This window comes from Anabaena sp. UHCC 0253, assembly GCF_009712085.1.
Lineage (GTDB): Bacteria > Cyanobacteriota > Cyanobacteriia > Cyanobacteriales > Nostocaceae > Dolichospermum.
In genome coordinates, this window is record NZ_VILD01000007.1 from 122,480 (window position 1) to 180,150 (window position 57,671).

Consider the following 57,671-nt stretch of genomic DNA (forward strand, 5'->3'; position numbering starts at 1 on the left):
ATCAAGTCAATAAAATCACAAATAAACCGACAATGAGGTGGGTATTTCAGATGTTTCAGGCTGTACATTTGGTAATCATAAATGGACAAAAACAAATGAGCAATTTAACGGAGGAACGTGAAAAGATTGTCAGGTATTTAGGAAGGAGTTGTAGTAAATATTATCTAATTATTTGATGAGAGTTTATTAGACCAAAAAAGATGTAGATAGTGATCGATAAAATTAGTAAATAGAAATTTTTAGCAAAGAGTGAAAATATTTTTTGCTGTAATTGTCATGTTTATTTAAGCCGAAATGACTATTTTAATTGAGAGAGAGAATCTATTTTAAAACCTAGCGAAATTAATTTCGGTAATATTCTCTATTTTTTGGTAGATAAAGTTAAACTCAACCAGAAAAATTAGGTAAATAAAATTTTCCTGGCTGGGATTTTTCAAAAATATCAATAATCTGAGTTACATCTGCGGAATGTGGGTTATATCCTATTTATGCTAAAAATAGCATATTTATTGAAATAGCGATCGCTATTTTTTTATCTAACATCTTCCACAATCATCATGATATTACCACCACCAACAAATTCATTTCTTGGCTAATAGCAAAATTCAGCTAAAACTGAATGAAGATTAATATTTATTCAGTCTGTTAAAACAGACTTTTGCTATGAAACTGAGAATTAATTATCAGGCAGTTTTGTGGGATAATGAAAGATATATATTAAAAGCAAAAAACCCTCGATAAATTAACCGAAGGGTTTATTAATAAAAACTGAAATATTTATTTCATCGTCCTTATACCTTTATCACGATTGCATTCAAAGCAAAGAGTTTGTAAATTATTGATATCGTTATTACCACCTTTAGAAAAAGGGATAATATGATCAACTTCTAGGGTAACTACTGGTGGACTTTTACCACAAGAAACACATTGATGATTGTCTCTTTGTAGAACTGCAAAACGAACTGATAAAGGAATGTGACGCGATCCCTAAAAGTTCTTGTCATGCCAACCAAGAATCTGTAGCAGTAACTAGTTTGGGTTTAGTTAAGAAAAGAATTCCTAGTTATGTAAATCATTATTTTAAATTAATCAAAAGTTATGGTGCATTTGCAACAGAAACAATTCTATTAACCTGATTTTTAGAATTGAAAATTAGGTTAGTTTCATCTAAATAAAATGCTTCTTCATCATTATCAATAGGATTGCTATATAAAACAGTTCTGTTTTTAAATATTTCTGCTTTTGCAAAAGATTTACCATCATTAAAAGATTGTCTGGCAATTCTCATAGCTTCTTGTGAACTGATACCAGAATTAAACTTAATATCTGTAAGAGAACCCTCAGTACCCTGAATTTTTAAAGAAATTACACCATCCTTAAACTGATAAGATTTAGCAACAGCACACAAACTTTTACCTGTCAAAAATTGACAGATATTACTCCGTTTGTGTAATTGATTAATTAGTTTTTGTGTAATTTTGAAATTCCGATATTTATAATCTGTGGGTAATTGACGACAATATTCTACACATTTGATAAAATCAAGGTTAAATGTTGCTGGTTGTGCGTTAACCTTTGGGGTTTGGATAGATGTCAGTAAAGTGAGAGAAGCAGTTAATAAAAAGGTCGGGTGTGGAAGTAGTTTAATTTTCATAATTGCACGGTCATCACAAAAGTATCTATTTAGGACAATAGCGAGAAATTTCTTTACGGTGTAAAACTATTTCAAAAATTAATTTTTCACGATTTTAATCAATCTGTTGATACAATTGAATATCTGACTCATAAATTGCTTTTGTATTTGCTAAATATCAATATAATATTAAATTTAACAATTAACTTATTAATAATCACAATAGTATATTTACTGAACAGTAAGTTAAAAATTAAGAATATTGCTATGTAATTATTTGCCTCCTCTCTCCACCCCTCCGCATTTCTGCGTGAAAAAAACCTCTTACCCAAATCAAACCACCCACATCACAACCCATAACGGTAAGGTAATAAAAGCCATATTTAGTAAAAATAAACAAAATAAATGACATCCATAGAATCCCACAAAAAAGCCAAAGCCCTCAAACCCGGAAGCGTGCGCCCCGCCAAAGAACTATGTAGCGAATGCGGACTATGCGACACCTACTATATCCACTACGTCAAAGAAGCGTGCGCCTTCATCACCCAAAGAATAGACGAACTAGAAACCACCACCCATAAACGCCCCCGCAACCTCGAAGACGAAAACGAACTATATTTCGGTGTTCATCAAGAAATGATGTCCGCCAGAAAACAACAACCCATAGAAGGCGCACAATGGACAGGAATAGTTAGCAGCATAGCCATAGAAATGCTCAATCGTGGCTTAGTTGAAGGCGTAGTTTGTGTCCAAAACACCAAAGAAGACCGCTTTCAACCCATGCCTATCATAGCCCGTACCCCCGAAGAAATACTAGCAGCCAAAGTAAATAAACCTACCCTATCCCCCAACCTCTCCGTATTAGAAGAAATCGAAAAATCAGGAATGAAACGGTTATTAGTGATCGGAGTAGGTTGCCAAATACAAGCATTACGAGCCGTAGAGAAAAAACTCGGACTAGAAAAACTCTACGTACTCGGTACACCATGCGTAGATAACGTTACTCGCGCCGGACTGCAAAAATTCCTAGAAACCACCAGCAGATCCCCCGAAACAGTAGTCAGCTACGAATTTATGCAAGACTTCCGGGTACATTTTAAACACGAAGATGGATCAGAAGAAACAGTACCCTTCTTCGGCTTAAAAACCAACGTCCTCAAAGACATCTTTGCCCCATCATGTATGAGTTGCTTTGATTACGTCAACTCCCTAGCTGATATCGTCGTCGGGTATATGGGCGCACCCTACCAATGGCAATGGATAGTAGTCAGAAATGATACAGGAAAAGAAATGCTCGAACTGGTGAAAGACCAACTCCACACTCAGCCCGTCATGTCCCAAGGAAACCGGAAACCCGCCGTACAGCAAAGCATTCCAGCTTACGATCAAGCAGTTACTTTACCGATGTGGGCAGCGAAATTAATGGGAGTCGTCATAGATAAAATTGGACCCAAAGGCTTAGAATATGCGAGATTTTCTATAGATTCCCACTTTGCGAGAAATTACTTATATGTGAAGCGGAATCATGGGGAGAAGTTGGAAGCTCATGTACCGGAGTTTGCGAAGCGGATAGTGGGACAGTATAAGTTACCGGAATAGGGTCTCACGCAAAGGCGCAAAGACGCAAAGGTAAGAAGCGTCTTTGTCCTGATTTTATAAGTTGTTGGCAATGCGGGATATTCCATCTTTGATGAGGAATGATCCGAAGTTGATGAGTAAGCCAAGGCGTTTATCAGCAAGACGAAGGTAAGTTAGTAGTTGCTTTTTATGCACTGGGTGAACGGTCTCTACAGACTTAAGTTCAATAATAACTTTGTTTTCAACTATTAAATCAGCCCGAAAACCTACCTCTAGATGAACATCTTCATAAACTACAGGTATGGGTTGCTCCGCTTTCACCTGCAATCCTCGCTTTCCTAACTCATATTCCAGAACAGACTGATAAACAGATTCCAACAAACCTGGTCCCAACTTTGTATGAATCTTATACGCAGCATCAACAACCTCCCTTGCAATCTCATTCTCATTCATCTTTTTCCCTTTGCGTCTTTGCGCCTTTGCGTGAGGATTATTCTATATTGATCATCGCCTCAATAGCTGCTTGTAAAGCTATAGATACATGAGTCCAATGAGTCCCCCCCTTGACAATAAACCACATAAGGCTCACGCAATGGACCATCGGCTGATAGCTCTAATGTACTACCTTCGATAAATGTCCCTCCAGCCATGACTACTTGGCTTTCGTAGCCGGGCATATCGTCGGGTATGGGGTCGAGATAAGAACCGATGGGTGAATACTGTTGAATGGCTTTACAGAAGGCAATTAGTTTTTTGGCTGAACCGAGTTTGATGGCTTGGATGACATCTCCTCTGGGTGCTAGGGGTGGGGGGGTTGACTGGATAGCCGAGTTTGTCAAATACATATCCTGTCAGGTATGTTCCTTTCATGGCTTCCCCTACCATCTGGGGGGCTAAAAATAATCCTTGGAACAAGAGGCGGTTTTGGTCGAAGGTTGCTCCCCCTTCGCTACCAATACCGGGGGCTGTGAGGCGACAGGCGGCAGCTTCTACTAGGTCGGCGCGTCCGGCGATGTAACCACCAGCACTCACGACTGTACCTCCCGGATTTTTGATCAATGACCCGGCTATTAAGTCAGCACCAATATGGGTTGGTTCTTGGGTTTCTATGAATTCGCCGTAGCAGTTATCTACGAAGCAAACGGTGTGGGGATTTTGCTGTTTAACTAGATAAACAATTTTTTCTATGTCGGCTATGGATAGGCTTGGCCGCCATGAATATCCGCAGGAACGTTGAATCAATACTAACTTTGTGTTTTCGGTAATGCTAGTGCTTAAGTTTTGCCAATCTATTTTTCCTTGTTCAGTTAGTTCCAATTGGCGGTATTTTATGCCAAAATCAATTAGAGAACCTTGGCCTTGTCCTCTCAAGCCAATCACCTCTTCGAGCGTATCGTAGGGAGAACCGACTACTGCTAACATTTCATTCCCAGGACGAAGTACACCATACAGCGCACAAGCGATCGCATGAGTTCCCGAAACAAACTGCACTCGCACCACCGCAGCTTCAGCACCCATCACTTGGGCAAAAACTTTATCTAAAGTTTCTCGTCCTAAATCATCGTGTCCGTAGCCACTTACGCCTGCAAAATGGTGTGCGCCTACTCGGTGATGACGAAAGGCATCTAATACTCGTTTAAGATTATGCTTGACCTGAGCGTCAATACCAGAAAAAATTTCTAATAGTGCCTGTTCTGCTTCCCGCAGCTGTTCAAAGCTGTTCATCTTTTCCTCATTCAAAAACATAAAATAGATATGCGGATTTTCGGATCGCGCAGACTAGGCTGAACAATTTCTATTCAGGTTACTGCATGACAATTGCTACTTCTAAACCTCACATTAACTGGGTTAATACCCTATTCTTCGTTGCATTGCACGTCGGCGCTCTCTTTGCCTTGATTCCTAGCAATTTTAGCTGGAGGGCAGTTGGTGTTGCTTTATTGCTTTACTGGGTGACTGGAGGTTTAGGTATTACTTTGGGATATCACCGTCTTGTCACTCATCGTAGTTTTCAAACACCCAAATGGTTAGAGTATGTCTTGGTGATTTTTGGGACACTATCTTGTGAAGGTGGTCCAATTGAATGGGTGGGTACACATCGTATTCACCACTTACATTCTGATACTGAATCAGATCCCCATGATTCAAATCAAGGTTTCTGGTGGAGTCACATGGGTTGGATGATTCATTTTGCTCCCGCTCACGATCAAGTTCCTCGCTTCACTAAAGACATTATTGATGACCCAGTTTATCAGTTTTTACAGAAAAATTTCATTTTCTTACAAATTGCCTTGGGCTTAGTTCTCTATTTCATAGGTGGCTGGCCAATGGTTGTTTGGGGAATTTTTGTGCGGATTATTTGGGTTTATCACTGTACCTGGTTGGTAAACAGTGCTACTCATAAATTCGGCTACCGCACTTATGATGCTGGTGACAAATCAACTAATTGTTGGTGGGTTGCTATCCTAGTTTTTGGTGAAGGTTGGCACAATAACCACCATGCGTTTCAATACTCTGCTCGTCATGGTTTGGAATGGTGGGAAATTGATATGACTTGGATGACTATTCAGTTATTACAATTACTAGGACTAGCTACAAACGTGAAGCTGGCAGAGAAAAAGGCATAATACAGATTTCATGCCCAAAGTCAATAGTTTTCTAGTCAATTTTTTGGCTTGAGACTATTGACTTTTTGTGTGTAACAAAAGCATTTACCTATCCGCTAAGATTATACAGACCTTCTTTTTTGGATGTTGAATGCTTACCTTCTCAACTAAAGCAATTACAAATTTTTAATTGGAAATTTTTAATTGCCAACATCTATCCTAAGTTGTTCTTAGGTTGCTATAATCTCAGAAATTAATGTTACAAAACTTTGCAGCAAGTTACTTTTCTCAGTAACCTTGTGTTGCAGTCTGTTGTTTTTCAGGTATTCATGACTACATCAATTATCAAAAGTCAGGAAATAGCGGTCTCCACAGACCTTGGTAAAGACCAAATAAAACTAAAACATATTATCAAAAGTCTGCCCAAGGAATGTTTTCAGAAAAATAGCCGCAAAGCATGGACTACTGTAATTCTCAGTTTATCTATGGCTGCATTAGGCTATTATTTTATAGCAATTTCCCCTTGGTTTCTTCTACCCATAGCGTGGGTTTTTACAGGAACTGCTTTAACAGGTTTTTTGTTATTGGCCATGATTGCGCTCATCATTCATTTGCAAAACGTCGCTGGGTAAATGATTTAGTGGGACATTTCTTCATGATGTTCTTAATTTACCCTTTTCATAGCTGGCGCATTAAGCATAATCATCACCATAAACATACCAACAAGCTAGACGAAGATAACGCTTGGCATCCCATTAGAACAGAAGTTTTTGCAAGCTGGTCTAAAAATAGACAATCCGCTTTTGAATTTTTCATGAGTAAACGTCTCTGGTGGGTAGGTTCAATTGGACATTGGGCAGTTGTCCATTTTGATGCCCGCAATTTTCAGAAAAAAGACCAAGCTAGTGTTAAACTTTCTGTGGCTGTAGTCGTTGCTTTTGCGGCTATTGTTTTCCCAACTTTGATTATTACCACTGGTGTTTGGGGATTTATTAAATTCTGGTTTATTCCCTGGATGGTTTACCATTTCTGGATGAGTACCTTCACCATTGTTCACCACACCCTTCCAGATGTTCCTTTTACAACTGCTGATAAATGGAATGAAGCCTTAGCACAGTTATTTGGAACAATTCATTGTGATTATCCTCGTTGGGTAGAAATTCTTTGCCACGATATTAACGTTCACGTTCCTCATCATATTTCTACTGCTATTCCTTCCTATAATTTGCGGTTGGCTTATAGCAGTATCAAAGAAAATTGGAGTCCTTATCTCCATGATGAATACAAATTCTCTTGGGATTTAATGAAGAAAATAACTAACGAATGTCAACTCTACAAGACTGATATTGGTTATACTACTTTTGACGCATATCGGGCAGAAAAATCATAAAGGATGAAGTAGTAATTATTGCTACTTTCATAACCAATTCTTTTAGTTTGGCAATTAACCACATCTGAAAATGTTAAGGTAAATTGCCAATATCCCCCAGCTTAAATTTTAGAGGTGACTAAATATTACCTCACTGTTAATAATTTACAATTAACCAACCAATCAAGTGCAATTAGATACCATCCAGTTCAATCAAAACCCTAATTCTAAATCTTCTGAAGGGCAAGAAAAATTACCATTTACTCTTCAGGATTTAAAAGCTGCTATTCCCGCTGAATGTTTTCAGCCTAGTGTGACTAAATCACTGTATTATTTCTTCCGTGATGTTCTCATTGTTGGGCTGCTGTATGCAGTGGCTAATTATCTAGATTCTTGGTATTTTTGGCCAGTTTTCTGGGTAATGCAAGGAACAATGTTTTGGGCTTTGTTTGTAGTTGGTCATGACTGCGGACACCAATCTTTTTCTAAGCATAAATGGTTGAATGATTTGGTTGGTCATATTACCCATACTTTCATTCTCGTTCCTTATCATGGTTGGAGAATTAGCCACAGAACTCACCACAAGAATACAGGCAGCCTGGAAAATGATGAAAGCTGGTATCCTGTCTCTGAATCTGAGTATGATGAAATGCCCTTAGCGCAAAGAATAGGGCGTTTCTATCTGTTCTTATTGGCTTATCCCGTGTATTTGTTCAAGCGTTCTCCTGGTAAAGAAGGTTCTCACTTTTCACCTAGTAGTCCGCTGTTTAAGCCTTCAGAAAAATGGGACATTATCACTAGCACCACCCTGTGGATTAGTATGGTGGCTTTGCTAGGATTGTTTACCTATCAATTTGGTTGGATGGCGTTCTTAAAATACTACGCTGCACCTTACATTGTCTTTATCATTTGGTTGGACTTGGTGACTTTCTTGCACCACACTGAACCTGGTATTCCTTGGTATCGTGGGGAAGAATGGACTTTCCTGAAAGGGGCAATTTCTAGCGTTGACCGAGATTATGGAATTTTTAACCATATTCACCATGATATCGGTACTCATGTTGCCCACCACATTTTCTTGAATATGCCTCATTACAATTTGCTGAAAGCAACTGAGGCAATTAAACCAATTATGGGTGAGTATTTCCACGAATCCAAAGAACCAGTTTGGAAGTCCTTATGGAATTCTGCTATTGGTTGTCATTTTGTTCCTGATACTGGTAGTAAGGTTTATTACACTTCTAAAAAGCAAAGTGTGAAGTAATCAGTAGATTAGTGAACTACCTACACTGTACCTGACTGTACGGTGTAGGTTTCCCAATTCATGATGTTTTGAGGATATTTCTCGAGCAAATACCAATAATTCTCAGTCATTTTTTATCCATATTTTGAGAAATTTTCAACTCAAACTTCAAATACGTTCCTCCTAATCCTTCTACAATTATTCTTGTATTAGCAGCCATCATTTTCTGATAGGTTTCTCCGTCACTTCCCTGTTCACCTAGTCCATGAATATATAGTGGTCTTTCAAAAACTTTGACTTTAGCTTTTTTGGCTATAGGTACAAGCAAATTAGAGTTTGTAGTTTTATCTGCAAAGATTGTGGGTACTTGAGCTTTTTGAATATCTCTAGCAAAATTTTTGACTTTTGTATCTGTCAACTTTTCTACACGGTTAACATTTGCTAAACTTCCTGTATAGGGAATATCATAAGCTTTGACATAATAAATCATGGCTTCATGAGATGTAATTAATTTACGGTTTTTCGCAGGAATGCTCGCTAGTCTGACTTTAATCCAATTATTAATTTGGTTGATTTCTTGAGTTAATTTTTCTGTTTTGTTATTATAAATATTTTGATTTTTGGGGACTAGTTTAACTAGGTTACTATTAATTATTTCTACCATTTTAATAGTATTATTAGGATTATGCCAAACATGGGGTTCAGTTATTTGTTGAATTTTGATAGGATTGGTGATTGCACTTTGAGCAACAGCAATTTTGGGTTTAGAGTTTTGAGTAGATTTAATAATTTTTGTCAAACTCGGCTCAAACTTATAACCATGATATAAAACTAAATTAGCATTTTCAATGGCTTGAATATCTTCTGGTATGGGTTGATAAGTTAAGGGATTCATACCAGAAGGGATTAAACAAGTTAAGTTTATGGTATCTCCAGCAATTTGTTTTGTTAAATCACAAATGATGCTATTAGTTGCTACTACTGAGGGTAAGTTATGATTAATAGTTAAATTTCTGGAATTATATGTTGTCCTGATAGTTTGATTACCACAGCCAAATAAACTTACGACTAAACCCAGAATTGTAGTTTTTAATAAATGTGTAGATAATTTTTTTTCTAACATAATTACTTATATAAATTAATAAAGACACAGCAAATCTGTGTCTCCAAAACATGGATGAGTCTAATTTATTAAATGCTCACCATGGGTAATTTACCTTGTAATTTTTGTAAATTAGTCTGAACACAATTAGCACAACTACAACCAGTTGAGTCTATGGATAAATGTGTGATCTTATTTATTTGTGGTGTCGCTAGATCAAAATTTGCTTGAGTAGATGTCACCACAATCATCTGTGCAGCGGGTGTAGCTTTGGATCTGGAAGCGTATGCGGGATTAACTAGTAATAGCAGAGATGCTAAAAACACGGGAAAAGCAAGCAAAATCAGTTTGACTATTTTCATGATTCACACATAAACACTGCTGCTGATATAGCATAGCTAATTATTAGTCATTAGTCATTAGTTCGTTAAAAATTGACAATTATCAATTGTCAATTTTTAATGATCAGAGAATTTTTCTACCAGTCAATACTTCTCGTACTTCTAGCATGGCTGAATAGGTGGGGAGAATATGTAAAGTTTCGTTTGCTGGTGTATGTTCTAGAGCAGTGGCGATCGCTTGCCGTAAATCTGACTCTACAATGAGGTTAATGTCACTCTTGATAGATTCTTGACTATAACGCAACCGTAAAGCCATATCATACACGCGATCGCCACTCACAACCAAAGTTCCACCCCGTTCTACTAACTTTTCTGTATCCACATCCCAAATCCATGATACGTCAGTACCATCTGGTGTTCGGTCATTCAACACCAATAAAGTAGTTTTATCGCTACTTTGAGTGACGACACGAATAGTTTCATTTGTTCCTACGGGATTTTTCGATAATAAAATTTTCACCCGTTTACCGTCAATAACTAAGTCTTCCGCACGACCAAAAGCCGCTTGGAAATTGCTAATTGTATCTCTGATACTAATTTCATCAATTCCCAATTCCTTTGCCGCTGTGGCTGCGGCTAGAGTATTATATTTGTTATACAAACCAACAAGAATTTGTGACCATTCCTGACTGACTAAAGCAGGTTGGCTTTTACTAAAACCACAACTAGGACAAGTAAAATCTCCTAAATGGGACAAATAAACGCCTTGATAATCTAAAGAATGCCCACATCGGGGACAATAGATAGAATCAACAGCGTGAGGAATTGCTTCTAAATAATTTTCGGGTTCATGCAAACCAAAAAATAAAACCCGTTGAGGTAACTGTTGACCCAAATATGATAAAGTCGGATCATCAGCATTGGGAATAACTACTGTTGTTTCTGGTAAAGTAGAAATAACCTTTGTCCATCGTTTACTAATACTATCAACTTCCCCATACCTATCCAGTTGGTCACGGAACAGATTTAAACAGAGAATAATCCGAGGTTGCAGCGGTTTTAAAACTTTGGGAACTATATTTTCATCAACTTCCAAAATTGCATAATCTATATTCAGCTTTCCCAATAAATTAGCATTGTCTATGAAAGCTGTCGCTAAACCATTTTCTAGATTTGCACCTGTAGAATTATGGGCGACACGGAAACCCTTCCGCTCTAAAATGGTACATAACAGCAATGCAGTAGTGGTTTTCCCATTCGTTCCCGCAATGAGAATCACTCCATTTTTTACTTGCTGACTCAACAATTGCAAAATGCGCGGTTCTATGCGTCTTGCAATAAAACCTGGTAAGACACTAGCAGCACCAAGACGAAGTAACCTGACCAAAAAAGTCACGCTTTTTGCTATTGATACCGCAAAACCCAAGCGTAGTCTATCTATAACTCTTATTTTCTTGCCCACAGTGATGATTTATTAATAACCTGTAATTGCAAATTGAATTTTGCAAGTTTAACTAATTAGTGAAGATAGCACTAAAAAGACATCTCCAGTTGAGACCTTGCAACTGACAAATAATTTTTTCCTCACAAATACCAGAGATTTTTGAGATATAGTCCCTGTAAGGGTTATCTTAAAAAATAGTGTGCGCGTGTAATTACAGCAGAGTGCAGGCAAATAAGGTCAACAATTTAAGAACAAAGCCATGTACCAGGAGACATTCAACCTAGTTAAGAGTTCCTTATTCCCTGTTCCCTGCTGTATATATCCAACTCAATTAATATCAGTTCAGCACAAACTGAGGACAAATAATAGCTTAGAAGGTTTCTGTTGATGAATAGCATAAAGTGGCTTTTTTTACAAACTCAAATAATTACTAACTGGAGACGGTTAGTGTCTAAATGCCTATTGCTGCTTGTTTGCTTATTCTTTATCAGTATGCAGCCAGCATTTGCAGGTATTAAGGATGACCGATATGATGGTAATATTTTTGTAATATATGCTGGTAATGGTTCTTTAGTTCCTTCTAAAGAAACACTAGCTCAGAATTTAGCCCAACATAAACCAGCGATAGTGACATTTTACGTTGATGATAGTAGGGATTGTAAACAATATGCACCGGTTGTTTCCGAGGTGCAAGCATTCTATGGCCGTGCAGCCGAGGTTATTCCTATCGGCGTTGATACTATTTTAGCTGACAAGACCTATCAACCCACAGAACCAGGATATTACTATTCAGGGAGTGTTCCTCAAGTTGTAGTCTTTGATCAGTCGGGTAAGGTAGTCTTGAATGAAAAAGGTCAAGTTCCTTTTGAAAAAATAGACGATAAGTTGAGAGAAGTATTTGACTTATTACCTCGAACTGAGTCGGTGGAGTTAAAACGACGTTCTCCTAAACAATTTAGTAGTCAGTTAGAAGATCAGTAAATTAAGTTGGTTGGCGTTAAAAATTGTCGTTACTTCGACTTCGCTCAGTAACCTATGACAAGGGAACAGGGAACAGGGAACAGGGAAATCCCCATAATTAGAATTATGGGGATTTGTATAAGGACATTTTTTCATAAATAACTGTGTTACTTACAAAAGATAAATATTGGGTTTTGCGCCACTCAAGCCAAGCTACAAAAGAAATGGCGAAGATATTGCTATACAATAGAAGTTGTTGTGATTTTTTATATTAACTAAAGTGTCAGACTCTCTGCCATTACAAGATCAATATCTTGCTGTAATTGATGAAATTATCGAAACTACCCTCAAGGGTAAGATTAGTTCTGTAGAACAAGTATATCAAATGTTACTCAAAGGCATCACTTCCGGGACTGGGGAAGTGTTTGAGTTAGTTTTGAGCGATCGCTTGAATGCTTTACAATCTCAAGTAGATACAGAAACAGATGAACTGAAAAAAGCTAAAGCCACGCGGAGTTTACGGGCTGTAAAAACGATCCAAACTCAATGGCAACGCTGGCAAGAACAAAATAAAATTACAGAAGCGATCGCTTTATCTATCCGCGAAATTACCACAGCAAATCCAGATGAGCGTTTAACAGCTTTTCTACGGGCTACCGATCCTAATCTCAAGTATCCCTTAAATCTATCTCAACTGCAACAATTAGCCAAATCTTTGCGACAATTTGCGACTGCAAATGAAGATTTTCAACAAATTGCTGATGGGATTAATAGCGGTATTGCTACTTGGCAAAAACTCCAACCAAATTTACTCAATTGGATGTATGAAAAAAAGAATTCTCTAGGATTTGGAGGTGTACCAGGAGAACAAGGTCCTTGGGCTAGTTGGGCTAAAGTTGTAAATAGTGAATTCTCCCAAGCATTTTTTCATACTCTGGCCACAGAACAATCAGCCATAGAATTTGTTCAAAAACAGCAGGTAATTAGTCTGAGTAATTGGGTAGAATTAGCAATTGTTTTACAGTTTTTGCAACGGGGTTTAATTAATTGGTTTGATCAACAAGCTTATGATATTACCGCTGGTCCAAAGTTATCTATTTCCACATTTTTAACCTTTGCAGTAATTTGGAGTCAATTAGCCAGCGGTTTTGAAAATCAAGCAGTATACAGTAATGGGGCTTCCCAAATAATGCTTCAGATTTTACGAACCTTTGCCCAACGCCCTTATTTTCCTCTTTATGGGGGGATTTTCGCTTCATTTACTGGCAGTTATTTGCGGGATGCTTTGGATTATTTAGATGCACCTTTGCGTTCAGTGGAAAAGACTCAAGAAAAAGCCCGGATTTTGACCTTGTTGGGTTATTCTCAGCGTAATTTAGGAAAGTATGAGCGATCGCTTAATTTTCATCAACAAGCTGTAGAAATCGCTAGAACTGCCGGAGATAAAACCTGTGAAATCGCCAATCTTAACCACCTGAGTCGTACTTACGTTCAACAAGAAAATTATGGTGAAGCAATTAATTATAGTCAACGGGCATTAATTTTTAGTAGACAAACAGGTGATAAAACTGGAGAAGCCAATGCTTTAGTAAACTTAGGTTATAGCGAAGTTATGCAAGCCAAACAAGCACAAAATAGCAGAACTGAAGTTTATGAATTAGCAATTAATTACCTAGAACAAGGTTTGAAATTGGCAGAAAAGTTAGGTGATTTACAAAGTCAAGCTTTGTGTTTTAGTAGTTTAGGTATTGCTTATTTAATAACTACACAATATGCCACAGCTATTAAATATTTAGAGAATGCTTTTAAAACTGCCCAAATCTCAGGTGATTTGTATCTTCAAGGTAGAAATTTAGCATATTTAGCTGAAGCTAATTATCATATTTCCAACTATGAAAAAGCAATTTATACTGGTAGTTTAGGAATGTATCTTCTAGAACAAATTGCTGCTGATGAATGGCGACAACCCGCAGGTTTATTAACGATAATTAAGGGACAAATTGGTGGAGATAAATTTCAATTATTCCTGCAACAACATCGTCCTAAAATAATTGCTGTTATTGGTGTTGATGGATATGATTATCTTCCTAATTTGTTAATGAAATACCAGGAAGATATTTGATCAGGAGTCAGGAGTCGTAGGGGCGTATCCCTAACGGGAGCTGGAAGCATCAGCATTCGGGCGATAAATTATCGGTTTTTTCCAAGTAGGGGCGAAGCATTCGGGCGATAAATATCTGTTTTTTCCCAAGTTTATTTTCCGAATGGTTCGCCCTTACATCGAATGGTTCGCCCTTACAGGAGTACAGGAAGAAGGAATAAATAAAATTACCCAATTCCCAATCACCAATCACCAATCACCAATCACCAATCACCAATCACCTGTCAATTGTCAATTACCCATTACCTTTTTCAAAAGTTCAGGAATTTGAGAGAGACGATCAGCGACAGGAATTTTTGCGGATTCAAAAGCAGCTATTTTACTGGCTGGTGTTCCAAAATTAGGAGAACGTCCAATTACAGTTGCTAAAGTTCCTGTTTGTTGCCAATTTTGGACAGGTGGGGCGTGTCTACCTGCAATATAGGCAATTACAGGTTTATCAATGGCTTCAAGAATGTATTGTGCTGCTGCTTCTTCACTTCCTCCACCGGGTTGGCCAATTAAAACAATGGCTTCTGTAGTTTCATCTTCATCTAGAATTTGTAACCATTGAAGAAATGAAGAACCAACAATAGCATCACTACCAATACTGACACTAATGGATTGTCCTAAACCTACCTTTGTTAATTCCCAAGCTACTTCATAAGTAAGGGTACTGCTACGGCTGACAATTCCTATAGAACCAGGTTTATAAAATTCGCTAGGTTGAGTACCCAAAAGAATTTTTCCAGGGACAATAATTCCTGGACTATTGGGTCCAATAATTAAAGTTTCACAAGCTTCGGTTTTGCGAAGTAGTTGCACCATATCCAATGGTGGTACACCAGCGGTAATAATGATAATTTGGGAGATATTAGAAGCGATCGCTTCTAATGCTGCATCCAAAACTTGATAAGGTTGAACACATATAATTGCTGTGTCAATTTGTCCAAACTTGGAAACAACCTCTTCTACTAAATCAAATACTGGTAGATCATATATTTTCTGTCCTCCACAGCCAGGACTAACACCTGCTACTAAATTTGTACCATAAGCTTGCATTTGGGCTATATGAGTTGCAGATATAAATTCACAAAAGCCTTGGATTAAAACTTTACTTTCTGGCGTTAAGTTCATAATTCGTAATTGATAATTGATAATTGACAATTGATAATTACTTACTCCCCTTTTTAACTACAGGTAACTTTGCTAAACGAACTGCTTCCTTAACGGCTGCATCTAAATTTTCTACAACGATGAGTGATTGATGAGTGGTTTTGAATGTAGCTAAATATTTTCTAGCATCATTAAATTCAGCACCTGCTAAACGGATGACTAAATGTGGTAATTCAAGCGGCGGATTATTACCATTGGTAGCTGATACATCTGATGTGATTTCACTTCTATCTAATTGGAGAAAGTTGGTAATAATTTCCGGAAATTGGTGAACTTGAGGAATCGTCCCCACGAAGTTGATGAGAATAACTTGAATATTCTGATCACTAGCCAAAGTTTTCAGACTGGTGACGAGGCGATCGCCAAAAGTTGTCGGTGCAGTATCACTCATGAAAGAATGGCGTAAATTAATACATTTACTAGGTTTGCCACTAGCATTAACCACCGCATCCAATGTTGTTAATACAGAACCTTTACCATTACCTAATATACCTATTTTACCACGCATTTCTAAGCTATCCCAGCTATCCAACAAGCCGTTCTTTTTGGCATTACCATGAGGACGACTCAGCATTTTGGCAGCCATCTCGGCTATTTCGGGATGACGGTTAATTGATCGTTCATTCACCCTGACCTTACCATTGAGAGCCATTACTTGACCAGTAGAGTTCACACCCAAGGGATTAATTTCGATTAAGTCCAAATCTTTTTGGACAAATAACTGGTACATCTTCTCAACAATATCGCTCACAGACTGCATCAACGCACCTTGCAAACCCATTTTCAAAGCCAGTCGTCGAGCATAAAATGGAGAAAATTCCTGTTCTACAACTACGTGCTGAATGTTTTCTCCTGCTGTTTCCCAATCAATATTTGCTTCTTTGCAACCCAACAAAACGGGACGAGACAGAGCGGTATCTAAGACTACAGCTAGATAAAACTCTTCATGAGCATCATACTTGGATTCTGCCAGTAACACCTCTGGCAATTGTCCCCAAATTGGGAGATTAAATATATTTTGCGCTGCGGCGATCGCATCTATCGTTGTTTCAACAATTCTGACTCCACCTGCTTTTTCTCTTTCCCCCGCTTGTACTTGGGATTTCAGCACAATTGGGTAACTAATCTTTAACCGTTTTAACTCGGTAGGATGATCTATTCTTTGGGATGGTAAGACAGGAATCCCGATTTTACCAAACCATTCTTTAACTTGATACTCCAATAAATCCATTGAGACACACCTTGTATTGACAAGTCTAACGCGCTTTCTCTGATGCTATCTGATATTTTGTACAATACCTAAGATTATAGAATTTGACTTTGGTTAACTAAAAAATTAATTTTGCCATTGGATTGTCTAATTTATAATCTAGCTGTATAAAAAAATAGAAGTCTGAATAATTACTCCTTGAGTGTGTTTTTCGTGACAAATTTAACCTTGTGCTAGAAACTGATTCTATTGGATGTGAAAATTTTCCCATTCCCAATCTCCAGTTCTCAATCCCCTTGATAATCAAAACTATATAGAAAGAGTGGCGGTAACGCTTTATGAAAGTAACAGTTCCACAAGAAGATTTACAACTTTTAGGCAATATTTTGCAGGAAAGATTGGTAGCCCAAGTCCCAGACAGTCAGGATTTCCAAGTGAAATGCGCTATCAAAAATGATGAATTGATGATTTTAACTCAACATCTTCCTGGTGTAACGGTTGACACACAGCAAGTATTTGAGGTGTTAGAACAAGCACTACAATGGCAATTCAACTACCAAACTCAACGGGTACAATTTTTCTTGAGAGTTTCTGGAGAAAAGCTGCCCTATGCTAAACATTTCCTCGATTTTCCCATTCCCACAGTAGAGTCAGAAGCAGAACCTGAAAGTGAAAGTTGGAGAAACACGCAATTTAATCCTATTGAAAATGGTGGAGACACACAGTTTGTACCGCTTGATCTTCAGCAACCATCACTACCAGCATTTACAGACATAGAACTAGAAGACAGCGAAGAACCCATTGCTGATTCATTTTTCTCCAGTCCCGCAGAACCTTCCTTAGAAGATTCTCCATCAGCAGATTCAATTTTATACAATCCATCTTTTGATCTAGATGAAGATGAATCAGCGGAAGAAGAGGAAAAGTTTGATCCTTTTGCCAATATCCCCGATAAACCTCGAAAAAGACAGTTATCGCTGGCACTCCCCCCTCTACCTATAATTATCGGTATTGCGGCGGTTATTGCACTCCTGTCTGGGGGTGGTGTTTTCGTCCTCCATCGGGCTTGTGCTATTTCTGAGTGTAAAGAATTACAAACTGCCCAACAATTTAAAAATGATTATCAGCCTCAACTCAAGCGAACTAAATCGGAAAAGACTTGTTAGCACTGCAACAACAACTAGATGGAGTAGTTGCAGATTTGCAAAAAATTCCTCAGTGGTCTCCCCGGTATCAAGAATCGCAAGAATTAGTTAATCAGTTTTCGGCACAGTCTACAAAGATAAATCAGGTAGTCAAGGCTTTACAGACGGCATCCACTGCCCAAAAAAGTGGGCAAACTCCCGCGAAGAGTTTGGATGACTTACGCAATCAACAAAAGCTATGGAGACAGGCAATCACCGCAGTAGAGATCATTAAACCTAGTCATGAACTCTATGGATTGGTACAGGCAAATTTACCAAGCTATCAAAATGGGTTAAAAAATGTTACTCAGCAGTTAGTGAAAGAAGAAACATGGCTACAAAAAATTGCCACTGCTAAAACTTCCGGGGAAACAGCGACAAAACGTCAAGCCACTGCTAAAACTGCTGCTGATTGGCAACAGGTAGAATCTAATTTTCGGACGGCAATTAGTACGTTAAAAACTATCCCTATCAATAGTTTAGGATCTGAAGAAGCACGCCAACTCTTAGCAGATTATCAAGCAAAAAACCTGGTTGTAAGCGATCGCGCCAAAAAAGAACAATCAGCGGCAACATCCTATCAACAAGCCATTCAAGCCGCCAATCAAGCAAAGGTCTATGGTAATCAAAATCAATGGCAAGCCGCCATCAATTCTTGGCAGCAAGCTTTAGACACTGCTAAAAAAATACCCCAAGATAGTTTTTATTTCAATCAAGCTACAGCCCTAGTTGAACCCTATACAGCATCTTTGGCACAGGCAAAGGACCAATTACAAGTCTATGGTGACTTAACTCAAACTCGCGTTGAACTCAATCGCACTTGTACCAGTACCATTAAGATTTGTACTTTTATTGTCACTAATCAGCAAGTTAGTGTTCGTTTAACTCCTGAGTATGACAAATTGTTGCAAGCAAATAATCCCGAAATGCAAGGTCATTTCCAAAGTTTACAAGAAGCTCTCAAAGTCATTAGTCAAAATTCCCAACTGTCTCTATTTATTTATAATTCCCAAGGACAGGAAAGGTATATGCGGAAACCAGATTAGGGAATTGACAATTGACAATTGACAATTGACAATTGGGGATTGGTGATTGGTGATTGGTGATTGGTAAGAGTAATAATTCTTTTCCCCTACTCCCCTACTCCCCTGCTCCCCTGCTCCCTGCGCCCCTACCTCCTTCTTCAAATCTCCAAATGATTTTGCAATGCTTGACGCATTTCGGTGACGGGGACTGTTTCTTGTTGTAACCAGATTTTTAGGGCTGCTGCACCTTGTTGGACTAGCATTTCTAAACCATCAATAATAATTGCTCCTTGTTTTTCGGCTTGGTGCAAAAATTTGGTGGGTTTAGGGATGTAAATTAAATCATAAGCAATAACATCATCAGGCAAATAACCCATTTCTTGATTACTTAATGGCGATTCTTCCACATGGGGATACATTCCCATAGGAGTTGTATTTACCAACAGGTTAGCTTGGTGGAGTAGGTTTGGTAATTCTCGCCATTCATGGACATGAAATTTGTCTGCAAAGGGTGAATTTTGCCAACTTTGACTAAATACCTCTAATTTCTGGAAATTACGCCCGACAACGTGAATTTCTGCCAAACCGAGTTGAATACAACCAGCAACCACAGCCCGCGCTGCACCACCATTTCCTAAAATTACCGCTTTTTTCTGACTCCAATCTTGATGATATGTTGTTTGTAAAGGAGCAATAAATCCTTCTACATCTGTATTTGTCCCCACCCATTTATCACCTTGACGAGTGACAGTATTCACAGCACCGATAGCTTGAGCAATGGGGGAAACTTCGGATAATAACGGCAATATTGCTTGTTTATGGGGAATAGTGATACTAAATCCTACTACACCAATACTAGCAAAACCAGCGATCGCTCTCTCCAAATTCTCCGGTGCAACGGGAAAAGGCAAATACACATAATCTAATCCCAGTTTAGCCAAAGCTGCATTGTGCATCAATGGGGAAAGGGAATGTGACACAGGATGTCCAATCACTCCCAAAAGTTTAGTTTTTCCAGTAATCATTTTTATTAATGTTTATTTATTCGTTATCTCATAATTTAATTTACCATTAAGCTTTTATGAAAAGTTACAGTTATTAATTTTAATTTGATTTTTTGACAGGAATAATTATGGTCATTCCCAACTGGAGTTTTAGAGAAAGAGATATTTAAAATACCTCTATCTCACATTTAATTAACTTTACTGGCTGGTTTTAATGGTGCAGTTTGGTTAAGACTGCGGAAATATAAACCACCAATCACAATCCAAAATAGGATATATGCTACAGCTTGGGCTAAATACAATTTTTGGTTATATCCAAATAGGGTTTTTAGCAAAATTCCCGGAAATTGTTTATCAGGTAAAATGTCTGAGAAATCCCAAATTTGCCAACCTAAAACACAAGCATTACTTCCTCCTTGACAAATATTTAGAGCATTGATTTGGTTAAAAGCCGTGACAGCAGCATCAAAATGACGGAGAGCAGAAATTACTAAACCGGAAACTATTGTTAATAGTAATATCCCCATCCATTGAAAAAATTGACTGAGGTTAATGCGGATACTCCACTTAAATAACAGCATTCCAATTAACACTGCTATAGTTAATCCTCCTATTGCTCCCAGCACAGGTATAAAACCCGATTGAAATTGAGCAACAATAAATAATGCTGTTTCTAAACCTTCTCGAAAAACGGCAATAAAGATTAAACTAAAAATTGCCCAAGCTGCTTTTTTATCTTCATTCAAAGCACTGTTTACAGAAGTTTGAATTTCAGCTTTGAGGAATCTTGCTTGTTTTGTCATCCAAATTAACATCCAACTGAGCATAGAAATTGCTATTAACCCTAATCCCATTTCAAACAATTGCTTGAAAACTGGTGCATAGAGTAAATCAGATGTTTGTAATCCTTGAATACTTAAATTGAGAATTAACCCAACTCCAAAACTAGCTATTACCGCAGTGATAACGCCTAAATATATCCAACGGTGTAATTTTTGTTGTTGAGCTTGCTGTAAACAAGCAAAGACAATTCCCACCACTAAAGCGGCTTCTACACCTTCGCGTAAGGTAATGAAAAAAGTGGGTAATGCAGCACTCCAATTCATAGGAAATTAATTAGCTTTGATATGGTTTGTCAATGGGTAAGTCATGAATTATTATAAAAGTAACTTAATATTTCTTCACAATATGCAAACAAGTATCGCTCCTTCTACAAATCCTATCCCTGGTCAATACTGGCAATGGCGCGGACATAACGTATATTATGTCCAAGCGGGAGAACCACAAACCCAGCGTCCACCTTTACTTTTAGTACATGGTTTTGGTGCTTCTACAGACCATTGGCGCAAGAATGTCACAGGATTGAGTGTAGATTTCCAAGTATTTGCCATTGACTTGTTAGGATTTGGCCGTTCTGCAAAACCTAATTTACAGTATAGCGCCGACTTGTGGCGTGATCAACTCCATGATTTTATCAGTGAAGTTATCGGTCAAAAAACAATTTTAGCGGGTAACTCTTTAGGAGGTTATGCTTGTTTATGCGTTGCTTCCCAACGTCCTGAAAGTGCTGCTGGTGTGGTATTACTCAATAGTGCTGGTCCATTTTCTCAACCAGAAAATCAAATTCAACCTTCTCCAAATCCTCTGCAAAAACTTTTAGGAAAACCTGTTAAATGGGCATTTAAAAAACGTTTAGCCCAGTCTTTATTATTTCAATATACGCGCCAAAAGTGGGTAATTCGCCGAACCTTAGAAAAAGTTTATCTTGATAAAAGTGCAATTACAAATCAATTAGTAGAAGAAATTCAACGTCCGGCTTTTGACAAAGGGGCTTTAGATGTATTTGTTTCTGTTTTTAGCACTCCTCAAGGGGAAAAAGTTGACGTTTTACTTAAACAGTTAACTTGTCCTTTATTGTTATTATGGGGAGAAGCAGATCCTTGGATGAAAGCGCGAGAACGTTCACAAAAGTTTCATGAATATTATCCCCAATTAACAGAATATTTTCTCACAGCCGGTCATTGTCCCCATGACGAAATTCCCGAACAAGTAAATTCACATTTACGTGATTGGGTAATTAATTTGAGTTAATAACAACTGTATGTGAAACTGCATATAGCGGTTATCGCCCTTGATACAATACAATCGAGGGCGCAGACCCTGCGCCCCTACAGAGTTGGCGATTGGCTGACTGTATCTCACAAAGAGTGCATACCGCTATAGAATAATTATCAACAGTATTTATCTGCGGTTAATTACTTTTTAAATCTTATTTTATGCAAGTTCATTATTTTAATAAACTGAAAACATTTAATAACCATCTGCTATTGGGTATATTTCTTTAGTTATAAATTGGTAAAAACAGATTTTGATAATTACCTCTTTAGACTCACGTATATAAACTAAAAAACTTTAACACTAAAAATATCACCCATCCTTATAAAATCAAAATTCTAGATATAATGACACAATCTTTAGAGACAAAACCACAAGTTCAGGAATTGCGTGAACTACTTCAAGGGATTGAATGTGGGATGTTAACCACAGTTGATGATGATGGCAGTTTACATAGTCGTCCCATGTCAATGTGGAATGATATTGACGATAATGCGACGCTTTGGTTTTTTACCTTAGATAATTCCCATAAAGTAGTAGAAATCCAACATCATCAACAGGTGAATATTAGTTTTTCTGTACCTACTCAGCAGCGGTATGTTTCCATATTAGGTACAGCACAATTAACAAGAGATCGTGATCAACTGCAAACAAAATGGCAACCAAAATTACAAACTTGGTTTCCAAAAGGAATAGATGAACCCAACATTGCATTACTAAAAGTCAAAATTAATAAAGTAGACTATTGGGATAGTTCATCTAGTTTTACTCCGCAAACAATTCAGGTAAATTAGAATCATCCCCATAAACCCAAAATTACAGCAATTTTCACATATTTCTTCCTTTGCGCCTCTGCGTCTTTGCGTGAAACAAAGAAATTGGTTAATTTATCTGAAAATAGCTGTAATAAACTTGTTTAGACCTTGATATCAAATCAACCTAAAAACAACTTATATGCAGGATTATCACTTTCATTCCAATAGTGATAACCAAGAGTATCTAAAAATGATTGCCATTCTTCCATTTCATGGGGGGGAACTTGCATTCCTACCACAATCCGTCCATAGTCTGCACCATTATTTCGATAATGAAATAAGCTAATATTCCAATCAGGAGACATAGAAGTTACAAACTGCATTAAAGCCCCTGGACGTTCGGGAAATTCAAACCGATAAAGTAGTTCATTTTCTGCCAGGGGAGAATGTCCTCCTACCATGTGACGCAAATGCAATTTTGTTAATTCGTCGTCTGTTAAATCTATGGTTTTTAAACCGTGAGATTCAAAATCTTCAACTACTTTCGCCGCGTCGGCACGGTTTTCTATTTGCATACCCACAAAAATATGTGCTTCTTTATTGTCAGCAATCCGATAATTAAATTCTGTGAGATTGCGTTTACCAATACAGTCACAAAACTTTCTTAAACTACCTCTTTCTTCGGGAATTCTAACTGCAAAAATAGCTTCTCGACGTTCTCCAAATTCTGCTCTTTCAGCCACAAAACGCAAGCGATCAAAATTCATATTAGCACCGCAAGCAACAGCGATGAGAGTTTGATCTTGAATTTGTTCTCTTTCTGCGTAAACTTTAGCAGCAGCGATCGCTAATGCCCCCGCAGGTTCTAAAATAGAACGAGTATCCTCAAACACGTCTTTAATCGCCGCACAGGTGGCATCTGTATCCACTAAAATAATTTCATCTACGTATTGTTGACATAACCGGAAGGTTTCTTCTCCTACTTCCCGCACCGCTACACCGTCAGCAAATAAACCTACCTGAGACAACCGCACTCTCTTCCCAGCTTGCAATGATTGATACATGGCGTTAGCGTCCACAGGTTCAACACCAATAATTTTAATATCGGGACGCAACCGTTTAACATAAGCTGCAATACCGGAAATCAACCCACCACCACCAATAGCCACAAAGATGGCATGAATAGGTTGTTGATATTGGCGGAGTATTTCCATACCAATTGTTCCCTGGCCAGCAATCACTTCCGGATCATCAAAGGGATGTATAAAAGTCAACCCTTTTTCTGCTTCCATTTGCCGGGCATAGGCATAAGCATCATCATAGTTATTGCCATGTAATACAACTTCTCCCCCCCGTGCTTTTACGGCATTGATTTTTACCAGGGGCGTAATCACGGGCATCACGATAATGGCTTTTGTACCCAAGCGACTGGCAGCTAAAGCCACACCTTGGGCATGATTGCCAGCAGAAGCGGCTATGACACCCTGTTTAAGTAAGTCTGGGGTGAGATTGACCATTTTGTTATATGCGCCCCGCAGTTTAAAGGAGAAGACGGACTGCATATCTTCCCGTTTCAAGAGGAGTTTGTTATTAATGCGGTGGGAGAGAATAGGGGCATATTCCAGTGGTGTTTCCTGGGCTACATCATATACGCGGGCTGTGAGGATTTGTACCAGGTAATCGCAATACATATCAAGGAGAGAATTGGGGATGGATGTTAATTTTACCGCTTGTTGGGTAGTTGGGGCGATGGGTTTTTGTGTTGGTGGCAGATGGGATATCAATGCGGTATAATGATTTTTTTCATGCTTCGGCTAAAAATGTGACTAATTAATAAATACCACTAAGATTATATAAAATATCTTCAGGTGATAACTTTTAAAATTCAGGTTATAATTCAAATCTACCTGAAAAAGTAAAGTGTATTCTAATAGGTTTAATTTTCAGCTTTTATGGCATTAAAATTTGGTGATAGTGTATTTTTAAGTTAATTCTTTTATGCCATTAAATAAACAATCGATTCTTGATGATATTTTTCGTAATGCGCCTACTTTAAACTCAGAGGATGATTGCGCTGAAAATATTGTAATTCCTTTATTACAACGACTTGGTTATGATAAAAATAATATTAGACGTAAAGTGTCTATAACTGGAATTTCAGGACGTAAATTTAGAAAGCAAGCAGATATAGTTGTTTATATTAATGAACGTCCGGCTCTTGTCATAGAAACAAAGAGAATTCAACATTCTTTAAAAGAAGAAGATGTTAATCAAGTCCTTTCATATGCTCAACTTCTTAATCCACCTACATCAATTGCTATTCTCACTAATGGTAAGACTTGGGAAGTTTATTATTTAGATCAAGACGACATTGGAAATTTAGAAGCAGTACCAGAGCCTCAAGAACTAGAAAGTTTAGTCAATAGCCGGTTAGGATTGACAATTCAACTAGAAAAACAAGAAGCGGCTGAACGCTTATTAGTTACTATTGAAAATAAATCTGATCTAGAGAAAGCTTTTCGAGAATGTAGAAATGAACTAAAGAAAGAAGGTCTGATAGCTGAATCAGCTTTTGATGAATTAACTAAAATTCTTGTATGTAAGTTTAATGAAGAAAAAAAATTCTCTGAAGGTCTAGGTCCAAATCGCTTTACTTCTCAATGGCTGGTGGGTAGTGGACCTCTGGCTGGGTTGCAAGAAATGTTTGCTGATGCCAAACGAACTTTTAATGTTTTTTCAACTAATACACAAATTGAAATTAGAAGCAATGAAACAGTAAAAAAAATTATTCGTGAATTAGAACCTTTCGGACTATATGGTTTTAAAACTCCTCTTGGTTTAGCTGGTTCTGGTGGAGACGTTGTTGGTTCTGTTTATGAAACTTTTCTCACAGGGACACTACGCGGTGATTTAGGTCAATATCTTACACCAAGGCAGCTAGTTGAATTTATGGTTGAAATCGCTGATATTCAGATCGGTGAAAAAATTCTTGATTTATCTTGTGGTAGTGGTGGGTTTCTTATTCGTGCTTTTACAAATGTTCGTAAAAAGATACACTCTCTAAATGTTAGTAAAGATGAGAAAGATAGGTTAATTGATGACCTTGTAAAAAATAATTTATGGGGAATTGAAATAAATCCGCGCTTATCTACATTATGTAGAATTAATATGATATTACACGGAGATGGATACGAACACATCTATACTGGTGATTCAATCCGTGATAATATATTTGAAAATACAGATAATAGAAGGATTGACTTAGCTAGAATTGAGCAAAGTGATAATTTAAAATTTGATGTAATTTTGATAAATCCACCATTTAATATACCCTATCAAGATTCTACTTCTCTAAATAAGTATACTTTAGGTAGAGGTAAAGCTGCACAAGGTTCTGACTATCTTATTTTGGAGCGAGCCATTTGTTTATTGAAACCTAAAACGGGCAGATTATTATCAATTCTACCTCATGGTGTTGCAAGCGGATCTTCAGAAACTGAGGTTCGTAATTTTATTAAATCTGAGACTCATATTCATTCTTGTATAAGCTTACCTGTTGGTTCATTTAAGCCATTTGGTGGTTCTAATGCCAGAACTTGTATATTATATTTAATGAAAACATTAAAGCAAGAGAAAAAGCGTTTTCTTGCTCAAGCAGAAAATGTTGGTTATGATATTACATCAAAATATTATAGGGAGCTAGACATAAACGATCTAACAGTTATTGCTGAAGAATATTTTAAAGTAAAGTGAGAATCAAAATGAGTATACAACTGATCAAAACAGAACCTCTAATTTTAACTATTACAGAAGAGATTGCAACTAATATTGATACAATAGATGTCGGTGCTGCTTATACCCAATATCTTCACGATCAGGTAGGTGAATTTGAACATAAACCACTAAGTGATTTTGTGGAAATAGTTTCTAAAAGCGTTAATCCTCGAATTAATCAATATGCAAGTCAAATATTTGAATATATAAATTTAAGTGAGGTAGACGATATTTATGGTTATGTATTAATATTTAGAATCAAAGAAGGTAGAGATATAGGTAGTACGAAAAATCGGTTTCAAAAGCATGATATTCTGTTTGCTAAAATAATGCCAAGTTTAGAAAATAAAAAGATAGCATTAGTAACTCAGGATGTAAATAATGCAATTGCATCAACTGAATTCATAGTTCTACGGAAGAAACCAGAAGCACAAATAAATCTCTATTATTTATTTCGCGCACTTCGTTCTGATTTTTTTACACATCAAGCGGTAGCAAATGTTACAGGAGCAACAGGTCGTCAAAGAATTAGTCCAACAATACTATTGAGCTTAAAAATTATTTTACCACCTGAAGAAATTCAAAAACAAATTGGAGATGCTGTAGAAAAAGAATTTACATTAAGAACTTTAGCCGCAGAGCAATCAAAAAAAGCGGATGATCTTGCCCAGCTTGTACTTGGATCACTTACACTTAGAACAGAAAGTTAAATTCTGAAAACCTACTAATATATATCAAGCAGCTAAATTTCAAAATTAGGATAAACTCAGACATGGAAATGCGATATCCAAATCATTCAGAAGCTTACAGCGAATTACTGTCTCAGTATCAACCGCGAGTCATCAAAACCGAGGAAGAAAACGAGAAGTTTTTAGCAGTTGTCGAAGATTTACTTTCTCGTTCTCATCTAACACCAGAAGAAAATATGTTGTTGGAATTATTGGTAAGGCTAATTGAGAATTTTGAAGATAAACATTATCAGTTAAATTATGAAATACAGCCAACCAATGGTTAATACAGATAAAAGATTAATAAATTTGTAGAAATCAAAGATTATTTTTCACTCAATAATTTTCTTGTCCTGTAAATCCTTAAATCCTGGAAATCCTGATTCAGACACCTTTCAACCATTAGCATTTCCTAAATGATAGGAATCGAATCGCATACCATCTAATTTTAAGAATGTGATACTATCAAAACAGTATTTTGTCAATAAAATAAGCTCGTAGTCAGCACTTGAGTGCTTTCCGGGTACTAAAGTACCCACTACGAACCACAAATAAATACTATTATTTCCCTACTGCCAAACGTAGATAAGTAGAAACAAAATAATCCAGATTACATCAACAAAGTGCCAAAACAAAGAAGTGGCATTGATCCCAAAATGGCCATTATCAAAATTACCAGGAATGAAAGAACGCAACAAGACAATTAACTGTAACAGAATACCCGTAAAAACGTGCAAACCGTGAAAACCAGTTAATAGATAAAACATTCCGCCAAAAGTACCAGAAGTAAAGCCAAATTCCAGTTCACTCCATTCCACAGCTTGGCCATAAAGAAAATAACCACCCATGATCATTGTTAAAAACAACAATAGACGGTAACTCTTAAAATCATGTCTTTCTAGAGCCTTTTCTGCAAAATAAATCACAAAACTACTAGCAACAAGCACTACCGTATTAATAGTAGGTTCTTTAATTGCCAAACCAGAAACACCAGTCGGCAACCAATTAACAGCAGAAGTTTTGTAGATAATATAGCCAGCAAAGAAACTCAAGAAAATGACACTTTCCGATAACAGAAAAACAATAAAACCAAACATTTTATTGCCTTCCTCATCATGCTCATGACTGTGATGAGATTGTAAATCTTCCGAAGAAATAGAACTATCCATCATAATTTCCAAATCAGTAAATTAGTTATTAGTTGCCATTAAACACAAACTCCAGCAACACTCCTTCCCTCTTTGCGCCTCTGCGTCTCTGCGTGAACAAAAAAATAAAAAATAGAGAGAAAGTGCGTCAAAAACAACGCACCCTACAAATTACTCATGTTCAGAAAATGCCATTAACTCAGGCTTACCATAACCATAAGGCTCACAAGTAACAATCGGAATTTCCTCAAAATTCTCAACAGGAGGAGGAGAAGAAACAGTCCATTCCAAACCAATTGCTCTCCAAGGATTATCAGGAGCTTTTTCTCCATCCATCCAAGAAATTAACATATTGAAGATGAAAGGAAGAGTAGACATTCCTAACAGAAAAGAACCCAAACTAGCAACAATATTCCAACCAATTAATTCAGGTGCATAGGAAGCAACACGGCGAACCATACCTTGCAAACCTAAAGGGTGCATAGGTAAGAAATTCAAATTTGTGCCGATAAATGCTAACCAAAAATGGATTTTGCCCCAACCTTCATGGAACATTCTGCCCGTCATTTTCGGAAACCAATGATAGATAGCGGCATACATTCCCATAGTCACAGTTCCATAGAGAACATAATGGAAATGACCAACTACAAAATAGGTATTGTTAACATGAACATCCACTGGTACAGAAGAAAGCATAATCCCTGTAATGCCAGCAAAGACAAACATTACCAAAGCACCCAAAGCAAATAACATGGGTGTATCTAAGCGAATTTTGCCACCCCAAATAGTTGCCACCCAAGCAAATACCTTAATCCCTGTGGGAATAGATACAAACATGGTTGTTAACATGAAAAACAACCGTAGCCAACCAGGAGTACCACTCACATACATATGGTGTACCCAAACAATGCCGCTAACTACAGCAATTAACATTGAAGAAACAGCAACGACTTTGTAACCAAATAAAGGTTTGCGAGAATAAACGGGAAATATTTCCGAGAAAATCCCGAAGATAGGCAAAATGATTACATAAACCGCGGGGTGAGAATAGAACCAGAAATAATGCTGGAACATAACCGGATTTCCGCCTTTAGTGGGGTCAAAAAAGGCAGTTCCCAATGTAATGTCAAACAGCAACATAACAGCACCGGCTGTTAAAGCTGGGAGTCCAAATAATTGGATAATTTGGGCGCTAAATACTGCCCAAACAAAGAGAGGCATTCTAAAGAAACCCATTCCTGGCGCTCGCATTTTCACAATGGTGGTGACAAAATTCACCGCACCCATAATGGAAGATACACCAGAAATAGCCACTGCTAATAGCCAGAGAACTTGACCATTAATCAAGTTGCCAGTGGGGTTTTGGGTACTCACGGGGGGATATGCCCACCAGCCAGATTGAGCCGGTCCACCGGGAACAAAGAAGCTAGTCATGAGGAGAATTCCCACCACTGGGACCATCCAAAAAGCGATCGCATTCAAGCGAGGAAAAGCCATATCTCGCGCCCCAATCATCAGCGGAACGAGGTAATTAGCTAAACCAACAAGGGAGGGAAATGTCCACAGAAACAGCATCACTGTTCCGTGCATGGTGAACATTCCGTTATATACTGTGCGGTCAATTAAATCCGATTCAGGAGTAATGAGTTCTCCGCGCAAAATCATGGCGAAGATACCACCAACGAGGAAGAAGATAAAAGAAGTAACCAGGTATTGAATACCGATAACTTTATGATCTGTACTAAAGCTGAAGTATGTTCTCCAGGTTTGGGGCGGTTCGTGGTGATGTGATTCACCAGAAATAGGAATGGGGATGTTAGTCATTAGTTAAAGAATAGGAAATTTGGATTAAATGTCTGATAGTGTGGCGTAGCCATATCAGGATGCTTAGGATTAGAAAGATGAACAAGATTTAAAAAATACAAATAAATAAAATCCTGAAAATCCTTAAATCCTGGAAATCCTGATTCAGACAAAAGTTGGTTAACCAGGGAAATTGACTAATGGAGGTGCAGCGGGTTCAACAGTTTTCCAACCGCTGTCAATACCGTTTTCTATTTTTAGGGCATATTCGGAAGCCGCTTGGTTAGGGGCTGCGGTAGGTGCTTGACTGGCAGCTTGGCTTAACCACTGCTGATATTTGCTAGGTGATTCCACAACGACCTTAGCTCGCATAGTGGCAAAGTATGTACCGCTATACTGAGAGTCTGTCAAATCATACGCACCGGGGCGAATAGGGGTAAATTCAAAGTCGAGGTCTTCACCAGGAATAATGTCTTGCTTGAGGCGGAAAGCAGGTATATAAAAGCCGTGAAGTACGTCTTCCGAATGCAGATTTAGACGGATACGGCGATCGCTTGGTAAATGCAATTCTGTACTGGTAACGTTGTTTTCTGGGTAATGAAACACCCAAGCCCACTGTTTAGCTGATACATCAATATGTTCTACATCCTCACCTGCTGCGGCTTCTGAAGCTTCATCTGGCTCAGTAGAGGCGGATATCATGTTCATTGGGTTCGGTAGGTGGATCTGGTGAGATGGACCCTGGATACCTATTTGTTCGTAAACTTGGTAACTATAACTTGCAATCCACAACACCAACATAATCGGGATTGCTGTCCAAACTACTTCCAAGGTAACGTTACCTTCAATGTGGGGACCATCACTAAAATCTGTAGATTTAGCACGATGGAAAGTAATGGAATACAGAAGAGTAGCAGTTACTCCCAGGAAAATTAAAGCTCCTAATGTTACCAGAAAGCTAAATAAATCATCAATCAGATGAGATTCAGCAGCCCCTTGAGGAGGAAGCCAATAATAAGCCTGTTTACCAATCCAAAGACTAGTAAGAGTTACGGCAACTGCCCCAGTAGCTAGGGTCAAAAAGTTTAAAATTTGCCGAATTTTCATAATTGTCAGTTGTCAGTTGTTAGTTGTCGATTACTAATCACCAATCACCCATTACTTATTCCCAAATATTTGATTGATGTCCTTTCCGGCTCGCAGTAATTTGTCCGCTGTATTGTGAACACCAAAATCTGCTGCTAGGTGCGCTCCTAATGTTCCGTGAAGATACATCAGCAACATAATAATTACACCAACAACTAGATAAGAAATTTGGACTTCTCTATCTTCGTCTTTGCCGATAACGTAACGTTGCCAACCTCGCCAAAAGGTCATACCCACAATCATCGCCAGTAGCAATACACCACCGACACCGTGCCACATCATTGTCGGCATTGCCAGCATTCCCCAAGGACTTTTGATATCTGCTGGTGGGGCTGCTAATAACATTTCATAAAAACCCGCACCAACTGTGAAAAATGTAATCACAGCCGCAGCAAAAATGTTGTACCAACCCACATCAAATAATTGAGAACGTTCAACTTTAATTCCCAAAAAATTGAATAGCCATTTTTCCACAGGGAAAAATACACCTAAAAGATCAAAGATAATGGCAATGATGAACAAACCTAATGTGAGATGCACTAAATTAGGATGAATTGGAATGGTATAAGGTAAACCATTTGCACCCATTTGGTGACTAATTTGGTCTAGTAATTCTGAGTTCATGGCAAGATTCCATCCTTTACCGCTTCCACGACAGGTACGGTGTGTAAGCCATACACCCATACAAGTTCATCACCAAGATAGACTTGAAACCCAACCAAGGCTGTTAATAAAAGTGCCACTGCTATGTAATGAAAAGGGAGTTTTTTCGGGTTACGACTCCGCAAAACATAACGCCAAGCTGTAATTGCCGCGATAATACCTGAAAGTGACCAACCGATAAGAGTATGAACATTTAATACTGATTTAGCAAGTTCGTAGGGTTTAGCTAAACCAGCTTCAAATTGACCAAAGATAATTGCTACAAAAATAGATACTGTAGCAATACACATATTCCACCAACTCACTTCAAATAAGCGAGTTCTTCCAGTTAAATACCCAGCAACATCACAGAAAACCGAAAATAGCACCATCGCAATTACGAAGTGAACCACGATAGGATGTAACGGATCTGGATATGGTAAATTATGCTCATTCAATGAAGTGAAAAAATCCAGCATTACATTCTCCTAGAATTATTTACTACTCCTTAGCCCAACTTAAATAATTGCTAGAGACTCACTCACTCATATCAATAAATTATTTGATAAATTTGGCGTGAGTTTGTTGCAATGTATAGCCAAATAGCCAATTACTTTTGGTCAAGTTATTTCCTCCTACCAACATTGTTGACAACAGTAATTATGGATGTAGCTAAACTAAATCACTGTTAGAGGTTGAATTTACTAGACCTACCTTTTAGGTTACGTAAATTTTTATGAATTGTCAGCAAAACTAAAAGTAGAACTTCTAGAATTAATGAGAGAGCCAGCAACAGATTTGATCTTTGCTGTATTACAATATTTTTAAAGCAAAACCAATTATTTTTATGTTTATTGATGTACAATTACAAATTATCACTTTGTAATTTAAAGAACCGAAATATATAATTTTTATAGTAAGTAATAGTCAGGTGAGGAGAATTTTTAAACATCCTCCAAGTAAACATAACATCAGTCCCATAGACTACAGCAATTTCCACAGATTTATCCAACATTTTCAGGCGTTGCTGAATCAGGGTATGAAATTTAAAAATTAGATATCTTTAACTCTTAATTCTTTGCGCCTTTGCGTGAGGCTAATTCATACATTCAATCAGCAACGCCCATTTTCACTTTGCGCCTTTGCTCCTTAGCGCCTTTGCGCGAAATAAAAAATACTGTAAACCCATATCTGCATTCATACCCACCTAATCCCCAAACCCTAATTAACCTTGATAGGGGTTGTCCAATTTATCTACAGAAACATTAACCGATAATGGTAGACGACCGGGATTTAAACGGGGTTCGGCTGCATAACCTACGGGTACTAAAACAGCGATCGCTAAATCTGGGTTATTTTCAGCGCCGATAATAGTTTTTACCTGTTCTTCAATCCAACCATTCATGAAGCAGGTGGATAAACCCAAGCTTTCGGCTGCTAAGACTAAGTTCGTAGCAGCTATCATGGCATCTTTAATGGCGTATTCCCGGCGCTTGTCTCCTAAACCTGCTTGAAATTGAGGAATCGCTTTTCTAAAATAATTGACTGTTCCCTCACTCCAAGCCCCTGTGGCTGCACCTTGTTCTAATATGGGGGTTATATCTTGTTCTCCCGCAGCAGCGTCAGCAGCAAATACAAAGGTAACTGGTGCTTCAATAATTTGCTTTTGATTCCAAGAGGCGGCACATAATGCAGTTTTTTGGGCTTCGTCTTGAACTAATACGATTCTCCAACATTGGACGTTAAAACTACTGGGTGCGGCTACGGTTAGTTCTACTAGTTGTTTGAGTAGTTCTGGTGAGATGGGATCTGGTTTGAAGGTTTTGATGGAACGACGTTGTAAAATGGCGCTGGGTACGTCTAATGCTTTGATTTGGGTGCTTGAATTCACGGGATTCTCCTGTATTTAGTCTTATGCGCTTAGGTTAACGCTTTTTTGTACGGAGTTCAACAATTAACAATTGACAATGGACAATTGACAATGGACAATTGACAATTGACAATTGACAATTGACAATGAATTCGTACTTCTAAGATGAGGATTGAGAAGGAAGAATTTTTTGGCGTTTTAATCCCTAATAGGGATTATTAGAAATTGCAATTTAAATCCCAAGGTAGCCAAGCAGTAGCTTCATCGTTTCAATCCCTAATAGGGAGTAGTAGAAATTGCAATCGCTACTAATTAATAATTCATCATGGCAGAAAAAACAATAGGTTTCAATCCCTAATAGGGAGTAGTAGAAATTGCAATCCCTTTTTTTATTTATGAAAAGTAAATTATTTTTGTTTCAATCCCTAATAGGGAGTAGTAGAAATTGCAATTAATATTTTGTCAAGCCTCTCTTCACCGGGCGTAGTTTCAATCCCTAATAGGGAGTAGTAGAAATTGCAATGTGATTATCATGATAATTTTGTAATTCCTCTAAAGGTTTCAATCCCTAATAGGGAGTAGTAGAAATTGCAATGTACGCTAGAAGAAGGCATAGAGGCTTTCAGAAAAGTTTCAATCCCTAATAGGGAGTAGTAGAAATTGCAATTGATGCTGTCACCAACTTGTAGCTTCCCTGCTGGAACTGTGTTTCAATCCCTAATAGGGAGTAGTAGAAATTGCAATCCGATAATTTCATCTCTAACGCTCCCACAGCATTGCTACGTTTCAATCCCTAATAGGGAGTAGTAGAAATTGCAATTTGCATCCCTTCCGAGTAGCACATTTCTAACAGTTTTTGTTTCAATCCCTAATAGGGAGTAGTAGAAATTGCAATTGCACAATCAGCAAGAATTTCTGATGGTAGAAGCGTGTTTCAATCCCTAATAGGGAGTAGTAGAAATTGCAATTACAGAATTAATCAAAGGTACAAAATCCTTAAACGTTTCAATCCCTAATAGGGAGTAGTAGAAATTGCAATGCAACTAAGAATTGGTAATATGTTCGATAGCAAGTTTGTTTCAATCCCTAATAGGGAGTAGTAGAAATTGCAATGTTACAGTGATGTCATTGATGAGTTAATTACCGATGTTTCAATCCCTAATAGGGAGTAGTAGAAATTGCAATATGCCTACTAAAATTAGTGATGAACGTGGTAGTGGTTTCAATCCCTAATAGGGAGTAGTAGAAATTGCAATGGTGTTATTGTCAAATATCTCGGAAAATGTTGGTTGAGTTTCAATCCCTAATAGGGAGTAGTAGAAATTGCAATTAGAAATATTATTATCAACTTATAATTATGACTTCTTGCGTTTCAATCCCTAATAGGGAGTAGTAGAAATTGCAATCCAGTTTTAACGGACTTCATAGTGGACGTGGTTTTTAGTTTCAATCCCTAATAGGGAGTAGTAGAAATTGCAATAGCGGGGGGCTGGAGGCCTGACTGTATTTGGTTTTCAAGGTTCAGTTGCGCGGATGGTCTTATCATAGTGCATTTTAGAAAAAGTGTCAAGGGACAAAATAGCCGAAACCCTTGCTGTATAAGGTGCGCGGGTGTCTGAACATCAAAAAAGCCATAAAAGCCTTGCAGAGAAATCATTCCAGCCATTTTTTTAGAGTGTGAATTTTTTACACCCACCCACTCGCGCAGAAAAACAGATTTACCACAGAAATTCCCCATATCTTTAACTATGCTTGTGCAGCAACATACTTATCCAAAGCAGCCGATAAGGTAGATTTAGGAACAGCACCAACAACGGTATTAATTTGTCGTCCCCCCTTAAAAACCATCAAAGTAGGAATACTGCGAATCCCATAATGACTAGCAACAGTAGGATTCTGATCAGTATTGAGTTTCACCACCTTTACCTGTCCCTCGTATTCTGCCGCCACTTCCTCAACAACAGGAGACAACATTCTACAAGGACCACACCAAGGGGCCCAAAAGTCAACTAAAACAGGAGTTTCGCTTTCTAACACTTCTTGCTTAAATGTGGCTTCAGTGACGTTGGTAATGGATGACATAATTAATTGTCTGCCTAGATTTAAATCAATAATTCAATATTATCGAATAAATATAAGAAGAAATATTTTGCTAAGTTGAAAAATATTAAGCGACTAGCAGTCGCAGCTACACAGACAAAAACCGCCTCAGTGGATTTCAAATCCTTGATTTTTCATTAGTCCCCGCAGGTTGTCACAGAATTTGTCGCAGGGTAGAAGTAAGAGAATTTTATTTGAAGTTAACTCTCTCTTATTGAAAGCTTAACTTTTGAAGTGTTAACTGATATTAATTTCACTTTTTGCTGCAACATTTAACCTCCCCCCATTACCTTGAAGTGAAAAGGCTGGGGGGATTATTTGCTACAATGATATGGATTTTCCTTAGTTCACGAATTTATTCTTTTGTCTACACAAGAACCACAGCACGCAAAAAATATTAATTACTCTCGTGTTATTCATTTGAGTCATGTCATTGACACGGATATACCTAAATGGCCTGGTGATCCTCCGGTTGAATTTGCTAGTGTTGCAGAAATTCAAGATGATGGTTATTATTTGCGAGGCTTTTCTTTAGGAGAACATAGCGCCACTCATATTAATGCGCCTAATAGTTTTTATCCTAATGGTGCGAGTATAGACAAATATTCTGCTCCATCTTTGATAGTACCCGCTGTAGTGATTAATGTCTGTGAAGAAGCTGGGGTTAATGCTGATTATGTTTTGACTATTGCTGATATCCAAACTTGGGAAATGCAGTTTGGGGAAATTCCTAGTGGGAGTTTAGTTATACTCTATACTGGTTGGCAAAAAAAGTGGTTAAGTCAGAAGGCATTTTTTAACCAAGATATGGAAGGAAAAATGCACTTTCCTGGTTTTGGTGATCATGCAACTGAGTTTTTAGTTATACAAAGACAAATAACTGGAGTAGGGATTGATACTCATGGTATAGATTCTGGACAGGATACCAATTTTACTATTAATCGGTTGTTGCTAGAGCGATCGCTCATAGTTATCGAAAACCTCACCAATTTAGATCAGTTACCACCTCAAGGTATTACTTTAATCATTGGTATTCTACGATTAAAGGGGGGTTCTGGTTCTCCGGCTGCGGTGATAGCGTTATTTTGAATTTTTATTTTTCTAGTAAGTAGAACGGACTAAATAATTCCAAGTTTGTAGTGAGGACTTTAGTCCTCATTTAAGGGCTGAAGCCCTTACTACCAAATCATCTCAATATTTTTACTTAATCTAAGTTGATTTATTTTGTCTAAATAGGTGAACAGAAAAAATTAAAGGTATGTGAAGAAAAGTAAAATCGCTCAAAACTCTATTCCTGTTCCCTTACCCCAACGACAATTTTTAACGCCCACCTACTTAGTTACTTAGACAACCGCAAAATATTAAAGCCTTATAGACAGATTAAGCAAGAACTACTTAATAATGACTATAAAGCTTAATACTTTACGAATTGGACGTAATATTTCTGAATCAACCCCCAGAGGAGAATCAGAAAGCAATTCCACAGAATTTATGAGAAATTGCTAATAGTGAATTTAACAGTGCTTATTTATGTCGCTGCAAAACGACAAGAATCAAAATTGATCTAGCACAGTTACCCCAAGCTTGCGCTGAGTTTTCTATTTAATTTTTGACAGATGCAGGGGATCTAAAACTAGATCCCTTCGTGAGTCCTAACTCAACGGGAGTTGTTACTGAAAATTGGTAACACCGTTGGATAGATTTTGACATAGACCAGGATGATGAAATGGGAAATTGCTCTGGTTTGATTCAAGAGTAGAAAGGTGATAAATCACACTAACACTCTTGTTATCAATTTCAGCTTGTGAACTGGAGGTTGGAGATTTTTAACTCTTACCTACAGATTTAGATTTCACCATTAACCTGCATTTGATGAACTTGATCCGCCAACTCTTGACAACTTTGGTCGTCTAACTTGTCAATTGCCAACATTCCCATGAGGATAACCTCTTTCAAGGTTAAGCGAGTTGAATGTGCCTGTTTTTGCACAATCTCCTTAATGATGGGACTAACACCGATTGCTGTACTAGCTCTAGCCACGGAATAAAAGGAAACATTAATGACTTCGGATAAATCCTAGCACTTTTAGCGAAGTAATTCTACATTCCTGGAACTGATCTGCTTTTGTTTCGATAAATATTTATATGTCTAAACCAGACTCTAAATAGCAAGCAGTTCTAGTAATTCTGCAAATTTACTTTTTTGTCTACGGGCATAACCTAGTCATAGCAAGCATTTCTAGGATCTATATACTTCGGCTTGTATTACTGTGTTATTTAAGCTACGGGCATAAACCCAGTATGTTTACGCTTGTATCCCACAAAAACACTGTACTTAGTGGGTATGAATAAACGTATATATAGCAAAAAACTAATAGCGTATTTAAAGCTTATAGATTCAACTTTGTAGCTTTTTATTACTGATTTTTGACAAATGAATATTTATGCTGACTTAATGACTTATTAAATCTTCTTATGACTCTATCCACAAACTACTAAAAATTGTCATCTACCGAAAGTATGAGATAGTTTTTATTCCCAAAATTTCATAAACTACAAGAGTAACATGATTGGAAACATGATACATAGAGAAAAAGCAATAAACCTTATATAGTAAGCTTTTGGCAGTCTAAAACCCAAAAATTTAGGATTGTTTAATCTTGCCCATGGGGTATAGACTTTCGATAAACTAATTTGATGTTGTTACATTGCTTAACTAAGTTAAATATTGTGAACAAAATAATCAAATCAATAGAAACAGAAATCTTCCTGAATTCACTTAGTAAAGGCTGTCATAAGGATAAGCAGTGAATACGTACAAGGAATAAAACAACGATGAGTGAACCTTATCTGTTGGCCGCAAGCTTGTTAACAGGATTAACAATACCCGCATCAGCACTACCACAAATACCCCGTCTTCCCGAAGGTTCTTTGTCTTTATTGGATTTGGTACAAGGTTTTCAGTCTCATGACATCGAAAAACCATCTCATCAGGAGATTGCTTTACCAGAATTTAGCGATCGCACCTTATTGGATTTAGCACAGGGTTTCCAATCCTATGAGACGGAGAAAATGGCCTCTCAGGAGATTGCTTTACCAGAATTTAGCGATCGCACTTTAGCTAAATCAGGAAAATCTTCCATCTCTAGAAAAATTACCTCTAAGAATAGTTCATCAACTCCGATTAAATCATCTTTCAATTTCCAACCAGCTAAAGCTAGATCCGTACCAGCTTCTGGTAGTGAACTTTATCAGCATAGAATAGCTTCGTTGAGAAGTGGTCAAATTTATACCCGGACTAATGATTATGAAAATTTAGCATCAGCCCGGAATTTACACAAAACATCTAAACTAACTTATCAAGACTGGAAAAGCTTATTAGCGATGGAAGCTAACGCCGTGACTAAAGGCCAAGGTGCAAATCGTTTGAGCGTCTTGGTAGGTGATTCTTTAAGTTTATGGTTTCCGAAGGAAAAACTACCTACGGGTAAATTATGGCTAAATCAAGGCATATCTGGAGATACTTCCCAGGGTGTCTTAAAACGATTATCGGCTTTTTCGTCCACCAAGCCGGATGCAATTTATGTAATGATTGGTATTAATGATTTACGTAAAGGTGCTACTGACAAGTCAATTTTGCTGAATTTACACCGCATTATTCACAACTTACGCCAGAGTCACCCCACAAGCCAGATTATTGTCCAATCTATTTTACCTGTACGTTCTCAAAGAATCGCTAATAGTCGTATTCGTCATATTAATACTCAAATCGCTTTAATTGCCAGAAAGCAAGGAGCTAATTATCTAAATATTCACAATTGGTTTACAGATTTGGATGGTAATATGCGTTCGGAATTAACTACTGATGGATTGCATTTATCTCGCGCTGGATATGAGGTATGGCAATCTGCACTTGAGCAAATAGAAACTAGAGTTGCTCAAAGACAATTGATAATTGACAATTGATAATTGACAATTACCTTGCTCTGGAAGTGCGAGGATTGAGAAAGAAGAATTTTTTGGCTTTTTTCTCCTTCAAAGCAGAGGTTGTAAAACTTGATTGAGTTTGCCGCTACGATAACCTTCTAAATCCAAGGTGACATAGATAAATCCCCAGTTTTGAAATGCTGATACTAGAGTTGGTAAATCTGTAGTTGAGACAAAATCTTTAATTTGATCTGGTGATAGTTCAATTTTGGCTGTATCACCTTCTGAGCGTACCCGTAAATTTTGCCAACCCAGATTTCGCAAATAAATTTCGGCTCTACCGACGCGCTGTAATTTAGCGATGGTAATTTCTTCACCGTAGGGAAAGCGAGAACTTAAACAAGGTTGAGCCGGTTTATCCCACCAAGATAAACCCAAATGTTGGGAGATTTGTCGAACTTCGGCTTTAGAGACACCAATTTCTGCTAAAGGCGATCGCGCACCTCTTTCTTTTGCAGCTTGAATTCCGGGGCGATAATCATGTAAATCGTCAGCATTTACACCATCTACGACATAAGGATAACCTAGTTCTAAAGCCAAAGGTTTAAGGGTATCGTGTAATTCACTTTTACAAAAATAACAACGATTTACCGGGTTAGAAGTGTAATTAGGATTGTCCATTTCCTGGGTTCGGACAATTTTATGAGCAATTCCAATAGTTGCCGCTTGAATTTTCGCGTCTTCTAACTCTTCTGGTAATAGAGAAGGAGAAACGGCCGTCACAGCTAACGCGCGATCGCCCAATACATCATAAGCAATCTTCGCTACCAGCGTACTATCAACACCCCCAGAATAGGCTATCAAAGCCTGCTCCATTTCTGTAAATAAATCTTTTAACTGCTCCAGTTTTTCTATCCCACTCATCCTACTCAAACCCCATAACGCCTAACCACTTCTATTTTAACTAATTATTGTCTGAATCAGGATTTTTGGTTACTGAGCGAAGTCGAAGTACAGGATTAAAGGATTTTCAGGATTTTTATTGTCTGAATCAGGATGCTCAGGATTAAAAGATTTTCAAGATTTTTATTTCCAAAGTAATCTATAAAATTAATAGTCACTAGAAATAATCATCCTGTACATCCTTAAATCCTACAAATCCTGATGCAGACAAATAATTAGAAATAATCATCCTGTACTTTAAAAATCCCTAAATCAATCAATTTTGTAGGGGCAAACCCCCTGTGGTTGCCCCAAATACCGGGGTAGGCACGGGGGCGCTACCCCTACATTAAATCCAAATCTTTTATATAATTAATTTTGCCTGCCTACTTATTGTCTGAATCAGATAATTAGCCATACTTTGCTACTAAACTAGCTAAAACTTGTAAATCAATCGGTTTACAAATATATTCATTAGCACCCGCAGCTAGACAAAATTCTCTATCTCCCTTCATCGCCATTGCTGTTTGAGCAATAATTGGTATGTGTTGAAATTGGGAATTGTTTCGTAATTCTTGCACCAAATCTAAACCATTCGCATCAGGTAGACTCACATCCATTAAAATCACATCAGGTGCTATTTCCTGGAGATTAGTCCACATTTGCTCCCCATTCCTCACCCAGCTAACTTGATATCCTAACCTTCTCAAATAAATCCCCATTAATTCCCCATTAGGTAAATCATCTTCCACTAACAAAATTACAGTAGCCGAAATCTTACTATCATCAATACCAGAACGACTTACCACTTCTAAATCATATTCTGCTGTTGTTTCTATAGCAGCTAAAACTTTTCCTGTAGGCTTGAGAGGTAATAAAATACTAAAACGAGAACCTTGATTAACTACAGATTCTAACTCTAAAGAACCACCATGAATTTCTGCCAATTTTTGAGTCACTACTAACCCCAAACCTGTACCTTCATTCCGTCCGACTGCGGGGTTAACAACTTGACTATAGGGACGAAATAGTAAAGCTTGATCTTCAGAAGATATCCCTGTACCAGTATCCCAAACAGTAAACCGCAAAAATCCTTCTTGACTAGCAACCTGTAACCCTACAGTCCCTTTTGTGGTAAACTTAACCCCATTGAAGAGTAAATTTAACAGCATTTGCTTGAGTCGCAAAGGATCGGCTATCACATTTTTAATATCTGTTTCAATTTCTAAGCGTAGCGTTAAACCTTTATTAGCGGCTTTCTCTTTTACTAAAGCTAAAACATTCCGGCACAAAGTAGAAACGTCAATAATTTCCCATTGAACTTCTAGCTGATTAGCTTCTATTTTGGAGAGATCCAAAATATCATTAATTAGTCCCAGTAAATGCTTACCACTAGATTGAATAATCCGTAAATATTCTTGATGACGTGCTTTTTCAGGTTCATAACCCTGTGCTAAAAGCAAATGGGTAAAACCAATAATAGAACTTAGAGGTGTGCGGATTTCGTGACTAGTATTAGCTAAAAATTGATTTTTGAGTTGGTTAGTGCGTTCTAGTTCTTGATTGAAGTTTGCCAACTGTTGACAATCTTGATGGCGAGATTGTATTTGTTCGAGTTGTGCTAAAGCGGTACGGCAATTTTCTACACTTTTTGTAATTAGTTGTAACTTTAGAGGTGCAAAGGCATCTTTAAATAATCTGCAATCTGGTGAAAAACTGCTTGTATTCATTATCAACCAACCTCTTACCCCCTGAGTATCTCCAAATAAATACCAAGCACTTTGGAGTTGTTGTCTCTCCATTTGTTGCACATCTTTGAGCTTGATAGATTTATGTAATCGGATGCTTAAGTTCTTGGCTGTTGGGGAGATTCCCTCCACTTTGGGAGTTAATGATGCTGAATATGGTGAGTAGGAAATATAGGAAATTTGACCAACTAGTTGCTGTGGTTCAAATATGGCAATGCCTACGATACACTGGGTAAACGCAATTAAACTATCACTGAAAGCCGTATGAAGTTCATTAACAACTATTCGGAAAATTTCTGCTTCTGGAGCTATTCCTAATTGAGTCGTAGTAGCCACAGAAATTAGATAATCCTTGAGGCGAATCTGCAACTTGTTTAAGCTGCTTTCCAACCACAACTGATGCCGTAGGTGTTCAATTGTTGTCAAAAGAGGCTTTCCGTCTATTTTTGAGTTTCGTTCTGGTAAGCTTGAAGACTGTTGCATGGTCAACTAGACCGCTGAAAAAAATATTCTGCTCACAAATGAAAATGTAAACAGTATTTATGTATATTACCCTACGAATGCTTTTTATATATAACCTATCACTGGTAGTGCTGAATGTGACGAAGATCCCCAAGATGATTGAAGGAAATCACTTACTACCTATTTTCGCAACAGCCACTTCATCGTAACTTTATCATGACTTCATCGTAACTTCATAATTATGGATATACAACAATTTGCTCAATTAATTATCAATGGTATTGCTGTGGGTAGCATTATTGCCTTAGCCGCCGTGGGACTTACCCTTACCTATGGGATTTTACGATTATCTAACTTTGCTCATGGTGATTTTCTCACCTTGGGCGCTTATCTGACTTTCATGGTCAATGGTATGGGTTTAAATATTTGGCTGTCAATGATCGTAGCTGCTTTGGGGACAGTGGGAGGAATGCTACTCGCGGAGAAGTTGCTGTGGTCAAAAATGCGGTCTATTCGTGCTACTTCGACAACATTAATAATTATCTCCATTGGTCTGGCCTTATTCCTCCGCAATGGGATCATTTTTATCTGGGGTGGTAAAAACCAAAACTATAATTTACCTGTTATCCCTGCTTTAGAATTTGGGACATTAAAAGTACCACAAAATCAATTATTGGTACTGGTATTAGCTATCCTGGCGATTTTATCACTTCACTACCTGTTGCAAAATACCAAAATTGGCAAAGCGATGCGGGCAGTAGCCGATGATTTAGATTTAGCTAGAGTTTCTGGTATTAATGTTGATCGGGTAATTCTCTGGACTTGGGTAATTGCTGGTACATTCACTTCTTTAGGTGGCAGTATGTACGGGCTAATTACAGCCGTGCGTCCGAATATGGGCTGGTTTTTGATTTTACCCTTATTTGCTTCGGTAATTTTGGGGGGAATTGGTAATCCTTATGGAGCGATCGCTGCGGCTTTTATTATTGGTATTGCTCAAGAAGTCAGTACCCCTTGGCTAGGTTCACAGTATAAACAAGGGGTAGCTCTATTAATCATGATCTTGGTGCTGCTTATTCGCCCCAAGGGTTTATTCAAAGGCACGATTTAAGCAGCACCAGTCTACTTCTAACTATTGAATGATGTTGAAGTAGTAAGCTGCTACTAAGAAGTTAATAGCCAAAAGTAGCAATGCCCAACCTGTACGGAAAGCGTAGGAAGGTTTAGCAGCGGGTTTTCCTTTAGCGGTCATAAGCGGTTCTCCTAATTTCGTGACTTTTTAAGAAATAGCAAACTGATGCACCAATTTCACAAATTCTTTAAAAATATTTTTGTAAGGCAGAGGTAATTATCAATTGTCAATTGTCAATTGTCAATTTTTACCTGCCCTTCAATCCTCCCCAGCGTGATAGGAACTGCGGACTAGGGGACCTGAACGAACATGATTAAATCCCATGTTCTTGGCTATATTACCGAGTTCTGCAAATTCGGCTGGTGTCCAATATTTTTGGACTGGGAGATGATCTAAAGAAGGACGCATATACTGACCAATGGTGAGGCGATCGCATTTTACAGATTGCAAATCCGCCATGGTTTCAATTAATTCCGCTATGGTTTCTCCATGTCCCACCATCAGACCCGACTTAGTAGGAATCGTGGGATTAAATTCTTTAACTGTTGCTAATACAGCCAAAGAGCGATCGTATTTTGCCCCCCGGCGTACTCTCGGAGTTAACCTGCGGACAGTTTCCACATTATGATTAAAACAAGCTGGTTGAGCCTGGACAATCATCTCTATACTGCGAAGTTGGCCTGACAAACCCGCGCCACCCCAAAAATCTGGTGTTAGCACTTCAATTTGACTTTCTGGATTTAATTGGCGAATAGTCTCCATGGTCTTGACAAAATGACCAGCACCCCCATCAGCCAAATCATCACGGGCGACAGAAGTTAACACCACATACCGTAATCCTAAAAGCTGTACCGATTCGGCTACTTTTTGCGGTTCTTCCTCATCTAAAGCCATGGGGGCATGACCTTTATCTACTTGACAAAAAGCACAGGCGCGTGTGCAAGTTGGACCCATCAATAAAAAAGTCGCCGTTTTTTGGGCGTAGCATTCACCCCGATTCGGACAACGCCCTTCTTCACAAATTGTATGAATTTGACGCTGCTTAATGATACGTTGGACAGTAGAGATTTCACTGGCTTTGCCCAGGGGGCGACGCAACCAGCTAGGCATATTTATAATTTCTGACTTGATATCAACTTGTTTGGGAGAGTTCATATCTCTGTAATCTGTATGTTCTCTGTAGTTAGTTTTCCTACCGTTCGTGAGTAAGTCCATAATTATGATACAAATTGATCAGCACGTCAGTAGAGGTTTCACACAATACTTGTGTTTTTTAAGTTTGTACTAGAAAATACTCTTCCCCAATCTACATAAATTTTGGATATAGTGAGAGAATTCTTAAAAGCAATCAGCAATCCGCCATCTAAACATAAAGTTTTTAGTAGAGTAATCAGTTGTGGCAAGTAACAAAATTTTAGTTATTGACGACACTACCGTTGTCAGGGTGAAAGTACGAGAAATGTTACCTCCGGGTAATTTTGAGGTAATAGAAGCAAAAGATGGGTTAGAAGGATACAATCTCATCCTCAAGGAAAAAGTCAGCTTAATCATGCTGGATTTTCTGCTGCCAAAAATGAGTGGTTGGGATGTTTTCCAGAACATTCAAGCTCAACCAGAGTTACGGAAAATCCCTTTGGTGATTATGTCCGGACGAAAGGAAGAGGTAACGGAAAAACTCCTAGAACCATTTGAATATTTTGAATTTCTGGGCAAACCTTTTGACCAAAAGCAACTCATTGGTGCGATTAAGTCAGCAATGGTTAAGTCCAAAAAAGAGCGCAAAGACTTAAATCCATCCCTGGTTATTCCTGGAAACAATCAATCAACTCCAGCGAATCCATCTGTGAATGGAGTAGATTCATCCGCTGAAATAAAATCACTAAATGATAAAATTGTCAAGATGCAAGTAGAAATTGATGGCTTGAAGAAACAGCTTAATCAAATTGTGACTTTCATTAAACAGAAAATTAAGTAGTATTGTTTTTGGTAATGATTCTTGCCGTCTAAAATCCTCAGTCTGATAAAATATGGATTGAGTAATGCTAGGTTGTACCTAGCTAAGAAACGGCAGGATTTTTTTTGGCATTTGTCCAATAAATTAGTTTGAGTTTTACTATTGTATGACTCTCAAGAAGAAGTATGGCTGATAAACAAGAAAATAGTTTAATTTTAGTAGTGGATGACAGCTATACCAATTTGTTAATCATCTCTGATTTATTAAAGTGTTCAGGTTTTGATGTTTCTACGGCTAGTAATGGAGAAAGTGCTTTAAAACAGGTTCAATATCAACAACCTGATTTAATTTTGTTAGATTTGGTGATGCCGGGTATAGATGGATTTGAAATTTGTAAAAAATTGAAGAGTAATCCTGAAACTAGCGATATTCCAGTGATTTTCATGACTGGTATAGCTGATATAGATAGCAAGGTTAAGGGCTTGGAATTAGGTGCAGTAGATTACATTATTAAGCCTTTTCAGGTAGAGGAAGTATTAGCACGGCTGAAAATTCATTTACAATTACGGAATTTAACAAAAACTTTAGAGTTTAGAGTTGCTGAAAGAACATCGGAACTTACTAAGGCATTAGCAGATTTACAAGCATCTCAAACCCAACTGGTTCAGAAAGAAAAAATGTCTGCTTTGGGAAATTTAGTGGCTGGAGTAGCCCATGAGATTAATAATCCGGTGGGATTTATTGCGGGTAATTTACAACCGGCTATAGAACATATCCAGGATTTGCTGTGTATTATTGATCTTTATCAAACTTATTATCCCCATCCTGTTCCCGAATTAGCAGCGGCCATATCTGAGATTGATCTAGATTTTATTCGTGATGATTTACCTAATTTGATTGCGTCTATGCAGGAAGGTGTGTTACGGATTCGGGATATTACGACTAGTTTAAGAACATTTTCTAGGGGAGATAGCGATCGCCAAGTTCTTTGTGATATTCATGATTGTATTAATAGCACTTTAATTATTCTCAAACATCGTCTCAAAGCTACTCCCAATCGTCCTAATATTCAAGTAATTAAAAACTATGCTAAATTACCTCTGATTAACTGTTTTAGTGGACCAATAAATCAAGTATTCATGAATATATTAGCTAATTCAATTGATGCTATTGATGAATCTAATCATAAACAAAAAGCAGAAGATATTTTAGCAAATCCTCATCAAATACATATTCAAACCAGTCTGAGCGAAGATGCTAATCATGTAATTATTGGAATTAAAGATAATGGCATAGGAATGTCACCGACAACCAAGGAAAAAATATTTGAGCATTTATTTACCACTAAATCTCTAAGTGAAGGTACAGGTTTGGGTTTATCAATTGTCAGGGAAATTATTATTGAAAAACATGGGGGTAATATTGAGGTGAATTCTGTACTAGGCAAGGGGTCAGAATTTATTATTACTTTACCAATTAACAACAATGGGGAATAGGGGATTGGTAAGAGAAAAAATCATCACCTATCACCCATTACCCATTATTGAGAAATTAAAATTCCTGTTGCTGTTGATTGATCATCACACTAGCTTGTGTACTGGCAACCTTGGTTACTTGTAACATGGGAGTGTTAGCAACGGCATTATTAGCTAGAGTAAACAAGGGATTGGATAAAACTCCAGAGATAGTAGTCGCTATTAAAGTTACTATCAAACCCACTTGTAAAGGTCTAAGACCTGGTAAATCCCAACGGACTTGGGGATAATTCTTCACTACGTCGGACATTTCTTGAGGTTCTTTGACTACCATCATTTTAACTACACGAATGTAGTAGTAGATGGAAACAACGCTGGTAATTAAACCTAGTAAAACTAACCAGTAAAGACCAGCTTGCCAACCTGCCCAAAATAGGTAAATTTTCCCGAAAAATCCGGCTAGTGGCGGGATACCACCCAATGAAAGCAGAGAGATACTCAAACCCAGTGTTAAGAGTGGGTCTTTTTGATATAAACCTGAGTATTCGGCGATTTGGTCTGTTCCGGTTCTCAGAGAGAACAGTACCACACAGGTAAAACCGCACAGGTTCATGAATAGATATACCAGTAAATAGAAGATCATACTGGAATAACCGGCATCAGTTCCCGCAATTAAGCCAATCATCACAAAGCCAGCTTGGGCAATAGATGAATAAGCTAACATCCGTTTCATGCTGGTTTGGGCTAGGGCGACGACGTTACCCAACACCATACTCAGGACTGCAAGGGCTGTGAAGACAAATCTCCACTCATCAGCAACGATAGGGAAGACGGTAGTTAATAAACGGATAGCGAGGGCAAATCCGGCTGCTTTAGAACCAACGGATAAAAAGGCAATAACTGGAGTTGGTGCGCCTTCATAAACGTCTGGTGTCCATTGGTGGAAGGGTGCAGCGGAAATTTTGAAACCAATACCCGCAATTACGAAAACTAGAGCAATAACTAAGCCGAGAGATTGACCAACATTGGCTGTAGCGATACCATTAGCGATCGCAGTTAATTCTGTTTGTCCACCGGATAAACCATACAGCAGTGAGACACCATATAAAAATACGGCTGTGCTGGAAGCTCCAATTAACAGGTATTTCAACGCTGCTTCATTGGAACGGGGGTCACGTTTTGTATAACCTGTCAACAAATAAGAGGAAATACTCAGGGCTTCTAGAGAGATGAAAATCATCACCAACTCATTAGCACCGGATAAAAACATTCCTCCCAAAGTTGCAGTCATCAAAATGGCGATAAATTCAGCTAAAGCCGTACCACTTTGTTCGACATAGCGAATAGACATCAATATTGTCACCATTGATGACAAAGCGATGATACCGCGAAAGATAATACTCAGGTCATCACCATTAAAGCTGCCCGTAAAGGCAATGGGATTACTACTATCCCATTGGAAGTATAGAGCGATAACCGCGGCTGTTAAACCAGCGATCGCTAAATATCCTATCCAGCGAGCAGATGTCCGTCCCAAGATCAAATCAACGATCAAAACCCCTAAGAGGGTGAGAATGACAATTCCCTCTGGTAAAATCGTTCCAGCATTTAACTGGGATGCAAAATTAGCAAAATCCATGAGATGTATAGGTTTTAGCGATTAAACATTAGGGCTAACACAAGTTTATTCTATCTATACTTCTTAACTAAAATTGCATTAATCTTTCTATCTTCAATAGTTAATAATTCGTATACACGCCATTTTAGTAAATAAAATCCCAAATCTAAATCTAAAGTTAAGTGGTTTTTACAAGAGCATCCGGTAAGAGTAAAGCTCAGTGTCTTTAGACCTGAGATATAAGCGACACTATGGCTAACGCCACGCTACGCTAACGACAAGCTCAGTGACCGCTCGTGCAGTTCGGCAAGCTCACTGACCACGGTTTTAACCGCATAGAGCCTTTCTTTTCATCAAGATTGGTTGAGGTGCGCGAAGTTTTGTTATCTTTGCTCTCAATGGTGTTATACTGTTCACAACAGGAATGGTAATCAACCTGTATAAAAACCTAACTGCCTAACGGCAATCTGTACCTTGACAACTGAAGATATGGGGTTCTATTCCATAGTTCTAGTTCCTGCCCAGGAATAGGTAAAATCTTCATGGGAGCTAGACTTGTGTTTCGACTTCGATCAACACGACACAGAATTATAAACTCAATCAAAATTTGCAGTAATGCAACTACCTTCGGGCAGAGGGAAAGTTAACGCTTGGGGAGAGAACCACCTCTGGCTTAGATACCGCAAGGGTTCTAAGTTAAGTGGACTCGTTGAACCAAGAATCTCAGTGGCTTTAGCCCTGAGAGTGTCAATTCTGAATTGCTGAATTTTGCCCTCTCCGCAAATATACTACAACAACGCAAAACAAACAGTCCAGTATAAAACTGAACTGTTAAGGCTAAGTAATTTTGATTAAAAAATTAATACCGTTGAGAGTAGCCATCACTACTTGAGCGATTGCCTTTTTCCTCCCGTGGTCGAGCTTTATTCACCTTCATGACGCGTCCCATCCATTCCGCACCATCAAGTCCTTGAATAGCTGCTTCTTCTGCCTGATCTGATTCCATTTCTACGAACCCAAAGCCTCGTACACGGCCTGTTTCCCTATCTGTGGGTAACTGAACTCGTTTAACAGAACCATACTCAGCAAATACTTGAGTCAGGTCCTCTTGTGTGACGCTGTAGGCTAGGTTTCCTACGTAAATTGACATGAAACTCTCCAAAATCCATTGATATAGAGATGTAGCACAGTTACACAAACAGACATTTTTACTGATAACAATATCTGTAGCACCGGACTTATATCTCTAGACTTAGATTAACACAAATCATCTAGAAACCAGAAAAAAAATGTATATTTGTGGTGTTTTATGGTAATATGTATCTCATTTTACATTTATTAGGGAAATTTATATAAAAGTTACCTGGTTCGATGAGTTGAGATGAAAACAACAAAAATTTAATTAAGCTCTCAGCAAATAAGAAGTATAAAGTATAAACAAGGATGTAAATACTGCCACTTTTATCCTATCTCCGTTCTCATTTCCTAATTGACCTCTTAGCTTCTACAGTCAGCACCTCTATAATTTTAGTTGACAGTTCCACTTGACATTTCGCAAAAATTAATCCAACTTGACTGTTTAGCTTTATAGCTATTCTTTTTTTTAATTTCCATGTCAACTCTTGTCATCGTCGAATCTCCGACAAAAGCTCGTACCATTCGCAACTACCTGCCAAAAGACTATCAGGTAGAAGCTTCCATGGGTCACGTCCGTGACCTTCCACAATCGGCCAGTGAAATTCCCGCCGCCGTCAAAGGAGAAAAATGGGCGCAGCTTGGGGTAAATGTAGAAGCCGACTTTGAACCGGTTTATGTCGTTCCCAAAGACAAAAAGAAAATTGTCACTCAGCTTAAAGAAGCCCTCAAAGGTGTAACTGAACTGATTTTGGCAACTGACGAAGACCGGGAAGGGGAAAGCATTAGTTGGCATTTATACCAATTGCTCAAGCCGAAAGTGCCGACAAAGCGAATGGTGTTTCATGAAATTACAAAAGAAGCCATTCAAAAAGCTTTGAAAAACTGCCGCACCATTGATGAGCAGTTAGTTCGCGCCCAAGAAACCCGGCGCATTTTAGATCGATTAGTAGGATATACCCTATCGCCCCTGTTGTGGAAAAAAATTGCCTGGGGGTTATCCGCCGGACGAGTTCAATCTGTAGCAGTGCGGTTATTAGTCACAAAAGAACGGCAACGCCGGGCTTTCCATGAAGGTGCATATTGGGATTTAAAAGCCAGCCTAGAGCAGGAAAAAAGTCCTTTTAGCGCCGTGTTAGTAGCTCTAGCAGGTACGAAAGTTGCTACAGGTAGTGATTTTGACTCTACAACGGGAGAAATTACCGCAGGTCGCAAAGTAGTATTACTCAACGAGGAGCAAGCAGAAGCCCTAAAGGCACGCCTAGAGGGAAAAACTTGGTCAGTGACGGATATGGAAGAACGTCCCGTCACTCGCAAACCTGCACCACCGTTTACTACTTCTACACTGCAACAAGAATCTAACCGCAAATTGCGCTTGTCAGCACGGGACACCATGCGGGTAGCTCAGAATTTGTATGAGCAAGGGTATATTACCTATATGCGGACAGATTCGGTGCATTTATCTGATCAAGCGATCGCTGCCGCTCGCAGTTGTGTAGAACAAAAATACGGGAAACAATACCTGAGTCCCCAACCCCGGCAATACACCACTAAATCGAAAGGCGCACAAGAAGCCCACGAAGCCATTCGTCCTGCGGGGAGCAGTTTCCGTACCCCCCAAGAAACCGGTTTGGGTGGCCGGGAATTTGCTATCTATGACTTGATTTGGAAACGCACCGTCGCCTCTCAAATGGCTGACTCTCGTCAAACTCAAATTACCGTCCAGCTACAAGTGGAAGAAGCTGGTTTTCGTTCCTCTGGGAAGCGGATAGATTTTCCAGGATACCTCCGCGCCTACGTAGAAGGTTCTGATGATCCTGAAGCCGCTTTAGAAGATCAGGAAGTAATTTTACCTCCTCTCAAAGTTGGGGATCATCCATTGTGTCGTGAACTGGAAGCGGTAGGACATGAAACCCAACCCCCCGCCCGTTACACTGAAGCAACTCTGGTAAAAACTTTAGAAAGTGAAGGGATTGGTCGTCCTAGTACCTACGCCAGCATCATTGGCACAATCATTGATAAAGATTATGCCCAATTGGTGAATAATGCCCTGATTCCTACTTTCACTGCCTTTGCTGTAACTGATTTATTGGAAAAACATTTTCCAGATATTGTTGATCCTAGTTTTACCTCCAAAATGGAGCAAACCTTGGATGAAATTGCTACAGGTGAAGCTAAATGGCTACCTTACTTAAAGAAATTTTATCTTGGTGAACAAGGTTTAGAAACTTTGGTGAGGGAACGGGAAACCGAAATTGATGCCAGTAAAGCTAGAACTGTAGAACTAGAAAATTTAGATGCTAAAGTCCGTATTGGTAAATATGGTCCTTACATCGAAGTTACTAATGGTGAAGAGGTAGTGACAGCTTCTATCCCCAAAAACCTCACACCTGCTGACCTTAATCCCAAACAGGTGGAAATCCTCCTTAAACAAAAAATTGTGGGTCCGGATCAACTCGGTCGTCATCCGGAAACTGGAGAACCAATTTATATCAAAATTGGTGCTTATGGTCCTTATGTTCAGCTAGGTGACAAAACTGAGGAAAATCCCAAACCCAAACAAGCGTCCTTACTCAAAGGTGTAACACCGGAAACAATTACTTTAGACATGGCTGTTGGTCTATTGTCTTTGCCCCGTGCTTTGGGAACTCATCCAGAAACTGGTGGAAAAATCCAAGCTAGTTTAGGAAGATTTGGTCCTTATGTTGTCCATGACCAAGGGAAAGAGGGGAAAGATTACCGTTCCCTGAAATCTACGGATAATGTCTTGACAATTTCTCTAGATCGTGCTTTGGAATTACTGGCAGAACCTAAAAAAGGACGTGCATCCGCCAAGAGTAAGTCAAAAGAAGCTTTACGGGAATTAGGTCCACATCCAGAAGATGATTCGCCCATAAATATCTATGATGGACCCTATGGACCTTACATTAAACATGGGAAAACTAATGTCAGTATTCCCGAAGGTGAATCAGTAGAAAATATAACTCTGTCTACAGCAATTGAATTACTGTCAGCCAAAGCATCTACAAAATCTACACGCAAAACAACTAAGTCAACCACTAAATCAACAACTAAGTCAACCACTACAAGAGGAAAAAAGAAAGACACAGCCAGTTAAACGCAGGGGAAAGGGGGAGAAATATACTCAGGATTTACGCACAACATCACAATAGTAGGGGTAATTCATGAATTACCCCTACGGAAAAATCAGGTTTTAAGCCATTTATTGCGTAAGTCATAATACTTTTTCTTTCTTCTCCTGACTCCTAAAATTGATTCCTATCACTAATTACTCATTAAGAATTGTAGATGTGATAATCTAATAAGTAAGGGAAAACACAAAATTACAATTTCCTAGTGGTTGTTACCATAATTATGGAAAAGTGTCAACCTGATTAAAGGCTAAAGGTGCGATAATACGCGAGTTTCTGCGACCTGGTTAAATAAAATTGAGGTAGTATCTCAGGAGCGGTCAATTTAATGGATTATATAGAAAAGGTACTGGAAAAGCTGAAAGAATTAGCGCGAAAGTTAATTGATAGCCTGCTAGGTCCAGAGGCTGAACCGGAACCGGAACTGATTCCTATTCCTGTGCATGAACCTTCTATGCGCCGTCGCTAAAATTTTCAAGGTGTGGGAGTTGAATTTGCCAGTTTTAAGTATTTTAGTGCTGCATGGGCCAAACCTAAATTTGCTAGGACTCAGAGAACCTGGAATTTATGGTTCTTTAACTTTAGCAGAAATTAATCGCTTGTTAGAAGCAGAAGCAGTGCATCTACAAGTAGAGACGTTACCCGTGCAGTCAAATCATGAAGGGGTTTTAATAGATGCTATTCATGGGGCATTAGGCAAGCATCAGGGAATTGTCATAAACGCGGGAGCTTACACTCATACGAGTGTAGCTTTACGAGATGCGATCGCGGCTGTTAATTTACCTACTGTCGAAGTGCATCTAAGTAATATTTATCGTCGGGAAGATTTCCGTCATCATTCTCATATAGCACCGGTAGCAATTGGTCAAATTAGTGGTTTTGGCGCTCAAAGCTATGTGTTGGGCTTGCAAGCACTGGTGTATTATTTAAGGCAGTAATAATTGACAATTGATAATTGACAATTGACAATTAAAAATCATGCGTTATTCTCTCGTTAATCGGGTTAGGGGTATATTTCTGGGAGCATTGTTAGGAGAGAGTTTAGCTAACGGAAATAGTTGTGATTTGGGTAAAATTGCCGTTTTGGGGACAGAAAGTTTAATTAGTTTAGGAAAACTAGATGTAGATGATTGGCTCAAGCGTCAGCAACAAGCAGGGATTGAATTAGAAACAAATATTAACTCCTGGGGACAAATAATTTTCGCTACCTTACCAGTAGTAATTTTTTTTCATGAAGATACTGCAAAAATGCGAGAAAATATCCTAGCAGTGCAAAGAATATTGAATTGGCAAAATGAGCCAGTTGTCACAGATGCTAGTTTAATCATAGGATATGCGATCGCTCGATCTCTCAATGAAAAACTAAACCCCATTCACCTCATTTCGGAAACAGTTAGTTTTTTAGGTAACACATCAACTTCTTTACCACAAGAGTTAATAAAAGTCAATGCTTTATTAGAAAAAGGGGCAGGACTAGAAATAGCGTGCAGGGAATTGAGCAGTATAGCCACGCAGCACCAGTTAGAGGAAACATTCACTAGCAATATTAGTTTAGCTATTTATTGCTTCCTGAGTACCCTAGAAGACTTTCCCCTCACAATATTACGGGCTACTCAAAATCACGATTTAGTTAATCAAGATGTTATAAGTGCAATTACCGGATCATTATCAGGTGCATACAATAGTTCCGTCGGTATACCTATAAATTGGCAAATTCCTGTTTTAGCTAACAAATCCTCCAAATGGGGACTTCATAGTTTTGCTCAGATGCTAAAATTAGCCGATACAATGATGGAGGTGTGGTCGGGAGTGTATGACCTGAACGATGATTTTAGCGAATTTGTAGAGAAAGGATATACTATCTTTGCTGCTCCTCATATTATTCGTTGAAAGAATTATGATTAGGCAAAGCACGTGACCAATTATGTAGTAAACTTAGAGACTCGTATTTAACCCTAAATAAGGTAAAATACAAACCGCTATCCATCCCTAAGTTCTAATCTAACTTGGGTGGCGTATCCCTTCGGGAGCCAGAGGCATCAGCCATACTTGGGGTATTTCGCGGAAGGAAAGATGAAAACGCAGCGATTTTTGCAGTCCTTGAGCCAGCATTTAAGGCAATGGCAGCGACAGTATAAAGTGCTATTCCGCAAAGGAAAGCGCCATCAAAAACTGCATAGGAATTTCTTCAAAGATATACTTCTCTATTTATCAACAAATAGTCATCAAGGAAAACAAGGTAAACACAGGCAAACAAATAAATCGTCTGGTAACGTACTGAAAAAAAAAGGCGGACTTGATACAGTTCTTTTTAAATGGATACATCAAAAACGCTCCTCAATAATTTTGGTGTTAGCAATATTATCACTGACAAGTATGCTGGGGCATGATTTATATAACCAACCAAAAATGAAGGTTGGTAATATCGCCTTACAAACATTTATTGCTCCTTATACGGATAATATTGAAGATCAGCAAGAAACAGAACTACAACGTCAAGCAGCGATAAATAGTTCTGTGCCTATTTTGATGATTGATAATCAGACAAATGAGCAGATTAATGAAAGATTGAACAAAATTTTAGATGCCAGTAATGAGATTAGGACAATAGTTGGCGTTTTTCCTTTTTTTGATATTTCAGTTCTATCAATTCCTACTCAACGTTATCTGCGTTCTCTTCCAATATTAGAATGGCAAAAATTACAAGGAATTTTAGAAAATAATAGTAAACAAAATTTAAGAAAACGAATTTCTGCAACTGGAAAACCCATATCTAATTCATCAATTTTTCCGGGATTACCATTATCTGATAGCTTGAGTGGGGTAGCTACACCTACACCCAGTCAAGAAAAACCGAGTGATGATGCAGCTTTTATTCAAGCATTATCAGAAATTGAAGCTTATCAAGCTACCACATCAGAAAGAGATTTTTCGGCACTGATTAAGCAAATAATTCAAGCTAGACAAGCATATAATCAAGCTATTGAGAAAGCATCAAAACTAGAAACTGGAAAACTCAAAAAAATTTATATAGAACCTATTATTTTAGAGTTATCTGATAATGATTGGGTAAATACACAGGCGGGAATTCGTAAAAGTGCAGAGCGAATTCTTGCCCAGGGAATATCCTCTGGATTACCCAAAAGTATTTTGTATAATGCAGTGAGTTTACAGGTACAATTATCTGTTCCTAGTGAGGCTGAACCGTTAGCAACAAAAATATTATTAGCTGTAATTCAACCAAATCTTAAAAAGATGAAGAACAAACTCAACAACAAGCTCAACTAGCAGCGCAGGAAATACCATCTGTAATGTTACAGGTGAAAAAAGGAGAGGTAATTGTTAGTAAAGGAGAGAAAATTACACAATGGAAATTTGAAGTTTTAGAACATTATCAACTGATTGGCCGTCAGGTGAATTGGATGAGGTTAACATTTTTAGCTGCTGTTGTGAGTGTAGCTATTCGGATTTTTGTGTGGTTAGAAAGAAAAAGTAATAATTATTTACGACAACGCGATCGCCTGTTAGTCTTACTACTTACCCTGACTGTACCGGGAATATTAGCAATCGGTTTACCCTATACTAGCTGGAGTGCCATTGGTTTGTTGTTAGGCAGTTTCTATGGTCCGACTGTAGGGGTAACGGTAGTAGGTTTACTGTCATTAATACTACCATTTACCGTAGATAAAAGTATTCTCGTATTGATGGCTGGGGCTGGGGGTGGAATTTTAAGCAGTTATGTAGCGCATATATTGCGATCGCGGGAAGAACTCGCTTTATTAGGTGTTATTACTGCCTTAACCCAAGGTGGCATATATTTATTATTAAAAATCTTTACGGGTACGGTATTCGGTTCAGGTTGGTATATCTTCCAAGAAGTAGGTTTATTTGCTGTATCGGGCTTGGCTTGGAGTATTGTCGCCTTGGGTTTAAGCCCTTATCTGGAAAAGCTGTTTGATGTGATTACCCCCATCCGCTTGGCAGAATTAGCAAACCCTAATCGCCCATTATTACAGCGTTTGGCGACGGAAG

At 38.2% G+C, this 57,671-nt stretch carries 46 protein-coding genes, 3 pseudogenes and 1 CRISPR repeat array (1 of these 50 cut by a window edge); of the genes and pseudogenes, 23 read left to right on the forward strand and 26 right to left on the reverse strand.

Features of this window, described 5'->3' with window-relative positions:
- Positions 1-777: 777 nt before the first annotated feature.
- Entirely contained in the window at positions 778-975 is a 198-nt protein-coding gene (locus FJR38_RS18935) for an HNH endonuclease signature motif containing protein (protein WP_168538971.1), read from the reverse strand.
- A 121-nt stretch (positions 976-1,096) separates the two neighbouring features.
- On the reverse strand, positions 1,097-1,654 hold the full coding sequence (locus FJR38_RS18940) for a hypothetical protein (RefSeq protein ID WP_168538763.1): 558 nt from the start codon (positions 1,652-1,654) through the stop codon (positions 1,097-1,099).
- Positions 1,655-2,038: 384 nt separating this feature from the next.
- Here FJR38_RS18940 and FJR38_RS18945 point away from each other — a divergent pair, with 384 nt between their 5' ends.
- Positions 2,039-3,232, forward strand: coding sequence for a Coenzyme F420 hydrogenase/dehydrogenase, beta subunit C-terminal domain (locus FJR38_RS18945; protein WP_168490964.1), 1,194 nt, complete (start codon positions 2,039-2,041; stop codon positions 3,230-3,232).
- 54 nt (positions 3,233-3,286) lie between these two features.
- Here FJR38_RS18945 and FJR38_RS18950 read toward each other — a convergent pair whose 3' ends face one another.
- Positions 3,287-3,664 (reverse strand): GxxExxY protein, encoded by a 378-nt coding sequence (locus FJR38_RS18950; RefSeq protein WP_168490962.1) that lies wholly within the window; start codon positions 3,662-3,664, stop codon positions 3,287-3,289.
- Positions 3,665-3,701: 37 nt separating this feature from the next.
- Positions 3,702-4,936: pseudogene (locus FJR38_RS18955) on the reverse strand (aminotransferase class I/II-fold pyridoxal phosphate-dependent enzyme).
- An 86-nt stretch (positions 4,937-5,022) separates the two neighbouring features.
- Here FJR38_RS18955 and FJR38_RS18960 point away from each other — a divergent pair.
- The 3 genes and pseudogenes from FJR38_RS18960 to FJR38_RS18970 all read left to right on the forward strand — a co-directional run bounded on the left by FJR38_RS18960 (position 5,023) and on the right by FJR38_RS18970 (position 8,450).
- Positions 5,023-5,838 carry an acyl-CoA desaturase gene (locus FJR38_RS18960; RefSeq protein ID WP_168490958.1) on the forward strand — a complete coding sequence of 272 codons (816 nt, stop codon included), beginning with the start codon at positions 5,023-5,025 and terminating at the stop codon, positions 5,836-5,838.
- A 308-nt stretch (positions 5,839-6,146) separates the two neighbouring features.
- Positions 6,147-7,207: pseudogene (locus tag FJR38_RS18965) on the forward strand (fatty acid desaturase).
- A gap of 166 nt (positions 7,208-7,373) precedes the next feature.
- Positions 7,374-8,450, forward strand: coding sequence for a fatty acid desaturase (locus FJR38_RS18970; RefSeq protein ID WP_168538765.1), 1,077 nt, complete (start codon positions 7,374-7,376; stop codon positions 8,448-8,450).
- A 106-nt stretch (positions 8,451-8,556) separates the two neighbouring features.
- Here the strand turns inward: FJR38_RS18970 and FJR38_RS18975 are convergent, their stop codons facing one another.
- The 3 genes from FJR38_RS18975 to FJR38_RS18985 all read right to left on the reverse strand — a co-directional run bounded on the left by FJR38_RS18975 (position 8,557) and on the right by FJR38_RS18985 (position 11,334).
- Positions 8,557-9,552: a metal ABC transporter solute-binding protein, Zn/Mn family gene (locus FJR38_RS18975; RefSeq protein ID WP_174764055.1), complete on the reverse strand. Its 996-nt coding sequence runs from the start codon at positions 9,550-9,552 to the stop codon at positions 8,557-8,559.
- Positions 9,553-9,620: 68 nt separating this feature from the next.
- A complete protein-coding gene (locus FJR38_RS18980; protein WP_168538767.1) occupies positions 9,621-9,893 on the reverse strand; it encodes a hypothetical protein in 273 nt (90 codons plus the stop codon).
- 103 nt (positions 9,894-9,996) lie between these two features.
- Positions 9,997-11,334, reverse strand: coding sequence for a Mur ligase family protein (locus tag FJR38_RS18985; RefSeq protein ID WP_168538769.1), 1,338 nt, complete (start codon positions 11,332-11,334; stop codon positions 9,997-9,999).
- A 369-nt stretch (positions 11,335-11,703) separates the two neighbouring features.
- Here FJR38_RS18985 and FJR38_RS18990 point away from each other — a divergent pair, with 369 nt between their 5' ends.
- Positions 11,704-12,297 (forward strand): thylakoid membrane photosystem I accumulation factor, encoded by a 594-nt coding sequence (locus FJR38_RS18990; protein WP_168538771.1) that lies wholly within the window; start codon positions 11,704-11,706, stop codon positions 12,295-12,297.
- A gap of 259 nt (positions 12,298-12,556) precedes the next feature.
- A complete protein-coding gene (locus FJR38_RS18995) occupies positions 12,557-14,398 on the forward strand; it encodes a tetratricopeptide repeat protein (RefSeq protein WP_168538773.1) in 1,842 nt (613 codons plus the stop codon).
- Positions 14,399-14,668: 270 nt separating this feature from the next.
- Here the strand turns inward: FJR38_RS18995 and FJR38_RS19000 are convergent, their stop codons facing one another.
- On the reverse strand, positions 14,669-15,553 hold the full coding sequence (locus tag FJR38_RS19000) for a CoA-binding protein (protein WP_168490944.1): 885 nt from the start codon (positions 15,551-15,553) through the stop codon (positions 14,669-14,671).
- 37 nt (positions 15,554-15,590) lie between these two features.
- Positions 15,591-16,823 carry a succinate--CoA ligase subunit beta gene (locus FJR38_RS19005; protein ID WP_168490942.1) on the reverse strand — a complete coding sequence of 411 codons (1,233 nt, stop codon included), beginning with the start codon at positions 16,821-16,823 and terminating at the stop codon, positions 15,591-15,593.
- Positions 16,824-17,140: 317 nt separating this feature from the next.
- Between FJR38_RS19005 and FJR38_RS28655 the strand changes: the two genes are divergently transcribed.
- Together FJR38_RS28655 and FJR38_RS28660 are read left to right on the forward strand one after the other, a co-directional pair.
- On the forward strand, positions 17,141-17,968 hold the full coding sequence (locus tag FJR38_RS28655; RefSeq protein ID WP_254449509.1) for a hypothetical protein: 828 nt from the start codon (positions 17,141-17,143) through the stop codon (positions 17,966-17,968).
- Entirely contained in the window at positions 17,962-19,032 is a 1,071-nt protein-coding gene (locus FJR38_RS28660) for a hypothetical protein (protein WP_254449510.1), read from the forward strand. The genes FJR38_RS28655 and FJR38_RS28660 overlap by 7 nt, the downstream gene beginning before the upstream one ends.
- A 137-nt stretch (positions 19,033-19,169) precedes the next feature.
- Here FJR38_RS28660 and FJR38_RS19015 read toward each other — a convergent pair whose 3' ends face one another.
- Both FJR38_RS19015 and FJR38_RS19020 read right to left on the reverse strand, forming a co-directional pair.
- The gene (locus FJR38_RS19015; RefSeq protein WP_168490939.1) at positions 19,170-20,036 is read right to left on the reverse strand and encodes a shikimate dehydrogenase; all 867 of its coding nucleotides are present in this window, start codon (positions 20,034-20,036) and stop codon (positions 19,170-19,172) included.
- A gap of 167 nt (positions 20,037-20,203) precedes the next feature.
- Positions 20,204-21,121, reverse strand: coding sequence for an FTR1 family protein (locus FJR38_RS19020; RefSeq protein WP_168538775.1), 918 nt, complete (start codon positions 21,119-21,121; stop codon positions 20,204-20,206).
- An 82-nt stretch (positions 21,122-21,203) separates the two neighbouring features.
- Between FJR38_RS19020 and FJR38_RS19025 the strand changes: the two genes are divergently transcribed.
- Positions 21,204-22,106 carry an alpha/beta fold hydrolase gene (locus FJR38_RS19025; protein ID WP_168538777.1) on the forward strand — a complete coding sequence of 301 codons (903 nt, stop codon included), beginning with the start codon at positions 21,204-21,206 and terminating at the stop codon, positions 22,104-22,106.
- A gap of 371 nt (positions 22,107-22,477) precedes the next feature.
- Positions 22,478-22,924, forward strand: a complete 447-nt coding sequence (locus tag FJR38_RS19030) for a pyridoxamine 5'-phosphate oxidase family protein (protein WP_168490934.1) — start codon at positions 22,478-22,480, stop codon at positions 22,922-22,924.
- Positions 22,925-23,064: 140 nt separating this feature from the next.
- On the opposite strand, the gene ilvA is transcribed toward FJR38_RS19030, so the two are convergent.
- Positions 23,065-24,576 carry a threonine ammonia-lyase, biosynthetic gene (gene ilvA / locus FJR38_RS19035; RefSeq protein ID WP_168538975.1) on the reverse strand — a complete coding sequence of 504 codons (1,512 nt, stop codon included), beginning with the start codon at positions 24,574-24,576 and terminating at the stop codon, positions 23,065-23,067.
- Between the two features lie 307 nt (positions 24,577-24,883).
- Here ilvA and FJR38_RS19040 point away from each other — a divergent pair, with 307 nt between their 5' ends.
- The 3 genes from FJR38_RS19040 to FJR38_RS19050 all read left to right on the forward strand — a co-directional run bounded on the left by FJR38_RS19040 (position 24,884) and on the right by FJR38_RS19050 (position 27,674).
- Positions 24,884-26,638, forward strand: a complete 1,755-nt coding sequence (locus FJR38_RS19040; protein ID WP_168538779.1) for an N-6 DNA methylase — start codon at positions 24,884-24,886, stop codon at positions 26,636-26,638.
- Between the two features lie 8 nt (positions 26,639-26,646).
- Positions 26,647-27,369: a restriction endonuclease subunit S gene (locus FJR38_RS19045; protein ID WP_168538781.1), complete on the forward strand. Its 723-nt coding sequence runs from the start codon at positions 26,647-26,649 to the stop codon at positions 27,367-27,369.
- A 62-nt stretch (positions 27,370-27,431) separates the two neighbouring features.
- Positions 27,432-27,674: a transcriptional regulator gene (locus FJR38_RS19050; RefSeq protein ID WP_168538783.1), complete on the forward strand. Its 243-nt coding sequence runs from the start codon at positions 27,432-27,434 to the stop codon at positions 27,672-27,674.
- A 282-nt stretch (positions 27,675-27,956) separates the two neighbouring features.
- On the opposite strand, the gene FJR38_RS19055 is transcribed toward FJR38_RS19050, so the two are convergent.
- From FJR38_RS19055 to trxA, 7 genes are all read right to left on the reverse strand, one after another.
- Positions 27,957-28,556 carry a heme-copper oxidase subunit III gene (locus tag FJR38_RS19055; protein WP_168538977.1) on the reverse strand — a complete coding sequence of 200 codons (600 nt, stop codon included), beginning with the start codon at positions 28,554-28,556 and terminating at the stop codon, positions 27,957-27,959.
- Positions 28,557-28,706: 150 nt separating this feature from the next.
- On the reverse strand, positions 28,707-30,359 hold the full coding sequence (gene ctaD / locus FJR38_RS19060; RefSeq protein ID WP_168538785.1) for a cytochrome c oxidase subunit I: 1,653 nt from the start codon (positions 30,357-30,359) through the stop codon (positions 28,707-28,709).
- Between the two features lie 159 nt (positions 30,360-30,518).
- Positions 30,519-31,445, reverse strand: coding sequence for a cytochrome c oxidase subunit II (locus tag FJR38_RS19065; RefSeq protein WP_168538787.1), 927 nt, complete (start codon positions 31,443-31,445; stop codon positions 30,519-30,521).
- A 51-nt stretch (positions 31,446-31,496) separates the two neighbouring features.
- On the reverse strand, positions 31,497-32,108 hold the full coding sequence (locus FJR38_RS19070) for a DUF2231 domain-containing protein (RefSeq protein WP_168538979.1): 612 nt from the start codon (positions 32,106-32,108) through the stop codon (positions 31,497-31,499).
- Positions 32,105-32,605 carry a DUF2231 domain-containing protein gene (locus FJR38_RS19075; protein WP_168538789.1) on the reverse strand — a complete coding sequence of 167 codons (501 nt, stop codon included), beginning with the start codon at positions 32,603-32,605 and terminating at the stop codon, positions 32,105-32,107. Before FJR38_RS19075 ends, FJR38_RS19070 begins: the two co-directional genes overlap by 4 nt.
- Positions 32,606-33,351: 746 nt before the next feature.
- Positions 33,352-34,017, reverse strand: a complete 666-nt coding sequence (locus FJR38_RS19080; protein ID WP_168538791.1) for a nitroreductase family protein — start codon at positions 34,015-34,017, stop codon at positions 33,352-33,354.
- A 174-nt stretch (positions 34,018-34,191) separates the two neighbouring features.
- Positions 34,192-35,476: a CRISPR direct-repeat array (repeat unit 37 nt; unit sequence GTTTCAATCCCTAATAGGGAGTAGTAGAAATTGCAAT).
- Between the two features lie 266 nt (positions 35,477-35,742).
- Positions 35,743-36,078 carry a thioredoxin gene (gene trxA / locus FJR38_RS19085; RefSeq protein WP_168538793.1) on the reverse strand — a complete coding sequence of 112 codons (336 nt, stop codon included), beginning with the start codon at positions 36,076-36,078 and terminating at the stop codon, positions 35,743-35,745.
- A 381-nt stretch (positions 36,079-36,459) separates the two neighbouring features.
- Between trxA and FJR38_RS19090 the strand changes: the two genes are divergently transcribed.
- Complete coding sequence (locus FJR38_RS19090) at positions 36,460-37,185, forward strand: cyclase family protein (RefSeq protein ID WP_168538795.1); 726 nt, start codon at positions 36,460-36,462, stop codon at positions 37,183-37,185.
- A gap of 756 nt (positions 37,186-37,941) precedes the next feature.
- Here FJR38_RS19090 and FJR38_RS19095 read toward each other — a convergent pair.
- Complete coding sequence (locus FJR38_RS19095) at positions 37,942-38,136, reverse strand: hypothetical protein (protein ID WP_168490915.1); 195 nt, start codon at positions 38,134-38,136, stop codon at positions 37,942-37,944.
- A 794-nt stretch (positions 38,137-38,930) separates the two neighbouring features.
- Between FJR38_RS19095 and FJR38_RS19100 the strand changes: the two genes are divergently transcribed.
- Positions 38,931-40,061: an SGNH/GDSL hydrolase family protein gene (locus FJR38_RS19100; protein WP_168538797.1), complete on the forward strand. Its 1,131-nt coding sequence runs from the start codon at positions 38,931-38,933 to the stop codon at positions 40,059-40,061.
- A 69-nt stretch (positions 40,062-40,130) separates the two neighbouring features.
- Here FJR38_RS19100 and larE read toward each other — a convergent pair whose 3' ends face one another.
- Positions 40,131-40,946, reverse strand: coding sequence for an ATP-dependent sacrificial sulfur transferase LarE (gene larE, locus FJR38_RS19105; RefSeq protein WP_168538799.1), 816 nt, complete (start codon positions 40,944-40,946; stop codon positions 40,131-40,133).
- Positions 40,947-41,374: 428 nt separating this feature from the next.
- Positions 41,375-43,195: a hybrid histidine kinase/response regulator HrmK gene (gene hrmK / locus FJR38_RS19110; RefSeq protein ID WP_168538801.1), complete on the reverse strand. Its 1,821-nt coding sequence runs from the start codon at positions 43,193-43,195 to the stop codon at positions 41,375-41,377.
- 220 nt (positions 43,196-43,415) lie between these two features.
- On the opposite strand from hrmK, the gene FJR38_RS19115 reads away from it, so the two are divergent.
- On the forward strand, positions 43,416-44,285 hold the full coding sequence (locus FJR38_RS19115) for a branched-chain amino acid ABC transporter permease (RefSeq protein WP_168538803.1): 870 nt from the start codon (positions 43,416-43,418) through the stop codon (positions 44,283-44,285).
- Between the two features lie 21 nt (positions 44,286-44,306).
- On the opposite strand, the gene psaX is transcribed toward FJR38_RS19115, so the two are convergent.
- Both psaX and lipA read right to left on the reverse strand, forming a co-directional pair.
- Positions 44,307-44,426 carry a photosystem I protein PsaX gene (gene psaX, locus FJR38_RS19120; protein ID WP_168490906.1) on the reverse strand — a complete coding sequence of 40 codons (120 nt, stop codon included), beginning with the start codon at positions 44,424-44,426 and terminating at the stop codon, positions 44,307-44,309.
- Between the two features lie 138 nt (positions 44,427-44,564).
- A complete protein-coding gene (gene lipA, locus FJR38_RS19125) occupies positions 44,565-45,461 on the reverse strand; it encodes a lipoyl synthase (protein ID WP_168491158.1) in 897 nt (298 codons plus the stop codon).
- Positions 45,462-45,702: 241 nt separating this feature from the next.
- On the opposite strand from lipA, the gene FJR38_RS19130 reads away from it, so the two are divergent.
- Both FJR38_RS19130 and FJR38_RS19135 read left to right on the forward strand, forming a co-directional pair.
- Entirely contained in the window at positions 45,703-46,281 is a 579-nt protein-coding gene (locus tag FJR38_RS19130) for a response regulator (protein WP_168490905.1), read from the forward strand.
- A 164-nt stretch (positions 46,282-46,445) separates the two neighbouring features.
- Positions 46,446-47,756 carry a response regulator gene (locus tag FJR38_RS19135; protein ID WP_168538805.1) on the forward strand — a complete coding sequence of 437 codons (1,311 nt, stop codon included), beginning with the start codon at positions 46,446-46,448 and terminating at the stop codon, positions 47,754-47,756.
- A gap of 55 nt (positions 47,757-47,811) precedes the next feature.
- Here FJR38_RS19135 and FJR38_RS19140 read toward each other — a convergent pair whose 3' ends face one another.
- Both FJR38_RS19140 and FJR38_RS19145 read right to left on the reverse strand, forming a co-directional pair.
- A complete protein-coding gene (locus FJR38_RS19140) occupies positions 47,812-49,374 on the reverse strand; it encodes an NAD(P)H-quinone oxidoreductase subunit N (RefSeq protein ID WP_168490902.1) in 1,563 nt (520 codons plus the stop codon).
- A gap of 838 nt (positions 49,375-50,212) precedes the next feature.
- Positions 50,213-50,503, reverse strand: coding sequence for an RNA-binding protein (locus tag FJR38_RS19145; protein WP_168490901.1), 291 nt, complete (start codon positions 50,501-50,503; stop codon positions 50,213-50,215).
- A gap of 462 nt (positions 50,504-50,965) precedes the next feature.
- On the opposite strand from FJR38_RS19145, the gene topA reads away from it, so the two are divergent.
- The 5 genes and pseudogenes from topA to FJR38_RS19170 all read left to right on the forward strand — a co-directional run.
- Positions 50,966-53,605: a type I DNA topoisomerase gene (gene topA, locus FJR38_RS19150; RefSeq protein WP_168490899.1), complete on the forward strand. Its 2,640-nt coding sequence runs from the start codon at positions 50,966-50,968 to the stop codon at positions 53,603-53,605.
- Positions 53,606-53,967: 362 nt separating this feature from the next.
- Positions 53,968-54,108 carry a hypothetical protein gene (locus FJR38_RS19155; RefSeq protein ID WP_168490898.1) on the forward strand — a complete coding sequence of 47 codons (141 nt, stop codon included), beginning with the start codon at positions 53,968-53,970 and terminating at the stop codon, positions 54,106-54,108.
- Positions 54,083-54,577, forward strand: a complete 495-nt coding sequence (aroQ, locus tag FJR38_RS19160; RefSeq protein WP_168490896.1) for a type II 3-dehydroquinate dehydratase — start codon at positions 54,083-54,085, stop codon at positions 54,575-54,577. The genes FJR38_RS19155 and aroQ overlap by 26 nt, the downstream gene beginning before the upstream one ends.
- A gap of 40 nt (positions 54,578-54,617) precedes the next feature.
- Positions 54,618-55,529 (forward strand): ADP-ribosylglycohydrolase family protein, encoded by a 912-nt coding sequence (locus tag FJR38_RS19165; protein WP_168490895.1) that lies wholly within the window; start codon positions 54,618-54,620, stop codon positions 55,527-55,529.
- Between the two features lie 183 nt (positions 55,530-55,712).
- Positions 55,713-57,671 (forward strand): annotated as a pseudogene (locus tag FJR38_RS19170) (HD family phosphohydrolase); it runs 665 nt beyond the window's last position.

What these genes read in the sequence shown, in the direction of transcription:
- FJR38_RS19025 (WP_168538777.1), top strand. Translation starts at nt 21,204, where the DNA reads ATGCAAACAAGTATCGCTCCTTCTACAAATCCTATCCCTGGTCAATAC.
- FJR38_RS19000 (WP_168490944.1), bottom strand. Translation starts at nt 15,553, where the DNA reads ATGAACTTAACGCCAGAAAGTAAAGTTTTAATCCAAGGCTTTTGTGAA.
- ilvA (WP_168538975.1), bottom strand. Translation starts at nt 24,576, where the DNA reads ATGTATTGCGATTACCTGGTACAAATCCTCACAGCCCGCGTATATGAT.
- FJR38_RS19020 (WP_168538775.1), bottom strand. Translation starts at nt 21,121, where the DNA reads ATGAATTGGAGTGCTGCATTACCCACTTTTTTCATTACCTTACGCGAA.
- FJR38_RS28655 (WP_254449509.1), top strand. Translation starts at nt 17,141, where the DNA reads ATGAAAGTAACAGTTCCACAAGAAGATTTACAACTTTTAGGCAATATT.
- FJR38_RS19040 (WP_168538779.1), top strand. Translation starts at nt 24,884, where the DNA reads ATGCCATTAAATAAACAATCGATTCTTGATGATATTTTTCGTAATGCG.
- FJR38_RS19135 (WP_168538805.1), top strand. Translation starts at nt 46,446, where the DNA reads ATGGCTGATAAACAAGAAAATAGTTTAATTTTAGTAGTGGATGACAGC.
- FJR38_RS18975 (WP_174764055.1), bottom strand. Translation starts at nt 9,552, where the DNA reads ATGTTAGAAAAAAAATTATCTACACATTTATTAAAAACTACAATTCTG.
- FJR38_RS18945 (WP_168490964.1), top strand. Translation starts at nt 2,039, where the DNA reads ATGACATCCATAGAATCCCACAAAAAAGCCAAAGCCCTCAAACCCGGA.
- FJR38_RS18960 (WP_168490958.1), top strand. Translation starts at nt 5,023, where the DNA reads ATGACAATTGCTACTTCTAAACCTCACATTAACTGGGTTAATACCCTA.
- larE (WP_168538799.1), bottom strand. Translation starts at nt 40,946, where the DNA reads ATGAGTGGGATAGAAAAACTGGAGCAGTTAAAAGATTTATTTACAGAA.
- FJR38_RS19115 (WP_168538803.1), top strand. Translation starts at nt 43,416, where the DNA reads ATGGATATACAACAATTTGCTCAATTAATTATCAATGGTATTGCTGTG.
- FJR38_RS19005 (WP_168490942.1), bottom strand. Translation starts at nt 16,823, where the DNA reads ATGGATTTATTGGAGTATCAAGTTAAAGAATGGTTTGGTAAAATCGGG.
- topA (WP_168490899.1), top strand. Translation starts at nt 50,966, where the DNA reads ATGTCAACTCTTGTCATCGTCGAATCTCCGACAAAAGCTCGTACCATT.
- FJR38_RS19145 (WP_168490901.1), bottom strand. Translation starts at nt 50,503, where the DNA reads ATGTCAATTTACGTAGGAAACCTAGCCTACAGCGTCACACAAGAGGAC.
- FJR38_RS19050 (WP_168538783.1), top strand. Translation starts at nt 27,432, where the DNA reads ATGGAAATGCGATATCCAAATCATTCAGAAGCTTACAGCGAATTACTG.
- FJR38_RS19015 (WP_168490939.1), bottom strand. Translation starts at nt 20,036, where the DNA reads ATGATTACTGGAAAAACTAAACTTTTGGGAGTGATTGGACATCCTGTG.
- FJR38_RS19030 (WP_168490934.1), top strand. Translation starts at nt 22,478, where the DNA reads ATGACACAATCTTTAGAGACAAAACCACAAGTTCAGGAATTGCGTGAA.
- FJR38_RS18950 (WP_168490962.1), bottom strand. Translation starts at nt 3,664, where the DNA reads ATGAATGAGAATGAGATTGCAAGGGAGGTTGTTGATGCTGCGTATAAG.
- FJR38_RS19155 (WP_168490898.1), top strand. Translation starts at nt 53,968, where the DNA reads ATGGATTATATAGAAAAGGTACTGGAAAAGCTGAAAGAATTAGCGCGA.
- aroQ (WP_168490896.1), top strand. Translation starts at nt 54,083, where the DNA reads ATGAACCTTCTATGCGCCGTCGCTAAAATTTTCAAGGTGTGGGAGTTG.
- FJR38_RS19100 (WP_168538797.1), top strand. Translation starts at nt 38,931, where the DNA reads ATGAGTGAACCTTATCTGTTGGCCGCAAGCTTGTTAACAGGATTAACA.
- lipA (WP_168491158.1), bottom strand. Translation starts at nt 45,461, where the DNA reads ATGAACTCTCCCAAACAAGTTGATATCAAGTCAGAAATTATAAATATG.
- FJR38_RS19140 (WP_168490902.1), bottom strand. Translation starts at nt 49,374, where the DNA reads ATGGATTTTGCTAATTTTGCATCCCAGTTAAATGCTGGAACGATTTTA.
- trxA (WP_168538793.1), bottom strand. Translation starts at nt 36,078, where the DNA reads ATGTCATCCATTACCAACGTCACTGAAGCCACATTTAAGCAAGAAGTG.
- FJR38_RS19070 (WP_168538979.1), bottom strand. Translation starts at nt 32,108, where the DNA reads ATGAACTCAGAATTACTAGACCAAATTAGTCACCAAATGGGTGCAAAT.
- FJR38_RS19165 (WP_168490895.1), top strand. Translation starts at nt 54,618, where the DNA reads ATGCGTTATTCTCTCGTTAATCGGGTTAGGGGTATATTTCTGGGAGCA.
- FJR38_RS18940 (WP_168538763.1), bottom strand. Translation starts at nt 1,654, where the DNA reads ATGAAAATTAAACTACTTCCACACCCGACCTTTTTATTAACTGCTTCT.
- hrmK (WP_168538801.1), bottom strand. Translation starts at nt 43,195, where the DNA reads ATGCAACAGTCTTCAAGCTTACCAGAACGAAACTCAAAAATAGACGGA.
- FJR38_RS18980 (WP_168538767.1), bottom strand. Translation starts at nt 9,893, where the DNA reads ATGAAAATAGTCAAACTGATTTTGCTTGCTTTTCCCGTGTTTTTAGCA.
- FJR38_RS19045 (WP_168538781.1), top strand. Translation starts at nt 26,647, where the DNA reads ATGAGTATACAACTGATCAAAACAGAACCTCTAATTTTAACTATTACA.
- FJR38_RS19075 (WP_168538789.1), bottom strand. Translation starts at nt 32,605, where the DNA reads ATGCTGGATTTTTTCACTTCATTGAATGAGCATAATTTACCATATCCA.
- FJR38_RS19065 (WP_168538787.1), bottom strand. Translation starts at nt 31,445, where the DNA reads ATGAAAATTCGGCAAATTTTAAACTTTTTGACCCTAGCTACTGGGGCA.
- FJR38_RS18990 (WP_168538771.1), top strand. Translation starts at nt 11,704, where the DNA reads ATGAATAGCATAAAGTGGCTTTTTTTACAAACTCAAATAATTACTAAC.
- ctaD (WP_168538785.1), bottom strand. Translation starts at nt 30,359, where the DNA reads ATGACTAACATCCCCATTCCTATTTCTGGTGAATCACATCACCACGAA.
- psaX (WP_168490906.1), bottom strand. Translation starts at nt 44,426, where the DNA reads ATGACCGCTAAAGGAAAACCCGCTGCTAAACCTTCCTACGCTTTCCGT.
- FJR38_RS19055 (WP_168538977.1), bottom strand. Translation starts at nt 28,556, where the DNA reads ATGGATAGTTCTATTTCTTCGGAAGATTTACAATCTCATCACAGTCAT.